Origin of the sequence: Vagococcus acidifermentans, assembly GCF_003987655.1 — a bacterium.
GTDB classification, from domain to species: Bacteria; Bacillota; Bacilli; order Lactobacillales; family Vagococcaceae; genus Vagococcus_B; species Vagococcus_B acidifermentans.
Genome location: NZ_NGKC01000007.1, coordinates 1 through 57,671, shown reverse-complemented (window position 1 = coordinate 57,671; position 57,671 = coordinate 1). Strand labels below are relative to the sequence as shown.

Here is a 57,671-nt window from a genome sequence, read left to right as displayed (position 1 = left end):
TAAGCAGAATAGTGTCGTTTTGCGGCACAGTAACGTAAAATAGAAGTAGCAACAGTCGTGAGGGCAATTCAAAAGGAGCTGATAAAGATGGAGGAACGGATTTTCTTTAACCGGGGCAATGCTATCGCTGCCAGTGCCGATTCAAAAGAACTCTTTTACCGGGCTGCCGAAATCGAAAAGATGAAGCAGCGCGATAAGGGGAAGCTGGTAATTGTAACGGATGAAGACAGTGGCGAGTACATCTTGTTTTGGAATGCGGACCAGGAGGCCGAGCCGGCTTCAGGCGATGTCAAAGAATACAAAGTTGAAAAGTTGTTTGATTAAACGGCAGCACGCACCCGCTGATTACCAGCGGGTGCGTGCTGTCTTTTTTAGTTTTTAAATGAATGAATCGGTGCCGGGATACGGCCGCCGCGTAAAATAAAATCAGTTGATGCATACTTGTTGACAGGCATCACAGGTGCGTATCCTAACAGGCCGCCGAAGGAGACCATGTCACCGACATCTTTCCCTTGTGCCGGAATAATCCGCACAGCTGTCGTCTTGTTGTTGATGACCCCGATGGCTGCTTCATCAGCAATCATGGCGGCAATCGTTTCAGCCGGTGTATCGCCGGGGATGGCAATCATATCCAGCCCGACAGAACAAATCGCAGTCATCGCTTCCAGCTTTTCAAGGTTCAATGAGCCGCGCTCAACGGCATCAATCATGCCCTTGTCTTCGGAAACAGGGATAAAAGCGCCTGACAAGCCGCCAACGTGCCCGCATGCCATCACGCCGCCTTTTTTAACAGCGTCATTCAGCAAGGCAAGGGCAGCTGTCGTACCGTGTGTACCGACGGACTCCAAGCCCATTTCTTCTAAAATGTGCGCCACTGAATCTCCGACTGCCGGTGTCGGCGCCAATGATAAATCGACAATACCAAAGTGCACCCCCAGCCGCTGGGAAGCTACCTGCCCGACCAGCTGCCCCATACGGGTGATCTTAAACGCCGTCTTTTTGACCGTTTCGGCAACGACATCGAAAGGTTCGCCCTTGACTTTTTCCAATGCGCGCTTCACGACTCCCGGACCGCTGACGCCGACGTTGATGATACAGTCTGCTTCGCCGACACCGTGGAAGGCACCGGCCATGAACGGGTTGTCCTCAACAGCGTTGGCGAAGACGACCAGCTTGGCACAGCCCAAATCCGATTGCTTTGCTGTTTCAGTCACGATATAGCCCATGTGACGGACCGCATCCATATTGATGCCGGTGCGTGTCGACCCGATATTGACAGACGCACAGACGCGTTCTGTTTCGGCTAGTGCTCGGGGGATGGAATTGATTAAAATATCATCGCCATACTGGTAGCCTTTTTGCACCAGCGCGGAAAATCCGCCGATAAAGTTGACACCGACTTCTTTAGCTGCCTCATCCAGTGTTTTGGCATAGGCGACGTAGTCTGTATCGTTGCTGGCTGCGGCAATCAAAGCGATGGGGGTGACAGAAATCCGCTTATTGATAATCGGAATCCCGTATTCTGCTTCAATATCTTCACCGACTTTGACAAGATTTTTTGCCAGCCGGGTGATTTTATCATAGATTTTTTTTCTGGCAGTTTCACCATCACTATCTATACAGTCAAGGAGGGAAATGCCCATTGTGATTGTCCGGATGTCTAATTTTTCTTCTTCAATCATCCGGATAGTTTCCATAATTTGTGCTGTTTCCAATGTTGAAAGCCTCCTTGTTATAATTTGTGCATGGTGTTGAAAATGTCTTCCCGTTGGACATTGATGGTCAGCCCCAGTTGCTTGCCGAGATCAGTCATCTGGTTTTTGATGGTGATGAAATCTGCATTAGCCGACTCCAACTCCAGCATCATCATCATCGTAAAGTTTTTTCCCATGATGGTTTGCGAGATATCTAAAATGTTAATAGATAGCGCTGCGAGCTTGTTGCTGACAGCTGCCACGATTCCCACCTTGTCTTCTCCTACCACAGTTAATATTGCCTTCATAACTCATCCTCCTTTGATGTTAGTAGTATCTTATAACAAAAACAGGAAATAATAAACATTTTTTTGATAAATTATGCAAAATGAGACAAATACCCGAACATTATCGAAAATAATGAGCGGTTATGAGAGTAAAAGACCAATAAAAAAGAACATCACGTGGATGTTCTTTTTTTATATGAGATTTTCTGTCAGATGCTGCCATCCGAGAGAAATTAGGGGGCTTGTTTGATGACTTCTTCAGTATCGTTGTCGAAGAAATGACCCTTGTTCATGTTAAATGCCAGCTCAACGACTTGTCCCGGTGTGTACAGAGCGCGGGCGTCGACTTTCGAGATGAACTCAGTTTCGCCGGTCTTCGTGTAAAGCATTGTTTCAGCACCCAGCAGCTCGGATACCACTACTTCTGATTTGACTGTGCTCGCCGGTGCTGCATCCAGTGCAATCGGTTCGCTGTGGATGTCTTCCGGACGAATGCCGAATGTCAGGTCTTTGCCTTCGTAGCCTTTGTCTTTCAGGATTTTGTATTTGCCTTCCGGGACGGCCAGTTTCAAATGGTCGCCGTCAGTGATATGACCGTCTTTCAAGGTAACCTTGAAGAAGTTCATGGCCGGTGAGCCGATAAATCCGGCGACAAAGATATTATTTGGTGTATCGTATACTTCTTTCGGTGACCCGATTTGCTGGATGAAACCGTCTTTCATGATGACGATACGGTCAGCCATGGTCATAGCCTCGGTCTGGTCGTGTGTTACGTAAATCGTTGTTGTATCAAGACGACGGTGCAGCTTAGCCAACTCAGCACGCATTGCCACACGCAATTTAGCATCCAAGTTGGATAGCGGTTCGTCCATCAGGAAGACTTTCGCGTCACGGACAATCGCACGTCCCAGTGCCACACGCTGACGCTGACCACCGGACAAGGCTGCCGGTTTGCGTTTCAAGTATTCTGTCAACCCTAAAATGTCAGCTGCGTTTTCGACACGCTGTTTGATTTCAGCTTTATCGTATTTCCGGAGTTTCAATCCAAAAGCCATGTTGTCAAAGACTGTCATGTGAGGGTACAGGGCATAGTTCTGGAAAACCATCGCGATGTCGCGGTCTTTCGGCGCAACATCGTTCATCAGCGTGTCGCCGATCCAAAGTTCGCCTTCTGTAATATCTTCAAGACCTGCCACCATCCGCAGTGTAGTCGATTTCCCGCAGCCGGACGGTCCGACAAAGACGATGAACTCCCGGTCTGCAATTTCAAGGTTAAAATCGGTTACCGAGTAATTCGGGTTGCCGTCGTATTTTTTATGAATATGTTTTAAAGCGATTTCTACCATTTGCCGTTCACTCTTTCTTTTTATTTGATAATTAGAGTATAATGAAAATGTAAGCCCTATACAATGTCAAATTGCCCAAGGTTATTTGTCATAATGCCGAAAAAATGGAGGATAGACGATGAATATTGCATTAATTGCGCACGATAAGAAGAAGAAAGCCATTGTTCAGCTTGCCCAGACATACGAGCACGTGTTGAACGTACACACATTGTATGCGACAGGCACAACAGGCACACGCATCATGGAAAAGACCGGCCTTTCCATCCACCGTTTCAAATCCGGACCGCTGGGCGGCGACCAGCAAATCGGCGCCAGAATTTCCGAAGGGACGATGGATATGGTGATTTTCCTGCGCGACCCGCTGACAGCCCAGCCCCACGAACCGGATGTCAATGCGTTGATTCGCCTGAGCGATGTGTACGAAATCCCGTTGGCGACCAATGCCAGTACAGCCGTCCTGCTGTTGAAAGAGCTGGAAAACATTTCTGAAATATAAAAATGGTGTTCTTTCAGAAAGTATGGTATATTTCGTCTGTGAAATAAAAATAAAACAGAGTAGAAATTAGCGCGTCAAGTGCCGGCGGGATGGGATGTTGCCCGCTGGACGAAAAATACAATGTATTTGCGGTGCTTTTTTCGCGTTCGCTGCATAGGTGTAAGTGAGCAGCTCTAATTAAAGGAGATGCTAAAATTGAATAGAAACTATTTCACAGCTCGAACCATCGCGACGATGGGATTATTGATGGCGCTGCAGATGATTTTGACACGTTTTTTAGCCATTCAGCTGCCGTTTTTGAGAATCAGTTTTTCATTTATTCCGACGGTGATGATGGGCCTGTTATTCGGACCTCTTTTGGCAGGGGTCGGTACGACATTGGCGGACTTCATCGGCATCACGCTGTTTCCAGTCACGGGGAGCTATTTTCCAGGGTTCAGCGTATCAGCTTTTTTGACAGGAGCCATCTACGGCTTGTTTTTTCATAAGCGGGATATCAGCTGGCGGTCAGCCTTCATCAGCAACTTGCTGATTATGGTAATCATCGATATCATCTTGAACACGCTTTGGCTGTATCTTATGATGGGGCCGGTTGCGATTGCCAATTTGCCGCTACGCATCGGCAAAGCGCTGCTGCAGTTTCCGGTCAATGTCTTTCTGACATACCACACCTGCCGCACGCTGCTGTATCAAAGAGGGTCATTACGTATTTTATAAACACAAATCTCCGAATGCTTGCCAAAGAGCATCCGGAGATTTTTTTACTCATCTTTATCAAATTGCGCCTGATACAACCGGCGGTAATAGCTGTCTGTGCGCTCTAGCAAGTCGCTATGGCTGCCGACTTCGACGACTTGGCCGTGGTCCATGACCAGAATACTGTCTGCTTCTTTAATCGTCGTCAAACGGTGGGCAATGACAAAACTGGTTTTGCCGGCCATCATCCGCAGAAACGCGTCTTGGATATGCTGTTCAGTCAATGTGTCCACCGAGCTGGTCGCTTCATCGAGAATCAGCATCGGCGGCTGGCTGAGCATCGTGCGGGCGATGGTCAGGAGCTGGCGCTGGCCGTCGGAAATCTTGATGCCATCTTGACCGATCGGCGTGTCATATCCGTCAGGCAAGCGCTCGATGAACGAATGGATTGAAGCAGCTTTGCAGGCGGCTGTCATTTCTTCATCGCTGGCATGCGGGTTGCCGAAGAGCAGATTTTCGCGGACCGTGCCGGCGAACAACCACGTGTCCTGCAAGACCATACCGAAGCACCGTCTCAGAGAATCGCGTGATAGCGTGTTGATCGGGATGCCGTCAATGCGGATTTCTCCTTCATCGACATCATAAAAACGCATCAGCAGGTTGACCAGAGTGGACTTCCCTGCCCCGGTTTTCCCGACGATGGCCACTGTGTCGCCGGCTTTGACGGTCAGGTTGAAATCTTGAATCAGCGGTGTGTCTGGTGAGTAGGAAAAGCTGACATGATCGAAAACCACATCGCCCCGCACCGTTTCTTTCGACAGTACCTTGTCAGAGTCAGGCGTTTCAGTCGGCGTATCGAGAATGTGGAAGGTGCGCTCCAGTCCCGCCAGTGCGGTTTGCAGCTGCGTCATGATTCCGGACAGTTCAATAAACGGTTTGGCAAACTGCGAGGCATAAATAATGAAACTGGAAATCATGCCCACGGTCACACTGCTGCCTGCCTGAAGGGCCAGCAGCCCCCCGGTCAATCCAATGGCGATATAGGTCATGTGATCCACGAAACGCGACAGCGGGTTGGTTAAAGAGGAGGCGAATTGCGCCTGCTGCCCGATGGTATTCAACGTTTCGTTGATTTGTTCAAAAGTCTGCTGTGCTTGCGGCTCATATTGAAAAGCTTTGACGATTTTTTGGTTGCCGACGATTTCAGAAACATAGCCGGTCATGTTGCCGATGATTTTTTGCTGTGACGCGAATTTATTTTGTGTCGTTTGCGCAACAATCCAGTTGACAACAAAAATACAGATAGTTCCTAAAATCACTGTTAGCGTCATGAGGCCATTTAGCCGCAGCATGCTCACGAGCGAGACAGCCACGACCATCATGCCGCTGAAGATGTTGGTAAAAATCGCGGCAGTCGCTTCCGATACATAATCCAAATCATTGGTGAACCGGCTCATGATATTGCCGTGGGCTGTCTGGTCATAATACCGCAGCGGCAAGTTGTTCAAATGAGCGAAGGTATCTTTTCGCAAAACGGCGACAGACTGGTAAGCAACGCGGTTGCCTAAAATCTGTACGCACCACTGGGAGATGGTCGTTGTGACAATCAGTCCGGCCAGCAGTCCGAAAATCGTAAACAGTGCAGTGAACGCGACCTGGCCTTTTCCCAGCATCGTATCAATGGCTTTCCCGGTGTAATAGGTAATCAGGGCGCTGGTGGTTCCGCCGATGGCTCCCAGAAACAGCGCCGCCGCTACTTCTTTCCGGTAGCGTTTCAGGTAAGGCAGAAAACGTGTCACAACAGATGTATTGAGTGACATTCTAAGCATGAATGGTCGCCTCCTTATTGTTCAGTTGGGATTCGGCAATTGAGCGGTACGTTTTGGATGTCTGCATCAGGACATCGTGGCTGGCAAAGCCGTCTTGTCCGCCGTCATTGAGCACGAGGATGTTGTCGGCTCCTTGCACCGAACTGATCCGCTGGGAAATAACAATAATTGTCGTGCCCGCCATGTTTTTCCGCAAAGCGTTTCGTAAATTCAAATCTGTCTGGTAATCCAGTGCGCTGAGCGAGTCGTCCAAAATCAGCAGCGCCGGCTGTTTGATCAGGGCGCGGGCAATGGTCAGCCGCTGTTTTTGTCCGCCGGAAAAGTTTTTTCCGCCGGCTAACACCGGTGCATCAAGCTGTTGTGGCAGACCTTTGACAAATTCGGTGCATTGGGCGATGTCCAGCGCGTGCCAGCATTCTTCATCCGTGGCATGCGGTTTTCCCCACTGCAAATTGCTGCGGATGGTGCCTGAAAACAGCACGCTCGTCTGGGGGACAGTCGCGATATGGCGGCGCAGTTCGTTGAGGGAGTAGTTTGTAATCGGCTGTTGGTGGATCAGCAGTTCGCCGGCTGAAATGTCGTAAAACCGCGGGATGAGCTGCATCAGCGTGGTTTTTCCGCTGCCGGTCGGTCCGATGATTCCCATGAACTCGCCTGTTTTAAGCTGAAATGAGATGTCTGTCAGTGCCCGTCCGCTTTTTGGCGTGTAGCGGAAGTCCACCTGTTTGAACGTTACGATAGCTGGTGTTTGCTGCCAGCTGGCAGTGGCGCTGTCACCGGAATCGACGACCGACGGTTCAGTCTTTAAAATCTCATTGATTCGTCCGGCAGAGGCAAATGCGCGGGTGAAGACGATGACCAGCTGCGACACGATAATCAGCGCCAGCAGCATTTGCGTCATGTAATTGACAAGCGCCAGCACATCTCCTTGCCCCATCGCACCTGTATCGACATCGATGCCGCCCAAGTAGAGAATGAGAATGATGACGCTGTTCATGATGAGTGTCGTTGCCGGCGTCAGCAAAGCAGAAATGTTCGCCACGCGTGTGTAGGCCTCCGCCAGTTCGTCACTGGTCTTTGCGACTTTGGCCGCTTCCGTTTGTTTTTTTGCGAAAGCCCGGATGATGCGCACGCCGCTAAGATGCTCGCTGATGACCAAGTTCAGTTTATCGATTTTTATTTGGACTCGCTTGTACAGCGGCACCGTCCGTTTCATGATCAGCATCAGCAGCAGGCTGAATATCGGCAGAGTCAGCAAAAACACCCAAGTGATTTGCGGGCGGATAGTAAAGGCCATGAAAATCGAACCGATGCTTAAAAACGGCGCTCTGATAGCCAGCCTGATCAGCATCGCCAGCGCATATTGCAGCTGGTTGATATCGTTAGTGACACGGGTAATCAGTGTTGACGTGCCGAAGTGATTGATTTCCGCATGGGAAAACCGGTTGATGCGCCGCATCACGTCATTTCGCAGTTCGGTACCGAATCCTTGCGAGGCGATGGAAGCGTAGTATTGGCAAGTCAGTACGCAGCCTAGTCCGATAAATGACATCAGCAGCATGATTCCTGCCATCTGGAGTGTCACTGTCCGGTTATTTGCACGGATGCCGTTATCAATCAATTTAGCCATAAACAGCGGCAGCATTAATTCAAATACGGCTTCCAAAAATTTGAAAATAGGGCCTAAAATGATTTCTTTGCGGTATTTCTTGGTGTATGGTAAAAATGATCGCATCTGTTGCCTCCTTTCCGGCAATGTTAGTCATGTTAACATTGTAGTCTAAAAAAAGTTGATTTGAAAGTGAAAGTGTGGATATAATATTAAAACGATCCTTATCTAAAAAAGGAAGTGGTGCGAATGGAAAAATTCAGCGAAATCGTTTTGCTGTTCTGTCTCTATGCCTTTATCGGCTGGCTGTGGGAAACGATTTACTGTTCGATAAAAGCTAAAAAATTTGTGTATAGAGGGTTTCTCGTCGGTCCTTATTGCCCGGTCTACGGGTTTGGTATTTTGGCCGTCCTGTATTTTGTCACTCCTTATCAGAACAACCTCGGGCAGCTTTATCTCTGGGCGACGACCGTAGTGACCGTCATTGAATACGTGACCAGTCTGTTGCTGGAAAAACTATTTCACGCGACGTGGTGGGATTACCATGGTGTGCCGTTCAATATCCACGGCCGCGTGGCGCTGCCTGTTTCATTGTTTTGGGGGGCTGCGTGTGTGCTGATTATCAACGTGATTCAACCGGAGATGACACAGCTTGTCCTGTTTCTGACACAACGTTTCGGGCTGGTTTTGCCGGTGCTTCTGCTGGGCGTTCTTCTGACGGATACCGTTTATTCTGTCACCAGCTTGCTGGCCAGCCGTCAGATTATCCGCAAATGGTACGACGCGATGGAGAAAAGCAAAGCAGAATACCGCGAGTACCGTCAAAAGCTGGAACAGGGCGTGGAACAAAAATTACAGCAGCGGCGGGACAGTTTGCAGGAATGGTCGGAGCTGTTTCGCGAGAAAGTGCCGTCTCTGCCGACGCCGCGCTTTACATTCCGGCATTTGTTGAAGAACTTTAACAAGCTGACACTGACGGAATTTGAACATGAAGAAGAATTGCGGGAACTTTTGAAAAAAGAAATCTTGAAACGCAAAAACAGGAACAAACCGTAACCGGCTGTTCCTGTTTTTTTAGTGTTACAAATAGGCTGCGATACCGCGCATCCAGTCGTCTTCTGTTGCGTAAACAGCACCGTTCAGTTTGACCAGTCCGACCGTGTAGAGATTGACATAAGGAAACTGCGACTCTGCCACATCTTTCAAGGCGGCGATTTTTTCCGGATGGTCAGCGCCTTGCTGTCTGCTGTCAGAAAAGAGGGCCACAATCGGAATCCCCGCCTGATAAGCGACGCCGATTTCAGAGGCGACACCGACGTCAATGGTCGGACCGTCCAGGACAGCCAGCATGAGCTTGCTTTTCAACAGCTGTTCGGTGTCATATTGGGCAATCATTTTGGCATCGGCATACGCTTGTTTATCATTGATAGCAGTTTGTTCCTGAGGCACATAAAACGATTCTTGCGGATACAAACTGCGGAGTTTGGCCACAATGTGTGCGTTGTATTGCTGTTCCATATTTGAAAATAATGGACTAGCATAATAAATTTGGCTGGTCATTTCAATCATCCTTCCTGCGTAATCAGTTACATGACACAGTTTACTCACATTGTAATAATTTGTAAAGAAAATGTTACAAAACCGATGGAAACTTTTAGTATAATTAGGTGTGTTTGTAAACTCAGAATCATGAAAGGTGTGGACTTTCTTGAAATCTAAGAGATTCATTGTATTCTCGCTTATGACCGTTGTGCTTAGTTTGGCAAGCCCGGCTTCATCCATGGCTGCCACTGTTTCCGAACTCAAAGAAAAAGAAACAGCGACAAAAGCAGAAAACGCGACAATCAGCGAAGAAATAACGCTGGCACTGGCTGATGTCAACAGCAAGTACCAGAACTTAGAAGAATTGAAGAACGAAGTGGCTGCGACTCAAGAAAAAATCGCCGACACAGAACAACATATCAAAGAAATCAAAAAAAGCATTGAAGCCAGAATGGAACTGATGGCTGGGCGTCTGCAAGATATTCAGGCGAACGGCACGTCTTTCAACATGGTCGACGCCTTGCTGGAAGCCGAAGACTTTTCTGATTTTCTGAACCGCGTTTATGCAGTCAGCGTGCTGCAGTCGGCAGAGAAAAGCAAAGTCAACGATTTGGCAGCCGATAAGGAAACATTGACTGCGTTAAAATCCGATTTGGAGAAAAACAAGACGGCATTGACCGACAAGGAAGAAAGCCTGACCGAAGAGACGGCAGTGCTTGATTCCAAAGTGACTGCTCTGCAAGATAAGCTTGCTAACAATCAGGAGCTGCTCAGCCAGCTGTCAAGCGAACGGTTAAGCAAAGAAGAGCAGGAAAAATTGGCTAAAGAGCGTCAAAAACTGATAGCCATCTCCAAAGAGACATCAGCCTCTTCGGAAAGCTCAAGTTCAAGCTCGAGCGCAAATTCCAGCAGTCAGACAACAGAAACAACAACCGACTCCACTGTTGAGACCAAACCGAGCGAACCAAATACGGGCGGTCAGTCGAATCAGGGCGGTCAAGGCACGCAACAGCCTGATACGGGCGGCAAGACAACGCTGACTATGCACTCGACGGCTTATTCTTACACACAGCCGGGCTTGAGTTTTTACACAGCCAACGGCACAGACTTGCGCCAAAACCCGAACGTGGTTGCTGTAGACCCGAGCGTTATCCCGCTGGGCACGATGGTAGAGGTCGTCGGTCTGGGATACCGGCTGGCAGCTGATACCGGCGGCGATATTGTGGGCACCCGGATCGATATTCATTTTAATACGGTAGCTGAGTGCGAAAGATGGGGTCGTCAGACAGTCACTGTGAGATTTTAAGAAAATTAAAAGAGATAGCGAAATTTTCGCTATCTCTTTTTTGTCTCGAATTGCCGGTCAACTGAATTCCAAGTCAACCCGTTTGTTCCTGAAAGGATTTTTTTCTTTTTTGGGGCGTTTCACCCAGTAATCCAGAATCGCGGCAATGCAGATGCAAAGCGGGGCTTCTTCCTCGGAACGGATGTCGCATTCGAAAAAGTCACCGTAACAAGTGAGCGCCGGCTGCATAGTCATGATGACATCGTTGAACTGATGGATCCGGTAACGGCGGTGTTTAATATCGCCGACTGCCGCCCATTTCAAGCCTTTGATGTAATAGTAGTCACGGTTGATTGAAAGAATGCGGCTGAGAGACCCGACTTTTTCATATTCCTTGAACAAGTCAAAGCGTGATTCCAAGGCGAACGACGTCTGTCTGATACTTGCGAGGATGGAACCTTGCATATCATAAACGGACAATACATCTCCTCGTGTGCCCCAGCGGCCGACCAGCAGAAAAGCCGCTTTTCCCATATCATCTTTGATAATGGTGCGGGCATTGGCCGATAATAAGTGCTGATTGATATAGTATTTAGGCATTCACCTCAACCTTTCCACCTGACACCTGATGCTACAACTGCTCTTCGATAGCCCGTAAAATGGCACGTCCGACACCATCATTCAAATTGGTGTCTGTTTCATATTTGGCGATTTGTTTAACTTCCGGTTCGGCATTTGCCATGGCAAAGCTGACCCCGGCAATTTTCAACATGGAAATATCATTGAAATTATCGCCAATCGTCATCACACGTTCCAGCGGAATCTCAAGGTTGTCAGCCATGATTTGGACTGCTGTTCCTTTTTGTGCTCTGAAGTGGTTGATTTCAATGTTGTTCGGGAAAGAGGATGTCACAATAATATCTTCTACCTGTTGAATTGCATCGGATGCCGGCTGCAAAACGGCCGGTCCCTTTTCATCGAATGCAATGATTTTCAGTATTTTGAGCTGATTATCATCTATCAGCTCCCGGTAGCTGTCAACATACGTGATATTTTGCATTTCCAGTTGGGTCGCTGCCATGGCGATGGCCATTTTATACGTAATGTGAGGCAGCGAGTCTGCCAGCAGCGTCGCATAGTTTTCCAGCCGTTGGGGCTGATGGTCGGAGTAGACCCCTCTTGTTGTCATTACTTCAAAATAAAGCTTATGCTCCCGCAGATGAGACATGATGTCCCACGCGGATTTTTTTGGAATATCGAAAGTAAATAGTTCGTTGCCGTGTTTGTCGAAAACCTGGGCACCGTTTCCTGTGATGATCGGACACTCGATACCAGCGTCTTCCAAAGCAGGTTTTGCTTCCGAGTAGGCACGTCCTGTCGCAATCATGAATTGAATACCTTTATCCTCTGCTATCCTGATTGCCTCCCGGTTTTTTTCCGAAATAGAGAGGTGGGACGAAAGCAGTGTGCCGTCCATGTCGGATGCAATCAAACGAATCATATAATGTCCTCCTAATATAATAGTAGTTTCATTTTACCATTTTTTCACGCAAGAAACATTAATTGTGTCGCTTGAGCGATTGAAAATCTTGTTGTATCCTTATAAGAGTGAGGTGATAGTGTGAAAGAAATAATTCACAACAGCTGGCAGGAAGTTTTAGCGGGTGAGTTCCAAAAGGACTACTATTTGCAGCTGAGGGAATTTTTAAAAACCGAATACCGGACACAAATTGTATATCCGGATATGTACCACTTGTTTGATGCACTGCAGCTGACGCCTTATGAAAAGGTGAAAGTCGTGATTTTAGGCCAAGACCCGTATCACGGGCCAAATCAGGCGCACGGATTGAGCTTCTCGGTTTTGCCGGGGAATAAAATTCCGCCGTCGCTGAAAAATATTTATCAAGAATTAGCATCGGATTTAGGCATCCCGCCAGTCGCTCACGGCTATCTTAAATCGTGGGCAGACCAAGGAGTGCTGCTTCTGAACACTGTTTTGACGGTACGCGGCGGGCAGGCTTATTCGCACCGCGGCATGGGCTGGGAAATATTTACGGATAAAATCATTGAAGAACTGAACAATCGTGACACGCCAGTCATTTTTGTCCTGTGGGGAAAGCCAGCACAAGCGAAGATCAGTATGATTGATCAGCAGAAACATTATATTTTGACAGCGCCGCATCCAAGTCCGTTATCGGCCCATAGAGGCTTTTTCGGCTCCAAACCATTTTCAAAAATAAACAACATCTTGGCAGAGAATCATCAGACACCCATTGACTGGGCATTGCCTGAAACTGTTTAATCGGTGACGGAAAACTGTATTATTTGAAATATTACTTTTTTTAGATTATGATAATGTTCTAAACTTTTTCTTGCATAAAACAGCAAATAATTCTGTTTTTTTGTTGGGAAAAGAGGTATGATAGTACTGAAAGATAAATTAATTGGAGGATTGTGTGAGTGGAACTATTTGAATGTTTGAAACAAAAGATTTCCGGAAAAAATCTTAAGATTGTTTTTCCGGAAGCGCTGGATGTACGTGTGCTGGGGGCAGCAGTTCGTTTGAATGCAGAAGGTCTGGTTTCGCCGATTATGATTGGTGAAAAGTCTGCGGTGGAAAAAGTCGCTTTGGACCGCGGCTTTAACGTGTCGAATTTGACAATCATCGACCCGAACCAATTTGACCGTTATGAAGAAATGGTTGCTGCTTTTGTGGAACGCCGCAAAGGTAAAGTGACAGAAGAACAGGCGCGTACAATGCTTCTTGACCCGAACTATTTTGGCACAATGCTTATCTACATGGATTTGGCAGACGGTCTGGTGAGCGGAGCTATCCATTCAACAGGGGATACGATTCGTCCGGCTCTGCAAATCATTAAAACCAAGCCAGGTATCAGCCGGACAAGCGGTGCGTTCCTAATGGTACGCAGCCGTGATCAAGAAAAGTATATTTTTGCGGACTGTGCCATCAATGTCAATCCGAATGCGCAAGAGTTAGCTGAAATCGCCGTTGAAAGTGCCAAGACAGCTCAAATGTTTGACATTGATCCCAAAGTTGCCATGCTGAGTTTTTCATCTAAAGGTTCAGCGCAATCGGAAGAAGTGACTAAAGTTCAGGAAGCAACAAAAATTGCTCAGGAGCTGGCACCGGAATTCGTCATTGACGGCGAGCTGCAATTTGATGCGGCTTATGTACCGAGTGTCGCCCAACAAAAAGCACCGGACTCTGAAGTAGCGGGCAAAGCTACCGTCTTTGTCTTCCCGGAAATCCAGTCCGGCAATATCGGCTACAAAATCGCACAACGTTTCGGCGATTACGAAGCGATTGGACCAATCTTGCAAGGCTTGAATAAACCAATTTCCGACTTGTCCCGCGGCTGCAATGAAGAAGATGTGTACAAGCTGTCTATTATCACAGCTTCGCAAGCACTGATGGACTAACAAGTAGAAATAAACGAGACTGCCCAAGAGTCTTGTTCAATACAAAAAGGAACGAAATCTTTTGATGATTTCGTTCCTTTTTTAGTGATAAAAATAGTACTGCTTAGTACAATTAGCCCCCCAAAAAAAACTATAATCAAAAGAAAGTGCTATCCATGTACAAAGATTCTAACATCAATATGTTTGTTAAAAAAAAAGACAGACAAATCCTTCTCTGATTCATCAGTCCTATAAATTATAGAGTTATTTTTTCAATATAGTAAAGACTTGGAAATTCGTGTCTTTGATATCTTTTTTGTCAATTCGGAGACACCGTTACAATGAGCGTTAAATAAGCACTCAAATGGACTGCTTAGACGTGATGGTTTACCTAAATCAACAGGTTTTAGAGATGTCAGTCAAGAATTTATTTCTTCTGTGAATTGTCACAGAAACCACATCCCTAAAAAACATTAAACTATCAAACATCTATTGAAGTTTTTTTGAGCTATGTACAAGAGGCAATTTATTATAACTTAATTTGACAAATGGGATGATAAAGTCCATATAATTGTGTAAAAGATAAAAGGCCATGTAACAGCCCTTTTACGGTACAATGTTTTTAACCACAAAAACATACCTAGGAGGACTTTACATGACCCAAGTACATTTTACACTGAAAAGCGATGAGGTTCAAAGAATTATTGACCATTCAGTAAAAGATGAGGTGTCTAAAAACATTTTAACCACCGTATTCAACCAGTTAATGGAAAGCCAACGAACGGCATACATTCAAGCTGAGGACTACGAACGATCAGAAAACCGTCAAAGCCAACGAAATGGCTACTATGAGCGAGAGTTTACGAACCCGTGTCGGAACACTTGAATTAAAAGTGCCTAGAACACGTGATGGCGGTTTTTCACCATCAATATTTGAGCGTTATCAGCGAAATGAAAAAGCGTTACTTGCTTCCATACTTGAGATGTATGTTTCGGGTGTTTCTACTCGTAAAGTTTCTAAAATTGTTGAAGAACTCTGTGGGAAATCTGTCTCCAAATCTTTTGTTTCCAGTCTGACTGAACTGTTGGACCCCATGGTCACAGAATGGCAGAATCGTTCGCTCTCAGATACAAATTATCCTTATCTAATGACAGATGTTCTCTACATAAAAATTCGTGAGGACCATCGGGTGCTTTCAAAAAGATGCCATATTGCGATTGGGATAAATGAAGATGGCAACCGTGAAATCATTGGCTTTATGATTCAAAATGAAGAAAGTGACGTAGCATGGGCCACGCTCTTTGAGGTATTCAAAGAGCGTGGCTTACAAGGAATAGAGTTCATCATCTCTGATGTCCATAAAGGATTAGTCTCTGCGATTCGCAAGTTGGCAGAGATGCCAAGTACATTTCTTAAGGAATATCCTTACGACTCAAAAGCTTGTGAGACCTTGGATGATGGCTTCGAAGATGCTTTTCGATACGCAGTTATCGGCAATGGACACCATCGACTGAAAAGCACCAACCTTCTTGAGCGTTTGAACCAAGAAATACGCAGAAGAGAAAAGATTATTCGTATCTTTCCTAACCGTGCGTCAGCCAACCGATTGATTGGGGCTGTCCTGATGGACTTCCACGATGAATGGCTTAGTTCTACAAGAAAGTATATTAAGTTTGAACACTAAAAGACTAGTGAAACATTGTATAGTATTTTACACAAAATTATGGACTTGACTGGGATTTATAAAAAAGTTAGCTTAATAGGATAATAATGTAGTACAATATTACTATAATTAGTACGTTGTGTATTAATTTGTCTTTTAAAAGCTTGTGTAGTTATAGCAAATTAGGAATGAGGATCATATTTTTTTAAAATGCGAAAAAAGGCTGAAAATGGTGTAACGTAATGATTTGTATTGTTACTGGGAGGATTAAAAATTCGTATCTATTTTTTAAAGTGTAAATTTTTGGTTTAACTGTTAGAACTAATAGATATTAAGAGCAATATATTTGATAAAAAAACCTTTACATTTTTAAGGAGAAACGATATTTTGTTTGTGATAAAATCCTATCATGAAGAATAGAGGGAATAATATTTCTTGAATCTTTTGAGATGAAATTCCTTTTGGAGGATACCTTTTATCCAAAAGAAATTTCTATCAATATTCAATTAAAAAGTTTAAAGCTATTATTAATGAGCTTTATCAAAAGATGAGGAGGCGTTGAAGTGATGTTAGGATGAATTGGCTCATTTTCAGTAGAATTAGATAATGAGGTAAAGAATAGATTAAATAAACACGAAGAATTTGTTCAAATCAAAATTGCTACAGAGTCTGGTAAGTTATTTTGTTGAATCATATATATAGTGATAGCGTCGCTTTAGACTACTAATTACAATAGAACCTATAAAACATATGGCTTATTCATCCCGAATAAGTTTTAAAGATGCTAACTAAAAAAATATATTTCAGAAGCATTTAAATTGTATTTATAAATTGAATGAACTGACTATGTAGTAAAATAAGAGCTAATAGGTTGCGATATTTTACTAAATTAGATGGTATCGATTATTAACCGAGATATTAATCTATGTCGCAGAGGCAAACTTGTGATCTCGATGAGATTAAAAATACTGTGGAAATTATGGGGGTTGTACACAGATAGTTATGATTTCTGTACTTCACCTCGAAAGTCAGATTTTTAGACTAACTTTTTTTAGAGAGCATACGTTTCCCTTTATTAAAAAAACCTAGAAAGATTTCTTGCAGTTAAAAATGTAACTTAAATCAGAAGGTATTTGTTGGATATACGAGATAAAAGTAAGAAATGAAAGAGAACAGAGATATGAAAATATATGAATTCGCTTCCGGACTGTATGTTAATAGTTTTCCGAAGCATAACAGCTGAAACAGTCAAAAAATTCGGAGAATATTAAAAATTTATTTACAAAATAAATAATAGGGGAGCGAAATATGTCTATTTTTTATCGAACTATTAGTTCAACGTTCTTGATTACTGAGAAACTTTTAAAGTGTTTAATTAATGAGAATGTACTATCTAAATTTTTTAATATATTTAAAATGAGGAGGAAGAAAATATGAGAGAAAGTTACACTAAGATTATGAACATAATTACTTTATTAATTATGTTTGTTCAATTTATAATTTCACCAGTTCTAGTTATCGCTGAAACAACTGATGATATTGATCCTAAAATTGACCTAAAAGTAATTAAAAGTGGACAAGAAGAACAAGGGAGTATCGAATTAGAAAAAGGAGACCAATTTACTTTACAATTATCCGGAGATGATTTAGAAAATAAGGAGTTCTTCATAAATCTATCACCGATGTTTAAGATAGTAGAAGAAAGCCAACTAAGTCAGATTCCGTTTTTAGAAGTAGATTATAATGAACTTGAAAATAAACTGTATATACATTCTCATGAAAAAGAAATCCAGAACTTAAGCATCGATTTTTCTGTCGATGATACTGGTAGTCAAGAAATCAGTGCATGGACAGGTTCGAAAAGAATATCTAATGTTTTGTTAGTTAGTGTTATAGAAAGCCAACTAGCAGATAATGATTTAATCGAAAATGAAAATAAGGAGACACCTAATCTTAGAGTAGGTAATTTAAGTTTAGATGTTGATTTGGATAGTCAACAAGTATCAGTTCTTTCCGGAGATGATATTTCCTTAAACTTGACTCTTAAGACAACAGGAATATTTGAGACATATCACAATGTTGATTTAATTGTAGATCTTTCTGAAAAAAATCAATTTTCATGGTTTGAAAATACCAAAGAAAATTTAGAACGATTAGAAATTGCTGATGTTATTCCAGAGTTTGTAGAGAAAGATGATACGAACACTAACCCTAAACTTAAGTATCATTTTGATAAGCTTGATACAGGGCAATTATACAGAAAGACAATTGATTTGAAAACTGCAGAGGGGATTGTTCCCAATAACACTGAAGTAAAGACATTCATCTCATTAAAAAGTGATGAAACCCCAGAGTTTAAAGATGAAGCAACAGTACTTATCGAAGCATCATCTCCGATAAAAAATGACATAGATTATGTAGGAACGATAAAGAATAATGAAAATGTCGATGAAACAATACTTAATCCTAAGAAAAATGATCTATTTGTGCTTAGAGCACAGACTATTCTATCACCTGAGAAAAAGGGAACAATTTTTTTGAAGGATAGTTCATTTATTGTGATAAAAGTGAAATTAGATGACAATCTAGAATACGTTGGTGATAAAGAGATTGACCAAAAATTTGATAGTCTTACAGAGCAAACAGGAGAATGGTCAGAGGAAGAAAAAACAATCAGTTTTAAAGTTCCAATTGATAAATTTAATGTTGATAACTTAGCAGAGTATGATTTCATAAGGGATATTATTGTTAAACCCAGACCTAATACGAGTGTTCCGTTATCAGTAAAAGCAAGTATTAGTGCTTCTGCAGATTATGTTACTAATGATATTCCGAAAGGGAATGAAACTAAAAAAACTTCAATCTATGTTATTAGTGAAACAGTAGACCCACCATCAATTCAAGGTTCTTTGTATCATAGTAGCTTTTATGGGCAGTCTGATGGTAATGGTACTATAATAAATGAACCCAACCCTACTACTGTCATTAATGATACAGATATTATCAGAGTTTCAGGAGACATGAGTCCGAGTATCGGAAATGATATTGCGACTATTAATGATCAAACGAAGAATACAGAAGATTTTGCAGACTATTTAAGAAATAATGTTATTAATGAATCGGTAGGGTATAAAACTTATACTGCAGAATATGAAATACCAACAGATAAGATGATATTTAACTACCTTTCTATTGGAAACCCAATATTAAATCCTATTGCTGGGGCTTCGGCCCAACCACTTCCAAGAGCTCAATCTGCGAATATCGAAATAGAACTAGTAGACGGAACAGTTAAAACAATAAAACATGTTTTTCCAGCCGTGCCGATTGACCAGCACGTTGACAACATGGTCTTTAATAGAGAAGACTTTGGTTTAACCAAAGAACAACTAGTAAAAAAAGCTCGAGTTACTTTTATTGATGCTCCTGGTGGGATAACAGTAAATCCAATAATTTTAGACGGTTCCGCTATTGAAGGGGCAACGGGTAAAGTGAATATACTTTATAGACATTATGGTACGTTTGCAAATGGAGCAAACTTTACTAAGGCTGGTCTTGATAACGGGTATAATCCAACTAGTAATATGGGAGCTCGTGGACCAACCATTGCGCCTCCCGTTGAACCAAAGAGAATAGTAGCAAGCTCTGTCCAATATTTGGAAAATAAGGACGGAGTAATTAATTTAGGGAAAAACAAATTACAAGTTAAGTTTACAAATTTAGACGTTTCAAATCAGTTACTTAAAGGACAATTTCAATCCATTATTTTATTACCTAGAGGAGCATTAGTAAATGAAAATGATGCACCGGACTTTATTTTACATAAGCATAATGCGAAGAAAAATTTGGATAATACAAAATATGAAGTTATAACGGATGAAGGAAAACAAAAAATTAAAATTGATTGGCCTGAAGATGTTGATTTATCAAGAAATAATGCTATAGAAGCAACATTTCCTATTGAAATCCAAGAATATGCAGATTCTAGTCACCAACCCATTTTCTATACAACTTCTACAGTTCCATTTACTAAGAGTAACAGTGAGACAGATCCAAACTTTCAATTTATCGAATCTATAACAGAATCCGTTTCGGTGATTACAGACACCTTTTTAGAATTGGATACAAATGATATCAATGATAATGACAATAAAGAAGAAGTAGTTGTCAGAACTGGTAATCAATATTACTTGATTGCTGACACCGCAGCTATAGTTAAGCAATTTGTTAAGGGCAATAAAGATAATGATTTTATAGATAGTGTAGGACGTGCGACTAATAATGGAAATGTTGAATATAAACTAGAAATCAATTCTTTCAGCAATGTTGATAATTTTATGGTTATAGATAGACTTCCGAGTGTTGGCGATATAAGTATTACGGATATCAAAGACAGAGAAAGCAAATTTGATATTTCTTTATCAGGACCTGTGGAAATCACAGGAGCTTATGCCGATTATTTTCAAGTTTTTTATAGTAGAGAAAAAAATCCAAGTGTTAAAGAATTGATGGATAATGTGCGATATCCGAGTTCTACAACAGAGAAGGTTGAAGATAATCCGACTGTTAAAAATCCGAATTGGCAGAAAACGGTTAGTGAGTGGTCTGAAATTCATAGTTTTAAAATTGTTTTAAAAGAAGGGAAAGTTTTACCTGAAAATAGTAAAGTTGATTTTATTGTTAAAGGATCTATCCCTAGCAAGGAAATAACATATGACCTAACTAATCCGGAAAAAGATATTGATGAACGAGCAGCTTGGAATTCTTTTGCATATGTCATGAATAATGAACAGATTATAGAACCTGCTAAAGTTGGTGTTGTTGTTGATCCTCCACAGATTACCGCAAAGAAATTGGTAAACGGTGTTCAAACGACTCAAGCCAGAGTCGGGGACGTGCTGACATACACAATCAAAGGGATTCACGAAAAAGGCAGCGGCCAGTGGGAAGGCAGTCTGAGTGATACACTGCCGGAGCATTTGACCTATGTCGCAAACAGCACCACCAAAGACGGGGTTGCCCAGCCGGACACAGTCTGGCAAGAAGGGGTATTGACGATTCCGGAAGTGACATTAAACGATGATCACCCTGAAGTAGAAGTGACGTTCCAGGCAACAATTAACGCGGGAGCGTTAGGTACCCAGATTAAAAATACCGGGCACCTGATACCGGCTGAACCACAAGAGCCGCCGGTCCCAACGCCGCCGACCACAACAGAGGTTGTGTATTCACCAGGCGAGCTGGAGGCAACCAAAGGCGTGTTTAACGCCAAGGGAGAAGCTATCCATGGCCAGACAGTCAGAGCTGGCGATATTATAGAGTATCGGATTACAGCCGCTAATCCAAAAGAGGCAACCACGATTGTCAATAATGTCATAGTGAAAGATACCATCCCAGCCAACCTGAGCTATCAAGCCAACAGCCTGAAGGTAACCTATCCAGATGGCAAAACAGCCGACTTAGCAGATGCTTCGGTTACAGGGCAGCAGCTGACAACTGTGAATCTCGGTAGTCTAAAAGGCCAAGAGTCTCTGACGGTCAGCTTTAAGGTGAAGGTCAATCCAGAAGCTAAAGGGTCGCTGGTGAACGTGGCCAATGTGACCGGTACGACACCGCCAGTAACGCCCGGGGCACCGGAAGAACCTCTGACCCCGACAGATCCTTCGACAGAAGTCGAGGTGCCGGGCGGGGTTACCGCAGGTAACCAAAAAGTGTTGCCAAAAACTAATGAGACCACATCATTATGGCTATGCATGTTTGGAATACTATGTGTTTCAATTTTCTTATTGATAATTAGTTGTTATAAAAGTGAGGTAAACAAAAAATTATGAAAAAGATTTTAGTAAGTCTAACGATATTGTTGTTACTAATGAGTGGGTGCAGTAAAGCACCTGATAAAAAAAGAGAAAAAGAAGCTACTTTTCAAAGTGAACAAAAAATAGAAAAAAAGACTAACAGTGCTGAAGTTACGGTAGAAACAGGAAATTAATTATTCTATTTGGTGTTTAAGTGTCAACGACAACGATAAAATGTAATTTGGAGGTGCAGACATAATTCTGAACCAAAAGTTAGGAGAAAATAATATGTATTCACACAGGCTAACACAGAAAATCTGTCGGTAACTTCTGGTAATATTCGCCAAATAATATTACCATCAGTAACATCATTATTACCCTATACTGACATCAATGGTAAACGGTGAATAATCGTAGCGACACGCAAATAGCACCAGATAAGGTATGATTTTGGCACTTCGTCAAATCGGACTGATAGTATCACCTATGAACATCGGAGTAAGGAATAATTTTCCTTCTCCGGTGTTTTTTTATTTTATTTGTAAGTGGGTAATAATCGACCGTCTATTTTTCTCTAACACTTCAGGGTAAACTGTATCTAACAAGTTTATCGGAGGTGTTTTTTTGAGTCAATCATCTAGTATCGTACCAGTCATCCTTAAGGACAACGCTACATCAAAAGCTCCTACCACATCTGTCAAACCTAAATTATGGTATGGCAACCCCTTTTTTGACAAAATTTATAAGGTGTCATTCCTTTTATCATGTTATCCGATTGCCCTTGACAGAGAGCCTCCCCGTCTGTGAGTTTTCACGATCAGCTTCCCAGCTTTAAAAAGTTAGGATCGTTCCCGTGAGGGTATCACAGACGGGCTCACTATCAAGGGACAGCTTCGCCAATTTCTGCGTTCGTATACTGACAGGTGTTTGATAGCCAATTGCCCCATGCAGCCGCCAGTGATTCCACCAATTGACATAATCAAATAACCCTAACTTCAAACTTTCAGGCGTTTCAAACTGATTTGGATACACAAATTCCATCTTGAATGATTTATATGTTGATTCTGCTACCGCATTATCATAAGGACAGCCTTTTTGACTAAGAGAGTGGGCAATACCAAACGTTTCCAGCACATCCGAGATTAGTGCGTTATCGAATTCCTTGCCACGGTCTGTATGAAAGTCGGATATAGGTCAAATCCGTCACGATTTTTTCCAAAGGGCAATCGGATTTAAACTCTCGTTTCAACAGATTTGACAAAGTTGTGTCATTGACAGGCGTTTTATGCGGCTTAAACTGTGCTCTTGTATAATTGGAAACCAATTGTCGTTGACTCATGATGCGGCGGACTTTCCGGCGGCTCACGCAGATGCCTTGTTGGGCCAGGTCTGCTTTGATTTTTCGCGCACCATAATGATAACGACTTTGCTGAAAACTTGTTTCAACTGCTTCCTCTAGGTCACTTTCAGATCGCACTGGTTTAACTTTGTAGTAATAGGTTTGCCGGGAAATGCCCAACGCTCGACACATGCTGATATGGCGTACTTGTGCTTGTTTTGTGAGATTACTTGTCTTTTCGTCCGAATATCAGCGCCGCTTGCTTTAAAATATTATTTTCCATTTTCAGTTTCATATTTTCTTTTCTTAGCTTGCTCAGCTCTTCCTCTTTGGGAGAACGATTATCTTTTTCACTAAATGAGCCACTGTTATCAGCTTGTTTCACCCAACGATCGAATGAAGAACCGGTAAGATCATACTCTCGGATGATTTCCGATCGTGGCTTTCCTGAACGATACAGGTCCACCATTTGTTGTTTAAATTCCTTGGTAAATGTCCGTCTCGGTCTACGTTCTGACATGATGATTCCTCCAGTGTGTTTTATTATAGTTTACTGGACTGTTGGACTGTCTGGATGGGTTATACTTAAGTAGACAGAAAGATAAGCGAATTTGGGAGGCGTAGATATGAAGAGAAGATCTTATTCAAAAGAGTTTAAACGTCAAGCCGTGTTACTCGTTCTAAATGAAGGCAACCCGCCACAAACAGTCGCTAAACAACTGGATGTCCATGTTAATTCCTTATACCGTTGGATAACTGAGTATGAAACGTACGGTGAACGGGCTTTTCCAGGAAAAGGCAGCAGAGAGTTTATCAGGCAGAATCAACTAAAACAGCTTCAGAAAGAAAACCAGGCACTGAAAGAAGAGCTAGAGATATTAAAAAAGTTCCGGGTCTTTCTCAAGAAAAGACCAAGGTGATATTTTCCTTTATTCAAGAAAACAAGGAACGATTATCTGTTGTGCGGGCCTGCAAGTACTTTAATGTATCAAGAGCTGGATATTATGTTTTTTGCCATAGAAAAACCACCGCACTTGAACTGGAAAATGAGACCTTGTCTGCTTACTTGTCGATTTATTTAAACAACACAAAGGCAGGTATGGCGCTAGAAGATTGAAATTTATCTTGTGGAAAGACTATCAACTACGTGTCAGTAGAAGGCGGATCACCCGGTTGTTACATAAGCAGGGGCTTTATACACGAGGTGCCAGACGCAAATATAGACGTCAAATGCAACAGACTCCCCATGTTCATAAAAATTTGATTAACCAAGCATTCAACATCACAGAAAAAAACAATGTATGGTATGGGGATATCACTTATTGTGTTTTGCAAGACTTTTCTACACAATAGGGGGTGCGGACATAATCCTGGACCCAAAAAGCTTCATGTTACTAACGATATGTATCAAAAACGAATGTTTTTGAGAAAATAAAATTTAAGGGAGAATTCTCCCTTAATTTGACAAATGGAATCTTTTAAAAATAGTAAATTACTTTCTATTTTTAAATAATCATAAGTAGTCATAAAACCGTCCTTTCTAGCAACGGACATCAACAGATTCACTAATTTGCAAGTCTTTCACTTCCTGCTCAGTTAGTCTCTCCATGATATCACCTCCTTGCTATATTAATTCGAACGACCATAAGCTTCAATCTATTTTTAGCCTACCTTTATTAATTATGTGTTTTAACATAATTAACAAAGTTATGAACTATTTTCCTTATCTCTGATATTTCAGAAACTGTGGGTATTCTTTGATGAGCTGTGTAATAAATCATTAAGCCTTCTGCTTGAGCCCAGAAAAAAATTGCCCATGTATTTAATATATTTTCATCAATATTTTCCTTTAAATAAACCTTAATCATATCTTTAAAAATCGATAAACTTTTTTTTGATTTATTCTTCAAAATACTTCTTAACTGATGATTATCAAAACTTTCCATCCAAAATTCTAAATTCAGTCTATAGTTAACAATGTCATCATTTGTAATATCACTAAAAATCATATCCCAAAGAGTTAACGCAATTTCCTCAAAAACACCTTCACTATCATTTTGAAGCTTACTATAAAAATGTTTCATCTCTTCAGATTCTTTGGCAATTTCTAAAAACAACTCTTCTTTACTCTTAAAATATGTATAAAATGAACCTTTGCTAATACCAGATTTTTTGCAAATATCATCAACACTAACATCCTTATATCCATTAAGAATGAACAGTTGTTTTGCGTTGCTCAAAATACCATTCATATTCTCTCTTTTTTTATCATCACTAATTTTCGGCATTTTTTCCCTCCTTTTTAAAAACTGACCAGACGGTTTCTTATAGAAAAATTATAGATTAATTTCTTTTAAAAATCAATACTTTCCGAAAATTAAATAATTAAAATTTGCATTAAATATTATAAAACGAACTGACTAGTCAGTTTTGCTATTTTGTGATAATATAATATAAAAAGGAGAAATTATTATGAACTTGCTTAAAACAAATTCATCTTTCAGATACTTATTACTTTTCTCAATAACTTTATTCTCAATCAATCAATTTTTTCTCTTAGCTTTAATTAACATAACTGAGAACACTCAAAACCCTTCTTCTACTTTAGGAAGTGCTATGACACTACTTACTATTTCCAAAATAGTTATCCTTCCAATTTCAGGATACTTGGTAGACTATTTTAAAGAAAAGAAAATTTTATTTTTCAGTTCTATTGTATTTGTTCTATTTTTTTTAATAGTTTTTTGGCAAAGTTCATTCATAGATTACTCAGTGAAAGATATTTATTTTTATGCAATTGTAAGTGGTATTATACTAGGTATGACCCAGCCATCAACATTGTCGATTATTCCTAAAATTATACAGTCTAATCAACATTCTGAAGCAAATAGTTTATTTCAAACTTCTTCACAGTTATCTCAATTTATTTCACCTTCAATAGCTGGTTTTTTTATTGGAAACTTATCTAAAAGTAGCTATTACCTAATAATCATTTTTCTTTCTCTATTTTGCTTATACTTTTCTATAAAAATGAATGTAAACTATACAACAGACTTTAGAAGACCGGTACATACCAATAAAACTTCAATAGCTGAATATAGAATAATTCTTCAAAATAGTTCTATCATTAGTTTACTATTATTAACAGCAATAATTAATTTCTCAACTAGTGGTTCTTTACAAGTCGCTTTACCTATGTTTGTAAATCATGAATTAAATCAAAATACATCTACTTATGGATATTTTATATCTATATATGGATTTGGATCCTTCATAGGTTCATTTGGTTCAATACTTTTTAAAAAGAAACATGAGACTTTATCGCTCTTACTAATTTTCTCAGCTTACTTCGGATTCATTTGGATGATTATTTTACAATGTTTAAATCTTTTTTTTGTAATCACCTTACTACTTCTTTCTGGTATTTTTATTGGAATGATCAATGTTTTATACATGTCTGTTCTCCAAAATAGCACACCTGAACATTTATTTGGGAGAGTTACAAGTGTACAATTATTTTTTTCAACAGTGTTAACGCCTGTATCATTTTTCATTACAGGAAAACTCACTTCACTATATTCAGCTTCAACTATTTTTTCTATAGCTGGTTTACTAATTATATTTATTGTTGTTTTTATCAGTATTCTCAATAAATCAAATCAATATAAAAGCAGCAATCATTAAAATGCTAAAAGCTGGAAATATCGAACCTAAAGAAGCATTGAAATAAATCAGCGCTTCTTTTTCCTTTATATTCAGTAATTATATAGTAATTTTTCTATACGACTCCTCAGAATTTACTATTAAATGTATTTTAGCTTTATTGTCATTAAAACTTATAAACATTTCTCCTGTCTTATCAACCAAATGCCACCTGCCATCATAAGCTCCTCCTCTTTCTCTAGTACTCTAAGTGTACCACGTACAGATAAGCTATTCTTATTTTGCCTTGTGCTATGGATTTAAGTCAATATCGAATTTAAAATATAATACATTATATGTAAACAAAAGTATGCAAAGAGGTGTTAAAATGAATAGTATTCCAGACACGCTAAAAAAAGTGCGTAAGTCAAAAAAATATACGCAGGAAGATGTAGCTAACAAATTGCATGTAACAAGACAAACAATTTCGAAGTGGGAAAATGGAAAGACAACTCCAGATATAAGTACTTTGCAAAAAATTTGCGAAATTTATAGTATTAATTTAAATGAATTTATCTCATCGGATATATCAGATACTAAAAATAATCAAGTAAGTGAACCTGCAAAAGTAAATGAAGAAAATAACATTGTTTTTATGTTTGCATTAATAATGAATGTTACCATCATGATTATTTTACTTTTTAATTTGATACAAAGTTCATTTTTAGCATACTCACATGGAGTGTTTACGTGGGCGATTCTTTTTATTATGAGTATTCTTTTTATTTTGAACATTGGAGCTCTATTTATTAATAAAAATAGTAGACTATACCTCTTTCATCTAGTCTTCCCAATAGTACTACTCATTTTAGCAAACAATCTAGTTTAGATGGACAGGATGCGCGTATATCCTTTCTTATCCTTAATTGTATTTCAATTTCAATTGAAAGAAGAGCATACAAAAATGTAGGAAACGACAATTATAGCGCCTGTTTTTTGTTGCTGGCTTTTTTGCCGACTTCCCGTTATACTGGAAAAAATAGTAGGAGAAAATGAGATGGAATTAATTGTACAAGGAGAGCAGGAAACACTGTCTTTCGGCAAAAAGCTCGGTCAATTCGCACAAGCCGGGGATGTATTCATCTTAACGGGCGACTTAGGTGCCGGCAAAACCACGCTGACAAAAGGTTTTGCGGCAGGGCTTGGCATCACACAAATGATTAAAAGTCCCACCTATACCCTGATTCGCGAATATGATACAGGGCGGTTGCCGCTGTATCACATGGATGTTTACCGGCTGAGTGACGGCGCGGATGAATTGGGGCTGGAAGAATATTTTGAAGGCGAAGGTGTGTGTGTGGTTGAGTGGGGCGAGCTGATCCGCGACATGATTGATGTGCCCTATATTGAACTCACGCTTCAAAAAATCGCCGGTGATGATGAACAGCGGGCGATTAAGCTGACGACACCGGATGACCATCTGCGTCAGCGCCTTGCCGCCTTTCTGGAAAATAAAGAAAACACATAGGAGAGGAAGACACATGCAACACCTGGATGTCGTTATCAGAGAGGCAGTGCCCGCTGATGGTGCCGCGTTTGGCGCAAGAACTGGAAGAAATCGGTCGGACCCCCAATCGGCTGGTGCTGGTCGGCACTGCCGGCGACCGGCTGATCGGGCTTGCGACAGTCACCGGGGCTGACGATGAAAGTGTGCAGCACATTGGCGAAGTCGGAATTTCCGTGTTGAAAGAATTTTGGGGGTTAGGTCTGGGGTCGATTTTACTTGAAGAGGTCATCGACTGGGCACGGCATTCAGGAATCATCCGCCGTCTGGAGCTGAGTGTTCAGGAGCGGAATGAACAGGCAGTCCGGCTGTACCGCAAATTGGGATTCACAACTGAATGCGTGATACCGCGCGGCATGCAAACAGCTGACGGCCGCTTTTTAAACGTGGCTTTCATGAGCCTGCTGATTGATTAGTATGAAAAAAGCAGAAAATGCTGAATTTTTTCAGCGCTTTCTGCTTTTTTTCTTTATTTGACGATGAGAACGTTGCAATGGGCATGATTTAAGATGTACGATGTCGTGGAACCAATCAAGACACGTTCGACCCCGTGTGTCCCGGTTGCGCCCACCACAATCAGGTCGACTTGATGGTGTTTGGCATAGGCAACAATATCGCGCTTTGGTGTTCCGCGTTTCGTCAGAATGTCAACAGTAACGGTCTCAGGGAAATCCAGCTGTTTAGTTAATTCCCGTATTTCTTTTCTTACCCGCATGTCTTCTTCTTTATGGAACTTTTTGATAGCTTCCAACATGATAGTGTCTGAGGGGCTGAATGTGGAAGGTTCAAAGACTTGCATCACCGTGACGCGGCTGACTGCAAAGTCGGCTAGGGAACGGGCATGTTTCAGCGCCTTTTTCGATTGCTCGGAACCGTCGAAACCAACAAGAATATGATGTATGTTTTTAGCCAATGTAAGCGCCTCCTTCAAGCTTATCATATCACACTATCATCAAAAATCGGGCATTTTTTACGCAAAACATCTGCCGTTCAGCAGATTTAATCTTTGCAGACATCAACCCATCCGAGAAAACCGGAGTAAGTTTCAAGCTCTTCAAGCGATAATTCAATGATAGCACTGGTGCTGCCGCAGGCGATAAAAACGGTGTCGACGCGCTTGATAGAATCATCCAGATAGACTTCCACGCCGTCATTGATGACAAATGGGCAAATCGCACCGACCTCGTGTCCGATAACATTCATGGCGCTTTCGGCCGGGACCATCAGCGGGCGTTCATTGAAATGGGCTTTAAATTTTTTATTATCGACTTTTTTATCTCCGGAAGCAACAATCAGAATGGCTTTGTCTTGTTTTTTCAACAGGAAAGAAAGTGTTTTGGCAATTTGCTTCAATTCACATCCCAGTGCGTTGGCGGACATTTCTGCTGTTGCAAGAGATGTATCAAATTCCTGGATTCTGTCAGCTAAATCATAATTGGAAAAGAAGGCACGTACGTTTTCAATCGGCATGATGGACATTCCTTTCTTAAATGAGTGTTAACTCAATCTTACCACAATCCTAAACCAATATATAGACACTGCCTGTTTCATAACAAGACATGTGTCGGCCGATGATTTTGAGTCTGTCTTTTTTAAAAATCAATCCAAGACTGTGTATCGACCAGCTTGATGTGGCGGATGTCCTCGAATGCGATACAGGTGTCCTTGACATACAGCAGACGCTGGTCGTATCCGCTGACCGGTCCGATGATGTCGTCACTAAACCGGTGCTCAAGATCCGATTGATTGGCTTGTACATTGACATGTTTGTTTTTCAGTACAGCTTCGCTGATAACAGCGCTAATCTCATCAAAGGACATCTGTTCCCTGACAGGAATGATTGTATTCCGCTGTGCCGTTTCCGAATCGACATGGGCGGTGTGGTCGGATAAATAGAACCCCATCCATTTCATCATGCCCCGGTCGTGGTATTCACTGTTCAAATAATGCATCATCAAGCCCCCATAACATAAGCCCGCTCAAACGATGTCGGGTTTCTGACCATCATTTTTTCGACGACCAGCTGTCCTCGCCGATTGGCATGACCGAACAGGGCAATTTCTGTTTTGCCGTTCTCCAGAAACAGTAGTTTATTTGCCAGCTGTCTGTCCGAAGCAAGGCAGTTGATTGTTTCGTTGTGCGTCATCAAAGTGAACCTCACCAGCATATCAGGAAAGGAAGAAATCAATTTGATTTTATCGACAATGCCAACATAATTCCGTTTCATGATAATCACACTCCTTGCTTTCATTATACAAACATACGTTTGCTTTGTAAAGCAGGTAACCGTTGATTTGTCACGTCCACGAAAAAAAGGAAGCGGCTAATCGCTTCCTTCCTCATCTTGTTTATTGTAATGTTTGAATAAGTTTGATTCGTTTATACCATTTTTTACGGCCGCTTTTATGACAAAATAGAACACTACGACACCTGCCAGCCAAAAAAGCAATCCAACGAGATTCAAGAAATAACTCATGGTTTTTCCCTCTTTTTTCCGTATGAATGAAGCTGTGAGGAGTTGTCATGGGAGCAAAAGGCGGCGGCCGATTGACAAACGAATCATCCGCTGAATCGTGGAGCAGGTGCTTGCTGCGGGAGGTCAGCTGTCGTGTTGGTTAAAGCAGTGTATTAAAAAAAGAGTCGAAACTTTTTTATACGATTATACCGACATGGCAATCATGGCGATGGCGGCAATCGCGTTATTGAGGAAATGAATCATGATCGAGACTTCCAATTTCTTTGTTTTATAATAAGCGAGCGCCATAACCAGCCCCATGAGCGCATATAATGTAAACTGGAGAATATCTGTTGCGGTGTGGATAAGACCAAAACACGCACTGCCTAAAATAATCCCGACAACCGGCATTTTTTTGAATAATAGGCCAATAAATCCCGCTCTGAATACAATTTCTTCCATAATCGGCGCAGCAACGGCAATCAATAGGAAAAGCAGAAGCGGATGGACACCGCTGAACATGCTGTTAATTACCTGGTCATTGGCACTCATCTCTTGTCCGCTGAACTGCTGGATAAGCAGTGTAAAGACAGTTGCAATAACGCGCAGCAAAATCGTTCCAGCAAGAATAATCAATCCGTTTTTGAGGGTAAGCCATGACATGTCCAAATCTATCAGTTTCAGTTTTTTGGCAAGCCAGACAACTAAAGCGATATTCAGTAAGACAAACACAATCATGGCAATCAGTCCGAAACCTGTCAGCGGTTCACTGGAGAGGGCAAGGGTAACACCAAACCCGACCATACTTAATTGACTTAAAACAAATAAACCAAAAACAATAAAAAAATTTTTAACGTAATGCAACAAATAACCTCCTTTTAGTATGTTTATAGTATCAAATCATGAGGTTATTGTAAATAAAAGTTTAAAAAAATAAAATTGGCTTGACCTAGTTAACAGACTCTAGGTCAAACCAATATCACAAAGTATGCTTGGAACAAGAATCGAACTTGCGACCTACGCATTACGAGTGCGTTGCTCTACCGACTGAGCTATCCAAGCTGGTTAAAAATCATCCGAAATCTATTGTATCGTTTTTTACTTCCAAGGTCAATGGGAAATTATTGTATGATTTCCGTTGATTATAAGGGGATGTCTCCTAAAAAAGTCATACTGGTTTGTGAAGATGTCTTCACTACTGTCTTGGTTAATGCCTAAAACGTGCTAAAATAAAGAGTGACAGAAAGATTAAAGGATAGATGCTATGTTTGGTTATATTGTTTTATACGTATTGATTGTCGGGCTGGCTAATTTGGTAGGGGTCATATCCGGCATGGGTGGAGGTGTCATCATCAAGCCGCTGATGGACAGTTTGCAGGTTCATTCGATGGCGACCATCGACTTCTTTTCCACCGTGGCTGTGTTCACAACGTCGATTGTATCCACAGGCCGGCAGTTGAAAACCGGTGCGCTGGCTTTTTCCCGGCGGCTGCTGTTTATAGCAGTGGGGGCGGGTATCGGCGGAATTGCGGGCAAGATGTGGCTGTCTTATTTGGTCGGCAGCCTGGGCGAGCAGTCGGCAAGCGGCATTCAAATCGCAACGACGATTGTGCTGTTGTTTGTGTCGATTGTCTACACGTTTCGGTTTAAGCACGTGTCCCTTCACCTGAGCCGGAATCACTGGTATTTTTTTGCTTCGCTGTCGCTGGGCCTCTTGTCGTCATTCATGGGGATTGGCGGCGGTCCGATGAACGTTGCGCTGTTCCTCTTTGCGTTTGGTGTGGATATTAAGGTGAGCACGATGTATTCCATCGTGACGATTTTCAGTTCGCAGTTGCTGAAGCTGGCGACGATTGGTGCGGATGTGTTTGCTGCCCGCACTGTAGTGCTTGAGGACACTGGTATTGTGTGGTTCATCATTCCTGCGGCGATTGTGGGCGGTATTATCGGCACGCGTCTCAGCCAGTATCTGTCAGATGCCCAAGTGGAAATCATCTATTTGCTTATTTGTGTGGTGGTGTTAGTTATCAACATGATGAACTTATGGCATCTGATCGGCTGATAGGATTTTGTGGATAAACAGTTGAAAAACACAAAGGTTATCCCCGTTACCTATGGAAAAATGGGAGTAATTCACAGAAAATCTGTGGAAAACTCTGTGGACATTGGGGATAACTTTTGAAAACGGCGGAAAATAAGGACTGGAGTTGTGTAAAAAGGACATGTGGATAACACGCTGTTATCCACATGTCCTTTTTTATTATTTATCTTCTAAAATACGCTGTAGAAATATGTTTGTCCGTTCTTCTTTCGGGTGATGAAAAATCTCTTCCGGCGTGCCTTCCTCGGCGACGACGCCTTGATCCATGAAAATGACGCGGTCAGAAACATCTTCTGCGAATTTCATTTCGTGAGTGACGATAATCATCGTCAAACCTGTGTGAGCCAATGAGCGCATGGTTTTCAGAACTTCTCCGACCATTTCCGGGTCGAGTGCGGATGTCGGTTCATCAAAGAGCATGACGTCAGGGTCCATCGAGATGGCCCGGGCAATGGCGACCCGCTGTTTTTGTCCGCCGGAAAGCTGTGACGGTTTGGCGGAGGCGAATTGTTTCATGCCGACTTTATCCAGATTTTCCAAGGCGATTTTTTCCGCCTCTTCCCGCGAGCGTTTTAGGACTTTCACTTGCCCGACGGTACAGTTTGTCAGGACGTTGTGATTTTCAAACAGGTTGAACTGTTGAAAAACCATGCCGACGTGTGCCCGGTATGCCGGCAGAGAATAGTCGTCAGACAAAATATTGTCGCCGCGAAACAGGATCTCTCCGCCAGTGGGTGTCTCCAGCAGATTGATGCAGCGGAGCAGTGTTGATTTACCTGAGCCGGATGAACCGATGATTGTCAGCACTTCGCCGTCCTTTACAGAAAGGTTGATGTCTTTCAGGACAGCGTGATTGCCGAAACTTTTTTGCAGGTGCCGGATTTGAATCAATTCATTCATGATTAATGTTCCCCTTTCTGTTTGAGCATGGCTTCAGGCTGCTGCACTTGCATCTGGTTGGCATAAGGTGCGTAGTATTCCGTACCGTCCATCCGTTTTTCAAGGTAACGCAGGATACGTGTCACTGTAAACGTCATGACAAAGTAAATGACACAGGCCACGAAAAAGGTATCAAAGAACCGGAAATTGCTGCCCGCGACAGTTTTTGCCTGAAAGAATAATTCCGACACGGCGATAACGTTCAAAACGGACGTGTCTTTGATATTGATGACAAATTCATTACCGGTTGCCGGTAAAATATTGCGGACGACTTGCGGGATAATCACATTCCGCATGGCCTGGAAGTGGGTCATGCCGATGGCTTCGGCGGCTTCGAACTGGCCTTTATCGACTGCAAAGATACCGCCGCGGACGATTTCCGTCATGTAGGCACCGGTGTTGATCGAAACGATGAACAGAGCAGCTGCCAATGGATCGACATCAATATTGAATGCCTGTGCCGAGCCGTAATAAATAACCATTGCCTGAACAATCATCGGCGTGCCTCTGAAAATCTCAATATAAATGCTGAAAAAGGTGTTGAGCAGCTTGAACAGTGTGCGTTTCACAGCTTTTTTCGGCTGCGGAATCGTTCTGAAAATACCGATTGCCATGCCGATAAATGTGCCGACGACTGTGCCGATTAGAGAGATGAGCAGGGTCATACCGGCGCCGCGGATGAACATCATGCCGTTTTCTTTCACGATTTTAACGACCCAGATTTCCTGTTTATCGCTCTCCAGCTGACTTTCTGTGGCCTCATCCATAATAGCGGTGCGCTTATCTTCAGAAATATCGGCGAGAATGGCATTGATTTCTTCTTTAGCAGGGTCATCTTGACGCAGACCAATGGCGATGGCTGTGTCTTCATCAGATGTTTCAAAACCGCTGCCTTCTGCAAACTCGATCATTTTAAAATTGGGATTCAGTTTTTCGGCAGTGACTCCTTCAGGCCGCTCGGTCACGTAGCCGTCGATTTTGCCGGATTCGAGGGCGACACGCATGGCGGGAAAGTTATCCATAGCCGTTTGCTGGTCCGCATCGGGAATCTGGTCAATGACTGAGTAGTGGAACGTATTTAACTGTCCGGTGATACGGGCGTGTTTAAAATCGGCCAGTTGAGAGGCCTGTTCAAAGGCACTGCCTTTTTTCACCAGCATTACCAGGTGCGAGCGGTAGTATGTATCGGTAAAATCAATGGTTTTCTTTCGTTCTTCAGTCGGCGACATGCCGGCAATGATGGCGTCGATTTTGCCGGAAGTCAGCGCCGGTGCCAGTCCGTCCCATTCAGTTTTGACGATGACCAGCTCTTTGCCCAGTCCGTCCGCCACGCGTTTGGCAATCTCGACATCGTAGCCGCCGGCAAACTCCCGGGAGCCTTCGATGGGTACTGCACCGTTGGTCTGGTCGGTCTGGGTCCAGTTGAACGGCGGGTACCCCGCTTCCATTCCGACGCGGAATTGGTTTTGTGCGGCATAGGCAGTGTCTGGTGTTATGATGCCAAGAAGCATCAGTCCCAGCCACAGTACAAAAAGCCGGTAGCTGTTTGTTTTGTTTGTTTTCATGATAAACTCTCCTTTGATGTAATAAAAAAGAAGCAACCAATGAAAGAGGCTGCTTCTTGCTGAATGGACAAAGTCTATCATTCATTAATCGTAGCGCAACTCAGTTGAAACTGAGACAGTGTAAAAGTTATTCACCTTTACCCCAACAACTGTCGGTGAGGCCGGCAGTCATTTCGGCGATGTCTCCTCTGGCCAGTTTCACAGTACCCTCATACTCGACTAGCCGTCTTAGTTCATCGCAACCTCTAGATTGATATTCATTTGTTGTTCTTTAGTGTCACCTATTGTAACATGTTCTCTTTGTAAAGTCATGTCTTTTTTTGCATTGACGAAAGAGCGGTTTTAGGTTAAGTTACTTAGGTAATTATTTTTTTAAAAAAGGAGTCATCGAACATATGTGGTTTATATCAGCATTGGTTGCGACGCTGTCGTGGGGGACAGCAGATTTGTTTTATAAGATAGGAAATAATGAACGGGACCGTTATAGCGCTGCTAAAACGGTGGTGATGGTCGGTCTGGTCATGGGCCTGCACGTCTTTGTCTATTATTTCATGGTTAAAGGTGTCCGCTATGACTGGCACAATCTCATCGTGTATTTACCAGTGTCGGCGATGTATATTTTATCCATGACATTGGGCTATGTCGGTCTGCGTTATATCGAATTGTCGATTGCTTCGCCGATCAGCAACTCGTCGGGTGCGGTATCGGCGCTGATGACGTATTTCTTTTTAAACAGCTCAATGTCGCCGGTTCAGTTTGCGGCCGTCGGTGTCATTTCGGCAGGCATCGTTTTGTTGTCGCTGTTTGAAAAACAGGAGGCCGACAAAGAACTGACGGCAGCTGACAAGGTGCATTACAAAAAGTACAGGCTGAGTGCAATTGCTATTGTTTTTCCGATATTATATTGTATCATTGATGGTGTAGGGACGTTTCTTGACGGCTATTATCTTGAATACCGCCAGCTTTTGTCCGAGGATCAGGGGAATATCAGTTATGAACTGACCTTTTTGATGGTCGGCTTACTGGTCTGGCTGTATCTGGCAGTTGTAAAAAAAGAGCGCATCCGCATTTTCAGCGAACGTGCAAAGGGACTGGCAGCTTGTTTTGAAACATTTGGTCAATTTTTCTATGTCGGGGCGATTGCAACGAATGCGATTGTGGTGGCACCGATGATTTCTTCTTATAGTATTGTTTCGGTGATACTGTCGCGTATTTTTTTAAAGGAAAAATTGTCGGTCAAGCAATATCTTGTTGTTGCCGCAATCATTATCGCAATCGCTGTGTTAGGTTTTTATGACGGGTAGCAAAGAAGAAGGGGGATTCATCATGTCGGATGTTGAAAAAGCGCGTCAGTTGATTCATGAAGCAGAAGTGCTGACGGTGTTGACCGGTGCAGGGGTTTCCACTCCGTCAGGTATACCGGATTACCGATCCCTGACAGGCGTGTATCACGGTCTGGAAAATCCCGAATATTTGTTGAGTCATACATGTCTGATGACTGAACCGGATAAATTTTATAATTTCAATAAATCATTGTACCATCCTGAGGCCGAGCCGAATGTCATTCACAGAAAGTTGAAGCAGCTGGAAGCAGATAAAACAGTTAATATCATCACACAAAACATCGACCAGCTGCATCATAAAGCGGGCAGTACTAATGTGGTCGATTTTCACGGAAATTTATATGACTGCTACTGCACGTCTTGCGGGGCGTCTGTGCCGGTTGAGGAATATTTGGAGAGCTACTGGCATCACGAGTGCGGCGGTCTTGTCCGCCCGAATGTCGTCTTGTACGAGGAAGGGCTGTCACAAGAGGCAATCAGCCGTTCAGTCCAGATGATGACGGAGGCAGAGCTGGTGATGATTGCGGGTACCAGTTTTCAAGTTGTTCCGTTCAGTACATTGATTCAATACAAACGGCCGGACGTGCCTGTTGTGGTCGTTAACCGTGAACCGATTTATTTGTTTGAACCGCATCTCATGGTTACCGGTTCAGCGGAAGATTTTTTTGAAAAACTATAGGAGAGAAATGCATGCTGGAAAAACAACGGGAAAAAATTGACACTCTTGACAAACAACTGGTCAGCCTCATTGAAGAACGTTTTGATGTGGTTCAAGAAGTGGCTGACATTAAGCAGCAGCACAACATACCAGTGCTGGATGATGAGCGGGAGAAACGGGTCATCCAAAAAGTTCAATCGTATGTGAAAAATCCCGAGTACCGCTCTGTTATGGGACAAGTCTTTCAGTCTATGATGGACGTGTCTAAAGACTTTCAAAAGGAAAAGATGGAGAAACAAGACTAGCTTTTAATAAGCAATGCAGGGAAAAACAGACAAGAGGCAGTGTTATGTGCGTGCTTCTTGTCTGTTTTTGGTTAATTCAAGTGCAAAGAGATGCGTAGTTTTTTTAGCGAGAGACGGTAGATGCCAAACTGGAAGAGCCATATGAGTAACATCAGTTGTTTGCGGTCCGGACACGCTGCCCGTCAGCCGCCAGTATAAGCAGGCGCTGGCTGTCGCGTTTGCTCAAAAAATGTTGACATAGGAGGCTGCCATGATTTTATTTAAAACGATATTGCCCGTGATTTTCGGGGGAGGTTCAGCGTATCTGTTGTATCTGCTCGTCCGCAGTTTTTTTCCGCTGAAGACGAATCATCTTTGGAAAGAACTTGTCTTTATCGGTTTTTTGCCAGTAATGACGACCCCTTCTTATTCCAATGAAGGGGTCGAAGTCCTCATGTTTTTTTCACAGCGTTTGCCTTGTCAGTGGTACTGGCATTCGAAGGGACGTTTGTGCAAAAAATCTCTGTTGCCGTTATTTTGTTTCCGGTAGCGCAAGGCAGTAGTTATTTATTTTATGATTTGGGTTTTCAAATCTGGTTGTTGACAGGTGAAAGTCCCGTCATGGACGTCATTTTGCAACATCTGTCATTTTTACTAAAGTTGGTAGTTTGGATAGTGATATACAAACTATTCAAAGACTATGTGAAGGACAGCCGGACATTTTTAAATAATAACATGTGGCTGATTATCGTGCTGATCAGTTTGGCTTCATTTATTTCGCTGCAAACGCTGATTCTTTTGCCCCGCAGCAAGCGGTTTTGATTTAACCAGCTTGTTTGGCATGTATTTTAACCAGTTTAGAAATCATCTATTTAGTTGGCTATATCGCTGAAACAGTTAAAACTGATTTGGCAAACCAGCAGTTGAAACTTCAGGAAGTCTATTATGAGGAACTGGCGGACAATCAATTGGAAATCAGAAAAATCAGACACGACATGAATCATCATCTTAGTGTCATCGCTACTTTGATCGAAGCCGGCGAATATGAAAAAACACAAGATTATTTTAACCAGCTTTCATCGCACGGTAAAGTGTTTTGTCAAAACAGTCTGGTCAATGCGGTCATCAATTCCGAATACAGTAAGTTTCAGGAACAGGGCATTGATATTTTTTTGAATATCGCGATCGATCAACTGCTGGCCATCGACGATATCAGTCTGTGCGCCATCTTTGCCAATACCATGGATAATGCGCTTGAAGCGATTTCAGGTGTGCCCGATCCGGGAAATCGGACAATCAATTTGCAAGCCAGATACCAGAATGGTTACTTCAGCTATAAAATCAGCAACACGAAACAGCATGACATCCAGAAAAACAGTGAAGGTCTGTTGACTACAAAGAAAAATAAAAAAGACCATGGCTATGGTCTCAAGACAGTGGCAGCCATTGTGGAGAAGTATCACGGCACGCTGGATATTTCATATGGCGATGAGGAGTTTTCAGTTTTGATACTAATCGGGGATGGTTAGTTTTTTCTCAGGCTGTCAAAGCTTTTTGACGAGCATGTTGTTATGCGTTAAAGGAATTTGATAGACAAAAGTTCTTCTGGCGGCTATGGTATAAATAGAAAAGGAGCGTGCTGTTAATGGTTATTGGACTTAAAATCAAACAAGCGCGAATCAAAGCTGAACTCACGCAAGAGCAGGTTGCAGCGGCTCTGGGGGTCAGCCGGCAGACAGTCTCTAACTGGGAAAACGGAAAAACATATCCTGATATTGTGAGTGTGGTAAAAATGAGCAGTCTTTATCACATTAGCCTCGACCATCTGCTGAAGGAGGAGCAGCCTCCACATTACTTGGATTATCTAGAAGAAAGCACCAACGTTGTTAACAGCAAAAACAAGCTGTCGCAACTGATTTTAATAGTTGCTTATCTAGGAATATGGGCGTTTTCATTAATCGTCTTTTGGTTTTTTACAAGCGGCTCAGATGCCATGGGGTATGGTGTGATGTTTTTGTGGGTACTGCTGCCGGTTACCACGTTTATCATGTCTCTGGTGATTGGCAAAAACAATTACTGGGGAAGGTGGAAGTGGTTTTCTGTCATTGTGTTCGGTGTTATGTATATGCTTGCCGAGTATGCCACATTCAGTGCTGCCAATATGGTTTCATTTAATAAAATCAACAGTCCGGCTTTTGGCATGATTTTTGCCGGAGCGGCTGTTTCTCTTGCGGGGTTGGGTATCGGCACTGGTATTAATTATTTGAAAGCTAAGAACAATCATTAGGCGGTTTTAAAAGAATTCTGAACTAAAAAAACCAGCAAGGGACTTTTCCTTGCTGGTTTTCATTATCTTTATGATTAGAACACAATCACCGGTGTGCCGACTTCCACCATTTCGAACAATTGCGCCATGACTCCCGGTGGTGTGTTGACACAACCGTGGGAGCCGATAGACTGGTAAGAGCTGCCGCCGTAAGCGCCGGACGGCTGCCACGGCGAGTCGTGGATGCCGACGCCATTCCAGTCGATGGGCATCCAGTAAGCTACCGGTGTACGGTAGTCTTCGCCTACAAGTGTCGCATTACGTTCCTTATTCCAAACGTAGTTGACCGCCGGCGGTGTCGGCGTGCTTGGCTTGCCGGTAATCACCGCTGTGTCCAGTTTCAGCGTGCCGTTTTGATAATACCACATGTGCTGATTTTGCAAGTCGACTTCAATGTACGTATTGCCGATCAGAGGCGATGCGGGCGAACCGCTGCCCTGAAAGGCGGGGACGCGACCGGAAAAATCTTTTCCTTCGAGAATCAGCTTGGTCAGCTGTTCAGTCTCGGTATCCGTTGAAATCGTCCAGCCGTAAGCACCGGCCGGGACCGAGACTTCTCCTCTGCGGGTACTGCTGAACGTGCTTGGGTTGGAGCTGGTATTGTACGTGCTGCCCAGTTTTTCGACAAATGCCCGCACTTTATCATTTTTCAGCGTCACTTTACCGTCTTTGTACATAATCCATGACGCAATATCTTCCGACGGGATGCTGACGTCATTCCCGTTGATTGTATAGGAAGCGTTGATTTTGGCAATGGTGTTGATTTGTTCCAGCTCGTTTTTCAGCTCTTGGCTGTCGGCAGTAATCACAGGCACTTCCTTGAATTCTTCAAGTTCCAGTTTATCAGAGCCTGTAAACAATTCTTTTTCCAACGCTGCCGTGATTTTCGGGATATCCAGAGAATCGCCCTGAACTTCCGGAATGATTTGAAATTGGGTCCCGTCATGCTCGATGGCGGCATTTTTAGTTGCTGTCCGGCTTTTGTTCAGCTCGCCCAGCTGTTCTGCCGTGGAGGCAAGCAGCTGCTGGAGTTTGTCCTTGTCCCATGATGTGACCTTAAGATCGACGGATTCTTGTTTGGCGACATAAGGCAGGAACCACAGCCAAGGATTTTGTTTCTTGAGAGTACTGGCGACAGATGTATCAATGTCATATTGAATCTCCAGATCTTTTTTCTGAATCTGCCGCCACGGTTCACCGTTATCCAAGAGGACAAACGTTTCTTTGTCCATGGTTTTTTTTATGGCAGATGCGGCTTCTTTTTCTGTCATGTTGCCAACAGTGATATTATTAATTTTAGAGTTAGGAAGGAATTTATGCTGAAAATGAACCACCTGGTAACCATAGATCACCATCACAACAATAAGAAGTGCTATAGGTACCATCAGCCATTTTGATTTCTTCATCGTATAAAAAATCTCCTTTAATCAGTAAAATTGTAATCATATTGTAACATAATTGAAAAAGAAAAACCGCATTTTTTATTTTTTGCTGGCTTTTTAGTCTTCTAACGCATCAAAAGCTTCACTCATGACTTTTTTCAATGTTTCAGCAGAAAGAGCCATCTTGTCTTTCTCAGAATCGCTCAATGGAATTTCGATGACGTTGGCAACACCGTCACGGTTAATGATGGCAGGTGCGCCGATAAAGATGTCAGACTGGCCGTATTCGCCGTTCAAATAAACCGAAAGCGGGAAGACCGAGTTTTCATCGTTTAAAATAGCTCTGGTGATGCGCGCCATTGCGACAGCGATACCGTAGAAGGTTGCGCCTTTTTTATCAATGATATCGTATGCTGCGTCACGTACTTTGAAGAAGATGTTGACCAGTTCTTCTTCATCGATTTCCGGATGGGATTTTGTCCATTCGTAAATTTGCAGACCGGCGACATTTGCATGGGACCAGACAGGGAATTCTGTGTCCCCGTGTTCTCCCAGAATATAGCCGTGGACGTTACGGGCATCAACGTGCATCAATTCGGCGATGGCTTGTCTGAAACGGGCAGAGTCAAGTGAGGTGCCAGTACCGATGACTCTGTTTTGCGGAAATCCGGAAAACTTCCAAGTCGCGTAAGTCAAAATATCAACCGGGTTGGTCGCAACTAAGAACACGCCGTCAAAACCGGAAGCCACAACGTTGGAGACGATGTCTTTAAAGATGCGCAGGTTTTTGTTGACCAGATCAAGACGTGTTTCGCCTGGTTTTTGTGCCGCGCCGGCAGTAATCGCAACGATGTCGGCATTATGGCAGTCAGAATAGTCCGCGCTGTATATTTTCTTAGGTGAGGTAAAAGCCAGCGCGTGGGACAAGTCCATTGCGTCTCCTTCAGCTTTGGCCGTATTGACATCAATAATTCCGATTTCCTGAGCAATGTTCTGGTTGACCAGGGAAAATGCATAGCTGGACCCTACCGCTCCGTTTCCAATCAAAATCACCTTTTGATGTTTAATAGTGTTTGTCATGTAAATTACCTCTTTCTTGTTCCCAAAAAGGGATACTTTTTTCTCACACATTATAACACTGGCAATCAGAGGTGTCATGAAATAAGGATTAATTTTTTTCGACCAAAATGAGAAGTTATTCTTCTGAATTGTACTGCCACTATGATATACTGGTTGAGAGTCTGGGCATAGAAATATGCTCAGTTATTTTGGGTTGCTTTCGAAACTGTTGAAAAGGAGACATATAAGTGAAGCTAATTGTTGGATTGGGAAATCCAGGTGCAAAGTACCAAGCGACAAAACACAATATCGGGTTCATCACACTGGATGAACTGGCCTATCAGGAGAATATCCGGTTTACCAAACACCAGTTTGAGGCAGACATCGCAGAATTCTTTGTCGGCGGCGAGAAGGTATTGCTGGTAAAACCTCAAACATTTATGAATGAATCAGGCCGCTCGTTAAAGCCGCTGATGACCTACTATCAAGTACCGCTTGACAATGTGCTGGTCATCTATGACGACCTGGATTTGAAGATTGGCGATATCCGTTTGCGCGAAAAGGGCGGTGCAGGCGGCCATAACGGCATCAAGAGCCTCATCAGCCACTTGGGCACGAATGAGTTCAAACGAATCAAAGTCGGCATCGACCGGCCGCATGCGACCAAAGAAGTCGTGCATTATGTATTGAGCCCGTTTCCGAAGGCAGTGCATGAAGACATGCTGGCGGCGGTCAAAAAAGCGGCCGAAGCGGCACGCTACTGGCTTGAAGGCCACAGCTTTTTGGATGCCATGACGCATTATAATAGTAGAAAATAGAGGAGGAACAGGCGGGATGTTTATAAAAGAAAGTTTAATCGAACGTATTCAACACAGCTCGCAGGTTCACAGCTGGCTGACGCAAGCAGACAGTCAAGTGCAGCAGCTGATTGTCGGACTGACCGGTTCGGCAAAAATGCTGGTTATGGCGGCACTGCTGTCGAAAAAAGACAAGATTCTCATCGTTTCGCCCAACTTGTATTATGCGACAAGTCTGGTAGATGATTTAAGAAATGTTGTGGACGAGGAGTGGGTCCACTTTTATCCGGTGGACGAAGTGACTTCGGTGGAAATGTCGTTTTCTTCGCCGGAAGCGATGGCAGACCGCATTGATGCGCTGACTTTTTTAGCGTCGGATGATGCGGGCATCGTTGTCACGACACTGGCCGGCATGCGGCGCTATCTGCCGGCACCGGATATGTGGCGGGACCATTTATTATCATTGGAAACAGATGGTACACTGCCACTGGCTGAGTTGCCGGAAAAACTGGTGCTGATGGGTTATGAGCGCCAGCAGATGATCGGCAAGCCCGGCGAATTCAGCATACGCGGCAGTATTGTCGATATTTATCCTTTAACAAGCGAATATCCTGTACGGATAGACTTGTTCGATGATGAAATCGAGTCTATTCGTTTATTTGATGTGGAGACGCAGCGTTCCATCGACAAAGTGGACGGTGTGGTAATCCCGCCTGCCACAGACCGCTTTTTTTCCAAAGAACAGCTGACTGCTGGGGCGGATGTCTTGAACGAATTGACAGAGAAGAAACTGGCAGCCGTCACTAACAATGAGGTGAAAACGTTCGTCGCCGCGCGCAACGAGGCCATCGTTTCCGAATGGCTGCAAGGCCGTCCGGTCGATGAAGGGATGATGTATGCGGATATCTTGTATCAGGGAAAGTATTACCTGACAGATTATATGAGTGCCTCCGACCATTTGATTGTGGACGATTACAGCCGGATCATGGAATCGGAGCGCGAAATTTTGCGTGAAGAAGCAGAGTGGGTCACGCTGAAATTGGAAGAGCAGGTGTTTTTTGACAGTCAGGAACTGGCTGGCGACTTCCGCACGAATGTGAGACAGGCACGCACGTCGAAAACTTATTTTTCCCTGTTTCAAAAAGGCATGGGTAATCTCAGGTTTCAGGCAGTCCATGCCTTTGAATACCGGACGATGCAGCAGTTTTTCGGCCAGCTGCCGTTGTTGAAGGTGGAGATGGACCGCTGGCACAAGCAGCAGCAGACAGTGGTCGTGTTGGCTGAGGACAGCGACCGCGCGAAGAAAATCGAAGAAATTTTCATTGATGAGCATATACCGAACGTTGTCACAGGAAAAGACGAACTGCTGCCCGGCGAGATTCAGATTCAGACAGGCAGTCTGCAAAACGGTTTCGAGCTGCCGGAAGAAAAACTTGTGGTGATTACGGAAAAAGAAATTTTGCACACAAGAACGAAAAAACGCGCACGCAAGCAGACGATTTCCAATGCTGAGCGGCTGAAAAGTTACAATGAATTGAAACCGGGCGACTATGTCGTGCATGCCAATCACGGTATCGGCAAATACATCGGCATGGAAACGCTGGAGAGCCGCGGTGTGCATCAAGACTACATGACGATTTTATATCAAAACAATGATAAACTGTTTATTCCGGTGTCGCAGCTGGATTTGATTCAAAAGTATGTTGCGTCCGAGTCCAAAGCCCCCAAAATCAATAAACTTGGCGGTGCGGAGTGGGCGAAGACTAAGCGGAAAGTGTCGGCGAAAGTCGAGGACATTGCGGATGATTTGATTAAACTTTACGCTGAGCGGGAGGCGCAAAAGGGCTATGCCTTTTCTCAAGATGACGATTATCAGCGGGAGTTTGAAGAAGCGTTTGTGTATTCGGAAACGGACGATCAGCTGCGCAGCATTGCTGAAATCAAAAAAGATATGGAGAAAGAGCGGCCGATGGACCGTCTGCTGGTTGGCGATGTCGGGTACGGAAAAACAGAAGTGGCGATTCGGGCCGCTTTCAAAGCTGTCAAGGACAGTAAACAGGTCGCATTTTTAGTGCCGACGACGATTTTGGCGCAGCAGCATTATGAAACGATGCGCGACCGCTTTGCCGGTTTTCCGGTCAATGTCGGGCTGCTGAGCCGGTTCCGGACCAAAAAACAGCAGCAGGAAACCATCGACGGTTTGCGGAAAGGGATGGTCGACATCGTGGTGGGCACCCACCGCTTGTTGTCGAAAGATGTTGTCTTTGCCGATTTGGGTCTGCTGGTCGTTGACGAGGAGCAGCGTTTTGGCGTCAAACATAAGGAACGGCTGAAACAGCTGAAGTCCCAAGTGGACGTGTTGACACTGACGGCTACACCGATTCCCCGCACGCTGCATATGTCGATGCTCGGCGTCCGGGATTTATCGGTGATTGAAACACCGCCGGCCGACCGCTATCCGGTCCAAACGTATGTGATGGAAAAAAATCCCGGAGCCATCAGAGAAGCCATTGAACGGGAGCTGGCACGCGACGGGCAAGTCTTCTATTTGCATAATCGGGTGGAAACGATTGAACAAAAAGTGGAGGAGTTGCAGCAGCTGGTGCCTGATGCCCGGATTGCGTACGCCCACGGCCAGCTGAGCGAAGTCCAGCTGGAAAACGTCTTGATGGCGTTTATTAACGGCGAGTACGATGTGCTGGTCACGACGACGATTATCGAAACAGGTGTCGATATGCCTAATGTGAACACTTTGTTTGTGGATAATGCCGATTACATGGGCTTGTCGACACTGTATCAGCTGCGCGGCCGGGTCGGCCGGAGCAATCGTGTCGCGTATGCGTATTTTATGTATGAGCCGCAGAAAATTTTAAATGAAGTCAGCGAAAAGCGTCTACAGGCAATCAAAGACTTTACTGAGCTTGGTTCAGGCTTCAAGATTGCCATGCGTGATCTGTCCATTCGCGGTGCCGGCAATTTATTGGGCGCCCAGCAGCACGGTTTTATTGATTCGGTCGGCTTCGACATGTATACGCAAATGCTGCAAGAGGCCGTCAACCGCAAGCAAGGGAAAACAGGTGCCGATGTTAAAACCACAACAGAAATCGATGTCGGGATTGATGCCTATATCCCTTCAGAGTACATTCAAGATGAACGGCAGAAGATTGAAATCTACAAACGGATCCGCGAGCTGGACAGTCAGGAGATGTATGACGAGCTGGAAGCGGACTTGCTGGACCGTTTCGGCGAGTATCCGGATGAGGTCGCCTATTTATTGTCAGTCGGACAAATTAAGATGAACAGCGACTTTGCCTTGGTAGAGAAGATTCAGCGCAACGACAATGTCATAGAGGTCGTATTGAGCAAGGAAGGCACGCACACGTACAACATTGAACAAATCTTCAAAGCGCTGTCCGCAACCACGCTGAAAGCCGGCTTGAGTCCCGGCAGCGACCACCTGATTGTCCACCTGACAATCGGCAAAGGGATGGCACCGGCTGTTTGGCTGAATGAAATCGCCCAGTTTGTACATGGACTGCGCCAGCAAAAATACCAAAAGGCAAGTTAACTGGAGGAAACAGAAATGGCTGAGATGAACCGAAGAAAAGTAATTCAAGGCGCCATGCTGTTGACGGTCACTTCTTTGGTCGTAAAAGTGTTGAGTGCTGTGTACCGCGTACCGTATCAAAACCTGGTGGGCGACGAAGGGTTTTACGTCTACCAGCAGGTCTATCCGCTTTACGGGATTGCCATGACGCTGTCTTTGTCCGGCTTGCCGGTCTATCTCTCCAAGCTGGTGGCTGAGACGCGTGATGAGGCAGCACGGCAAGTCATCACGCAACGCTTCTTCACGGTGGTCATGAGTCTGGCCGCCGTCTGTTTTGCAGGTTTGTTTGCCGGCAGCGGCTGGCTGGCCGCGCAAATGGGGGACAATCAGCTGGCACCTTTGATACGTTCAGTCGCTTTTGTGTTTTTACTGGTGCCTTTTTTGGCGAGCTACCGCGGTTTTTTTCAAGGCCAGCTGCTGATGACGCCGACGTCTGTGTCGCAACTGACCGAGCAGACGATACGTGTCGGCGTCATCTTGGCAGCCGGAATTGTATTTATGACCGGCCGGCTGTCGATTTATCAGACCGGCCAGCTGGCGGTCACAGGCGCCACTGCCGGCGGCTTAGGCGCAGTCTTTGTACTGTTATGGTACCTCAGGCGCACGGGTGCCGTTTGTCCAGTCGGTTTGCAGCTGCCGGACAGGCAGTTTTTGAGCCGGCTGTTAATGGAAGGCGGGACGCTCTGTCTGTACAGCGCGTATCTGGTTTTGTATCAGCTGGTGGACTCCTTTGTTGTGAAAGACGCGCTGGTCCGTTCTGGCCAGCCGGACTTGGCTGCCAAAATCGCTAAAGGGGTGTTTGACCGGGGCCAGCCGATTGTGCAATTGGGGCTGGTGGTCGCTGTTGCGTTGACAACTGCTTTTCTGCCGACGCTGACCACTTTGATTTCTCAAAAGCGGTGGCGGGAGTACCATCAGGCAACGGCACTGTTTTTAAGAATGTCGCTGACGATTGCCAGCGTGGCGGCCTGCGGTCTGGGATGTATTCTGCCTTATATGAACGTGACGCTTTTTGCCGACAATCAGGGCGAAGCCACGTTGGTGATTTTTATGTCGGCAGTTTTGTTCATGTCCATGATTCAATCGTATCAGGCGATTCTCCAAAGTCGGAATCGGATCGCTTGTCAATTGATTGCGGCTGCCAGTGGCATCTTGGTGAAAATAATGGTAACATCAGTTTTGACCCGGACTTTCGGCACAGTCGGAACCAGTTTAAGTACAATTTCGGGGCTGCTTTGCTGCAGTGTCCTGCTGCATGTGTTTTACCGCAAGCAAGTGTCAGTCCAGCCGGTTTATCAGCGCCGCTTTCTCATGAAACTGGCAGCCGGTTTAAGTGCGATGATTGTAACGCTGGCAGGGTACCGCTATTTGCTGAATCAGGCCGGCTGGGAACAGTTTAGCCGCCTGACGACTTTTCTTTTGACGCTGATTGGCGTGGCGGCCGGCGGAGTCGTATTTCTGAAAGTTGCAGCCGGCATCGGACTGTTCACGGAAAAAGAGTGGCATTATATTCCTTTTTGGCCTATCATAAAAAAATACTTATAATCGAGGTGGCAAAATGAGGCTGGACAAGTTTTTAAAGGTATCCAGAATTATCAAGCGGCGCACTGTCGCCAAGGAAGTGGCGGACAAAGGGCGCATTGATGTCAACGGTCAGCTGGCAAAATCATCGACGACGGTGAAGCCGGGCGACCGCCTGACGATTCGTTTCGGCAATAAAACGCTGGAAGTCGAAGTCAAGGAGCTGAAAGATACCACAAAAAAAGATGATGCGCGGAGCATGTACGACATCTTGTCAGAAACAACCCCTGATAATTTGGATTAGACAAGGCGCACGGGACTTGGTATAATAACTGTAATGTAAATTTTCGAATGGAGCATTGAAGATGACAGACAAGCAAAAAGAATCAATGTATGAGTACCAGAAAATCGGTAAAACTTTTGTGTATCGTCGCAGACGTCTGACACTGGTTTTTGTTTTGGCTATTGTCTTCTTTTCAATAGCGGGATTCAACCTTTTCCGGAACGGCCAGCGCTTACTGGCACTTCAAGAAAAAAAAGAAGAAGTCAAAGCCGAGCAGACAGAGGTCAGTCAGGAAAAGAAAGTGCTGAAAAATGAAGTACAATTGTTGAAAGATGATGAATATGTGGCGAAATTGGCACGGGCTAAATACTTCTATTCAAAAGAAGGGGAGCAAGTATACAGTATTCCACAACTAAACAGTTCCATTGATGATGAAAAATAAACATAATAATAATGATGAAAGATTCAAGGAGGAAAAAATTTTTTATGTCGATCGAAGTTGGAGTAAAGCTCTCAGGAAAAGTGTCTGGTATTACAAATTTTGGTGCATTCATTGATCTTGGGAACAAAAAGACAGGGTTGGTTCACATCAGCGAGGTATCAAACTCATTTGTCAAGGACATAAATGATGTGCTGTCTATTGGTGATGAAGTGCAAGTGAAGGTGATGACAGTCGGTGATGATGGTAAAATCGGCCTGTCAATCAGACGAGCAAATGAAGATGAAACAAAGAAAGAAAGTTCCGGTCCAAGAAGAGGCCAATACAATAAAGAGCGATTCAGCCAACGGAAACCTGCCGCGTCCTCCCAGAAAAAAGAGGATTTTGACGCGCTGATGAGTTCCTTCTTGAAAGACAGTGATGATCGACTGAGTTCTTTACGGAGAAACACAGAAGGCAAGCGGGGCGGCCGGGGCGGTCGACGTAACTAGCAAAGATGTAAAAGGATAAGATTGCTTATCCTTTTTTCATTTTTTACGGAGGGAAACGATGAGCGAGTTAACAAGAGATTTTGCCAAAACAGCAGAAGAAAGAACATTGTGGCAGCCGGAGGACAAACTGCTCTTGGCAGTGTCGGGCGGCGTTGATTCCATGGCACTTCTCGATGCGTTTTTGAGACTGCCTGATGCGCTGCGGCCTGAATTTGCCGTTGCGCATGTCAATCACGGATTGAGACAGGCAGCAGTTGAAGAAGAACGTTACCTGAAAACGTACTGCCGCGAGCGGGGTCTCTCTTTTTTTTCAGCGTTCTGGGAAGAAGGCCGGACGATAGTCAGCAATGTCGAACATGAGGCCAGGCAGTTCCGTTATGCTTTTTTTGCTGAAGTGATGGCGGAAAAAGGCTACCGCGTGCTGGCAACAGCCCATCACGGCGATGACCAGATTGAAACAGTCCTGATGCGTCTGGCAAAAGGGAGCGAACTTCAGAGTCTGACCGGCATCAGGCAGCTGCGGCCGTTTGACGGCGGAGTCATTATCCGCCCGTTTTTGCATTTGCCGAAACAAGTCATCGTTGATTATGCCAAGAGCCGCCGCCTTGTCTATTTTGAAGATGAAACGAATCAAGGCGATGCGTTTTTGCGCAACCGCCTGCGCCGGCAAGTCGTACCGGTGCTGAAAGATGAAAATCCCCAGCTGTATCAGCATATCACGTACTTCGCTGCGCAGCTGGATGCGGTCCTCGCTACTGCCCAACGTGCTCTTTTCCCCCTGTATCAGTCCTCTGTGCAGCGGCTGGAAGACGGCTGGGCCATTGCGCTGCCGGCCATCGTGTCGGCGGATGTCCAGACGCAGCGCGTACTGCTGGATATGTTCTGGACGGCATGCTTTGAAGAAGAGCAGCTGGTCGTGTCGTTGAAACAGCGGCAGCAGGTAGTCGAGCTGCTGAATCAGGACTCAGCCAAACCGCAATGGACGCTCAGCTTCAAAGACGACTGGCAGCTTGTGCGGACGTATGACAAATTGCTGCTGAAAAAAACAGCAGCCGGACATGAGGCCGACGCAGACATCCAGCTGATTCCTGAACAGGGTGTGTTTTTGTCTGACACATCATGGCTGATGTTGACAGCAGAAGCCTTGCCGGCGGTCCCGGAGAATGTGCGGCACTGGCAACGGGATGAGATGCCGGTTGATGAACGCTTCAGCCTGCCGCTCACTGTCAGACACCGTCGTCCGGGCGACCGGCTGATACTGGACGAAAAGGGGCGGCGCAAGAAGGTTTCGCGCTACTTTATCGATGAAAAAGTACCGACCGCCAAGCGGGACAGCAGCCGGCTGATTGCTGATGCGGCACAGAACGTTTTATGGATACTGCCAAATAAGAAGTCTTATTTGAGTATTCACAAAGAACCTGATAAAATACATTACAGACTAATATACTTGAGGAAAGACAGTTAGGTTTGGAAGGAGAAACTCATGTTAGAAAAAGACATAAAAGAGACGTTTTATTCAAAAGAGGAAATTCATGAGCGGATTGCTCAGTTGGGCAAAACACTCAGTGAAGATTATAAAGATAAAAACCCGCTGGTCGTGGGAATATTAAAGGGTGCTGTCCCGTTTTTGACGGATTTAGTCAGGGAAATGAACATTCCTCTTGAAATGGATTTCATGGATGTTTCCAGCTACGGCAACACAACTGTTTCCTCCGGGGAAGTAAAGATCTTGAAAGACTTGGACACAGTGGTAGAAAACCGCCACTTGCTGATTGTAGAAGACATTATCGACAGCGGACGGACATTGAACTATCTGGTGAATTTGTTGAAATACCGTCAGGCCTCCTCGGTTAAAATCGTAACGCTGCTGGACAAGCCGGACGGCCGCGTGATTGATATCGAAGCTGACTACGTGGGGTTTGAGGTGCCTAATGAGTTTGTGGTCGGTTTTGGACTGGATTATGCAGAACGTTACCGTAATCTGCCTTATATCGGCGTTTTAAAACCAGAAGTTTACGAAAAAAATAGCTAAAAATTCACACTTAAACAGATAAAGTATGTTATGATTATAAATTGTATAAAATGAAAAAGCTGAAAGTCTAAGGAGGACATTCATGAATAAAAAAAATTCTGGAATGAAGAATACCCTCTATTACATCATCGTCCTGCTGTCGATGGTGATGTTGGTGTATTTCTTTTTTGGTTCAGGCAGTGACCAGTCGCCTGATATCAACTATTCCACATTTTATAAACAACTAAGAGATGAACAAATAAAAGAAATTACGATTCAGCCGACTAACGGCGTTTACCGTATCACTGGCGAGTATTTCGAAAAGCAGGAAGTCAACGACTCCGGCGGACTGCCGGTGTTCGGCAGCCGGACAGCGCCGTCAACCGGCTTCTCTACGGTCGTTTTGCCGAACGATGCGACGATGGCTGACATCACGGCGGCGGCCAAAGACACGCAAACCAAGATAGTCATCAAAGAACAGTCCAACAGCGGCATGTGGCTGTCTCTGATCTTCTCCTTCTTGCCGATGATCTTCCTTATTTTCATGATTTACATGATGATGGGACAGGCTGGTCAGGGCGGCGGCAGCGGCCGTGTGATGAACTTCGGTAAATCGAAACCGAAAGAAGCTGATAAAAAATCAGTCAAAGTCAGGTTTTCCGATGTGGCCGGAGCCGAGGAGGAAAAACAGGAACTGGTGGAAGTGGTCGAGTTCTTGAAAGACCCGCGCCGCTTTGTCGCGCTGGGTGCCAGAATCCCCGCCGGTGTACTGCTGGAAGGACCTCCGGGAACGGGTAAAACATTGCTGGCCAAAGCCGTCGCCGGTGAAGCCGGTGTGCCGTTCTATTCGATTTCCGGTTCTGATTTCGTGGAAATGTTTGTCGGTGTCGGTGCCAGCCGTGTGCGTGATTTGTTTGACACAGCCAAGAAAAATGCACCGTCGATTATCTTTATTGATGAGATTGACGCAGTTGGGCGTCAACGTGGCGCCGGTATGGGCGGCGGTCACGATGAGCGTGAGCAGACGCTTAACCAGCTGCTTGTTGAGATGGACGGCTTCAGCGGCAACGAAGGCGTAATCGTCATCGCTGCAACCAACCGTTCAGACGTGTTGGACCCGGCACTGCTTCGCCCGGGACGTTTTGACCGTCAAATTTTGGTCGGCGTACCAGACGTCAAAGGGCGTGAAGCGATTCTTCGTGTCCACTCACGCAACAAACCGCTAGCTAACGACGTGGATTTGAAAGTCGTTGCACAGCAGACACCGGGATTTGCCGGCGCTGATTTAGAAAACGTCTTGAACGAAGCGGCACTTGTCGCTGCCAGACGCAACAAGAAAAAAATTGACGCGTCCGACATTGACGAAGCGCAGGACCGCGTAATTGCCGGGCCGGCGAAAAAAGACCGTGTCGTCAGCAAGCGCGAACGCGAGATGGTCGCTTATCACGAAGCGGGTCATACGATTTGCGGACTGGTATTGAGCGATGCACGGGTTGTCCATAAAGTAACCATCGTTCCCCGCGGACGGGCTGGGGGTTATATGATTGCCCTGCCGAAAGAAGACCGTTTCTTGATGACAAAAGACGAGATGTTTGAACAAATCGTCGGCTTGCTTGGCGGACGTGTGGCAGAAGAAATCGTGTTCGGCACGAAATCAACAGGAGCCAGCAATGACTTCGAGCAGGCAACCCGTCTGGCACGGAGCATGATTACCGAGTACGGCATGAGCGACAAGCTCGGTCCAGTGCAGTATGAAGGCAATCACCAAGTGTTTATCGGCCGGGATTACGGTCAGACTAAAGCTTATTCAGAACAAGTCGCTTTTGAAATCGATGAAGAAGTCCGCATGCTGCTGAACCGTGCGCATGACAAAGCGCGTGAAATCATTGAAGAACATCTTGAGCAACACAAGATTATCGCAGAAGCGCTGTTGAAATACGAAACATTGGATGCCAAGAGCATCAAATCGCTGTTTGAAACAGGGACAATGCCTGAAAAAGCAGTTGATGAAGAGTTTCCAAGTGAAAAATCAGGGTCTTTCGAAGAAGCTAAAGAAGCGTTAGAACGGAAAGAAGCTGAGAAGCAGCAGGAATCCGGCAAAGAAGAACAGACGGATGCGCCGCAACCTGAAAAAACAACGCATGATTCCGAGTATGAGCAAAATAATTTTGAAGATCGGTACAAATAAGTTATGATAAGTGGGATACAGACCTGTATCCCACTTTCAATTCGTTTAAGGGAACAATTAAGATAGGAAGCGATAAACAATGAATGATTATTTAGTAAAAGCATTGTGCTATGACGGTCAAATCAGAGCGATGGCAGTCCGCTCGACAGAGACGGTAGCAGAAGCCAAACGCCGCCACAAAACATGGCGCGGCTCCTCGGTCGCTTTGGGAAGAGGCATGACCGGCGCGCTATTGTTGGGAGCGATGCTGAAAAATGAAGAAAAATTAACAGTTAAAATCCAGGGAGACGGAACCGGCGGCGCCATCATCATCGATGCCAATGCCAAAGGCGACGTCAAAGGCTACATTCAAAACCCTCAAGCCAACCTTCCTTCATACCAAGAAGGAAAAATAAATGTCCGCGATATCGTCGGTACCAACGGCAGTTTGACAGTCATCAAGGATTTGGGGCTGAAAGAGCCGTTTTCCGGTCAAGTGCCGCTGATTTCCGGAGAACTGGGTGAAGATTTTACTTATTATCTGGCGAACTCGGAACAAACACCATCCTCTGTCGGACTTAGCGTACTCATCGATTTTGAAGAGGAAAGTGTCAAAGCTGCCGGGGGATTTGTGATTCAGGTAATGCCGGGGGCAACCGATGACACATTGACGGATATTGAAAACCGGTTGAAAGAGTTGCCGGCGATTTCCGCTCTGTTAGATGAAGGCAAATCACCGGAAGGCATCTTGGAATCTCTGTTTGGTGCGGACAATATTGAAATACTTGATACAATGCCAGTCCAGTTCAAATGCGACTGTTCCAAAGAACGGTTTGCTGAAGCGTTGATTGCAGTCGGCGAAAAGGACTTGCGCGAGATGATTGAAGAAGACGGCGGCGCAGAGGCAGTCTGCCATTTTTGCGAAAACAAATATTATTTCACCGCGGAAGAGCTGGAGCAGTTGATTATTGAAGGGAAAAGCTAGAGGGGGCAAACGATTTTGTGGAAAATAGGTAATGTGGAAATTCCAAACCGAGTGGTCGTGGCACCCATGGCCGGTATCAGCAATGCGGCTTTCCGGGTGACTGTAAAAGAGTTTGGTGCAGGACTGGTCGTCTGCGAGATGATCAGCGACAAAGGCATCCAGCACCGCAACAAAAAGACACTCGATATGTTGTACATTGATGAAAAAGAACACCCGCTAAGCTTGCAGATTTTTGGCGGCGACAAGTCGACACTCGTCGAAGCGGCCAAATTTGTCGAAGCTCACACGGAGGCAGACATTATCGACATCAATATGGGGTGTCCGGTCAATAAAGTGATTAAAGCAGAAGCAGGCGCCAAGTGGCTGCTTGACCCGGATAAAGTGTATGAGATGGTCTTTGCAGTTGTGTCGGCAGTCACTATTCCAGTCACTGTCAAAATGCGTATCGGCTGGGACGAACAGCATATTTTTGCTGTGCAGAACGCCCTTGCTGCGGAAAAAGCCGGTGCGGCAGCTGTGGCGATGCATGGACGGACCCGCGTACAAATGTATGAAGGAAAAGCCAATTGGGATATTTTGCGGGAAGTCAGCAGCGCCTTGACGATTCCCTTTATGGGCAACGGCGATGTGCGCACGCCGGAAGATGCGGAGCGCATGCTGGCAGAAACCGGCTGCGATGCTGTCATGATCGGCAGGGCAGCTTTAGGCAATCCGTGGATGATTTACCGCACCCGTCATTATCTCGAAACCGGCGAACTTTTGCCGGAACCGTCGCCGGGCGATAAAATCGATATCGCCAAAGTGCATCTGAAGCGCTTGATTGCGCTGAAAGGTGAAAAAATCGGCGCACGGGAATTCCGTCAACATGCGGCCTATTACTTGAAAGGCATTCCGCGGGCAGCCAAGACCAAAGTTGCCATCAATCAAGCGGAAACCGAAGCAGAAATAACGGATATTCTTGAACAATTCATCGAGTCATTGGCGAGCAAAGGCTTGACCCGCTAAAAAACTGAAAGAAAAGGCAATTTCGACTTGCCTTTTTTGTTTTTAGTGTGGCATTATAGATACGACACGACTAGAGAGAAGAACTGGGGGAATAAATACGGTGACAGAACAAACCAACACTCATCGTGAAGAGATGAATGACCAGCTGATTGTGAGACGTGAAAAAATGGCGGCGCTGCGCGAAAAAGGCATCGACCCGTTTGGCGGCCGTTTTGAACGCACACACAGCTCGGCAGAGATTCATGAAAAATATGATGGCAATACAAAAGAAGAATTGGCTGAGCTGCATCTGACAGCGACCGTTGCCGGTCGGATGATGACCAAACGCGGCAAAGGCAAAGTCGGCTTCGCTCATTTGCAGGACCGGGAAGGCCAAATTCAGATTTATGTCAGAAAGGACGAAGTCGGAGAAGCGGCTTATGACCTTTTCAAACAGGCTGACTTGGGTGATTTTATCGGTGTCACAGGCGACATCATGAAAACAGATACCGGCGAAGTGACAATCAAGCCGACAGAGCTTGTCATGCTGACGAAAGCCTTGCGTCCGCTTCCGGACAAGTATCATGGCCTGACGAATATTGAGCAGATCTACCGTCAGCGCTATCTTGATTTAATCAGCAACAGAGACAGCTTTGACAAATTTATCAAACGCAGTGAGATTATCAAAGAAATACGCAATTACCTGAACGGGCACGGCTACTTGGAAGTGGAAACACCTACGTTGCACAATATGGCCGGCGGTGCGGCAGCCCGGCCGTTCATCACACACCATAATGCATTGGACATGGATTTGTATTTGCGGATTGCGCTGGAATTGCACCTGAAACGGCTGATTGTCGGTGGTATGGAAAAAGTGTACGAAATCGGCCGTGTTTTCCGGAACGAAGGCATTGATACAACACATAACCCTGAGTTTACCATGCTGGAAGTCTATACAGCCTATACAGACTACAGAGACATCATGGACTTGACAGAAGGCATCATCAAGCACACTGCCGAAAAAGTATTAGGTACCTTTGACGTCACTTACGGAGACCACACAGTCCAATTAGGAAACGAGTGGAAGAGAATACATATGGTAGACGCCGTCAAGGAAGCCACAGGCGTTGATTTCTGGCAAGACATGACGGACGAAGAAGCCCGGGCGCTTGCCAAACAGCACGGTGTAAAGATTGAAGAACACATGGGATACGGACATGTTGTCAATGAATTTTTCGAAGAATTCGTCGAAGCCCAATTGATTCAACCGACATTTGTTTATGGACATCCGGTGGCAGTTTCGCCGCTGGCCAAAAAGAATGCCGAAGATCCGCGTTTTACCGACCGATTCGAAGTGTTTATTGTCGGCAAAGAATACGGCAATGCGTTTACAGAGCTGAATGACCCGATCGATCAAAGAGAACGCTTTGAAGCACAAGTGCGCGAAAAAGACTTGGGCAATGATGAAGCCCATGGCGTGGACGAAGACTTCCTTGAAGCGCTGGAATACGGCATGCCACCAACTGGAGGCCTTGGTATCGGTATTGACCGGCTGGTGATGCTCTTGACAGACTCGCAGTCTATCCGGGATGTGCTATTGTTCCCGACCATGAGATAACCGAACCGCACACACTGATTAACCGGCAGGTTTGTTGCCTGTGTTTAATCAGTGTGTTTTATTGTATTTATCTGACGCAGAAAAAGGCGTGAAGACACAGCGGAATCAAGTGATTGATACACTTATCAAAAAAAAGTGAAAAAATCGCTTTTTATAGTTGACTAAAAGATAAGAAGTTGGTATATTATAACGTGTTGTTAAGTTGCCGGACACAAACCGGCGATACCAGCAAAATATTTTAAAAAAGCAGTTGACAAGTGAAAAGATGTTATGCTAAGATATGAAAGTTCGCGTCGGAGCACGACAATCAGTCGCGCGTCAGCAGAAAAAACTTTTCAAAAAAAGTCATCAAAACAGTTGACAAAACAAACGCCAGCTGTTATGATATAAAAGTTGCTACAAACGCACACGTAGACCTTTGAAAACTGAATAAAGTAAGACGAACCAA

General features: G+C 44.3%; 52 protein-coding genes, 1 tRNA gene, 4 pseudogenes and 2 riboswitches. Of the genes and pseudogenes, 37 read left to right on the top strand and 20 right to left on the bottom strand.

Features of this window, described 5'->3' with window-relative positions; genetic code table 11:
* Window positions 1–87: 87 nt before the first annotated feature.
* On the top strand, window positions 88–324 hold the full coding sequence (locus tag CBF27_RS07325) for a hypothetical protein (protein ID WP_126813671.1): 237 nt from the start codon (window positions 88–90) through the stop codon (window positions 322–324).
* Window positions 325–371: 47 nt separating this feature from the next.
* On the opposite strand, the gene CBF27_RS07320 is transcribed toward CBF27_RS07325, so the two are convergent.
* The 3 genes from CBF27_RS07320 to CBF27_RS07310 all read right to left on the bottom strand — a co-directional run bounded on the left by CBF27_RS07320 (window position 372) and on the right by CBF27_RS07310 (window position 3,327).
* Window positions 372–1,715 (bottom strand): PFL family protein, encoded by a 1,344-nt coding sequence (locus tag CBF27_RS07320; protein WP_126813670.1) that lies wholly within the window; start codon window positions 1,713–1,715, stop codon window positions 372–374.
* Window positions 1,716–1,732: 17 nt separating this feature from the next.
* Window positions 1,733–2,002, bottom strand: a complete 270-nt coding sequence (locus tag CBF27_RS07315) for an ACT domain-containing protein (RefSeq protein ID WP_126813669.1) — start codon at window positions 2,000–2,002, stop codon at window positions 1,733–1,735.
* 212 nt (window positions 2,003–2,214) lie between these two features.
* Entirely contained in the window at window positions 2,215–3,327 is a 1,113-nt protein-coding gene (locus CBF27_RS07310; protein WP_126813668.1) for an ABC transporter ATP-binding protein, read from the bottom strand.
* 118 nt (window positions 3,328–3,445) lie between these two features.
* On the opposite strand from CBF27_RS07310, the gene CBF27_RS07305 reads away from it, so the two are divergent.
* Together CBF27_RS07305 and CBF27_RS07300 are read left to right on the top strand one after the other, a co-directional pair.
* Entirely contained in the window at window positions 3,446–3,823 is a 378-nt protein-coding gene (locus tag CBF27_RS07305) for a methylglyoxal synthase (protein ID WP_126813667.1), read from the top strand.
* A gap of 53 nt (window positions 3,824–3,876) precedes the next feature.
* Window positions 3,877–3,977: riboswitch (THF riboswitch) on the top strand.
* A gap of 41 nt (window positions 3,978–4,018) precedes the next feature.
* Entirely contained in the window at window positions 4,019–4,540 is a 522-nt protein-coding gene (locus tag CBF27_RS07300; RefSeq protein WP_170175039.1) for a folate family ECF transporter S component, read from the top strand.
* A 44-nt stretch (window positions 4,541–4,584) separates the two neighbouring features.
* Here CBF27_RS07300 and CBF27_RS07295 read toward each other — a convergent pair whose 3' ends face one another.
* Both CBF27_RS07295 and CBF27_RS07290 read right to left on the bottom strand, forming a co-directional pair.
* A complete protein-coding gene (locus CBF27_RS07295) occupies window positions 4,585–6,348 on the bottom strand; it encodes an ABC transporter ATP-binding protein (RefSeq protein ID WP_126813665.1) in 1,764 nt (587 codons plus the stop codon).
* On the bottom strand, window positions 6,341–8,083 hold the full coding sequence (locus CBF27_RS07290; RefSeq protein WP_126813664.1) for an ABC transporter ATP-binding protein: 1,743 nt from the start codon (window positions 8,081–8,083) through the stop codon (window positions 6,341–6,343). The genes CBF27_RS07295 and CBF27_RS07290 overlap by 8 nt, the downstream gene beginning before the upstream one ends.
* Before the next feature lie 123 nt (window positions 8,084–8,206).
* Here CBF27_RS07290 and CBF27_RS07285 point away from each other — a divergent pair, with 123 nt between their 5' ends.
* Window positions 8,207–9,013, top strand: a complete 807-nt coding sequence (locus CBF27_RS07285) for a putative ABC transporter permease (RefSeq protein WP_126813663.1) — start codon at window positions 8,207–8,209, stop codon at window positions 9,011–9,013.
* 24 nt (window positions 9,014–9,037) lie between these two features.
* Here the strand turns inward: CBF27_RS07285 and CBF27_RS07280 are convergent, their stop codons facing one another.
* Window positions 9,038–9,517, bottom strand: a complete 480-nt coding sequence (locus tag CBF27_RS07280; protein ID WP_126813662.1) for a nucleoside 2-deoxyribosyltransferase — start codon at window positions 9,515–9,517, stop codon at window positions 9,038–9,040.
* 148 nt (window positions 9,518–9,665) lie between these two features.
* Between CBF27_RS07280 and CBF27_RS07275 the strand changes: the two genes are divergently transcribed.
* Window positions 9,666–10,805, top strand: coding sequence for a 3D domain-containing protein (locus CBF27_RS07275; RefSeq protein ID WP_126813661.1), 1,140 nt, complete (start codon window positions 9,666–9,668; stop codon window positions 10,803–10,805).
* Between the two features lie 57 nt (window positions 10,806–10,862).
* Here CBF27_RS07275 and CBF27_RS07270 read toward each other — a convergent pair whose 3' ends face one another.
* Both CBF27_RS07270 and CBF27_RS07265 read right to left on the bottom strand, forming a co-directional pair.
* Complete coding sequence (locus tag CBF27_RS07270; RefSeq protein WP_126813660.1) at window positions 10,863–11,384, bottom strand: LURP-one-related/scramblase family protein; 522 nt, start codon at window positions 11,382–11,384, stop codon at window positions 10,863–10,865.
* 31 nt (window positions 11,385–11,415) lie between these two features.
* Window positions 11,416–12,285 carry a Cof-type HAD-IIB family hydrolase gene (locus CBF27_RS07265; RefSeq protein ID WP_126813659.1) on the bottom strand — a complete coding sequence of 290 codons (870 nt, stop codon included), beginning with the start codon at window positions 12,283–12,285 and terminating at the stop codon, window positions 11,416–11,418.
* 120 nt (window positions 12,286–12,405) lie between these two features.
* On the opposite strand from CBF27_RS07265, the gene CBF27_RS07260 reads away from it, so the two are divergent.
* The 6 genes and pseudogenes from CBF27_RS07260 (at window position 12,406) to CBF27_RS14125 (ending at window position 21,857) form a co-directional block, all read left to right on the top strand.
* Window positions 12,406–13,086, top strand: coding sequence for a uracil-DNA glycosylase (locus tag CBF27_RS07260; protein WP_126813658.1), 681 nt, complete (start codon window positions 12,406–12,408; stop codon window positions 13,084–13,086).
* A gap of 158 nt (window positions 13,087–13,244) precedes the next feature.
* On the top strand, window positions 13,245–14,225 hold the full coding sequence (gene pta, locus CBF27_RS07255; RefSeq protein ID WP_126813657.1) for a phosphate acetyltransferase: 981 nt from the start codon (window positions 13,245–13,247) through the stop codon (window positions 14,223–14,225).
* Between the two features lie 309 nt (window positions 14,226–14,534).
* Window positions 14,535–14,749 (top strand): annotated as a pseudogene (locus tag CBF27_RS14355) (IS30 family transposase); the annotation flags it as partial.
* Between the two features lie 110 nt (window positions 14,750–14,859).
* A pseudogene (locus CBF27_RS07250) lies at window positions 14,860–15,889 on the top strand (IS256 family transposase).
* Between the two features lie 1,412 nt (window positions 15,890–17,301).
* The gene (locus CBF27_RS07245; RefSeq protein ID WP_126813656.1) at window positions 17,302–21,699 is read left to right on the top strand and encodes a DUF11 domain-containing protein; all 4,398 of its coding nucleotides are present in this window, start codon (window positions 17,302–17,304) and stop codon (window positions 21,697–21,699) included.
* Complete coding sequence (locus CBF27_RS14125) at window positions 21,696–21,857, top strand: hypothetical protein (RefSeq protein ID WP_170175038.1); 162 nt, start codon at window positions 21,696–21,698, stop codon at window positions 21,855–21,857. The genes CBF27_RS07245 and CBF27_RS14125 overlap by 4 nt, the downstream gene beginning before the upstream one ends.
* A gap of 637 nt (window positions 21,858–22,494) precedes the next feature.
* Here the strand turns inward: CBF27_RS14125 and CBF27_RS07240 are convergent.
* A pseudogene (locus tag CBF27_RS07240) lies at window positions 22,495–23,522 on the bottom strand (IS3 family transposase).
* A 106-nt stretch (window positions 23,523–23,628) separates the two neighbouring features.
* Between CBF27_RS07240 and CBF27_RS07235 the strand changes: the two are divergent.
* Together CBF27_RS07235 and CBF27_RS14615 are read left to right on the top strand one after the other, a co-directional pair.
* A complete protein-coding gene (locus tag CBF27_RS07235) occupies window positions 23,629–23,922 on the top strand; it encodes a transposase (protein ID WP_126813655.1) in 294 nt (97 codons plus the stop codon).
* A gap of 163 nt (window positions 23,923–24,085) precedes the next feature.
* Window positions 24,086–24,355: pseudogene (locus tag CBF27_RS14615) on the top strand (IS3 family transposase); the annotation flags it as partial.
* A 323-nt stretch (window positions 24,356–24,678) separates the two neighbouring features.
* On the opposite strand, the gene CBF27_RS07225 reads toward CBF27_RS14615, so the two are convergent.
* Window positions 24,679–25,290 (bottom strand): TetR/AcrR family transcriptional regulator, encoded by a 612-nt coding sequence (locus CBF27_RS07225; protein WP_126813653.1) that lies wholly within the window; start codon window positions 25,288–25,290, stop codon window positions 24,679–24,681.
* 184 nt (window positions 25,291–25,474) lie between these two features.
* On the opposite strand from CBF27_RS07225, the gene CBF27_RS07220 reads away from it, so the two are divergent.
* The 4 genes from CBF27_RS07220 to CBF27_RS07205 all read left to right on the top strand — a co-directional run bounded on the left by CBF27_RS07220 (window position 25,475) and on the right by CBF27_RS07205 (window position 28,624).
* Window positions 25,475–26,686 (top strand): MFS transporter, encoded by a 1,212-nt coding sequence (locus tag CBF27_RS07220; RefSeq protein WP_126813652.1) that lies wholly within the window; start codon window positions 25,475–25,477, stop codon window positions 26,684–26,686.
* A 346-nt stretch (window positions 26,687–27,032) separates the two neighbouring features.
* On the top strand, window positions 27,033–27,533 hold the full coding sequence (locus tag CBF27_RS07215) for a helix-turn-helix domain-containing protein (protein ID WP_170175037.1): 501 nt from the start codon (window positions 27,033–27,035) through the stop codon (window positions 27,531–27,533).
* 168 nt (window positions 27,534–27,701) lie between these two features.
* On the top strand, window positions 27,702–28,172 hold the full coding sequence (tsaE, locus tag CBF27_RS07210; RefSeq protein ID WP_126813650.1) for a tRNA (adenosine(37)-N6)-threonylcarbamoyltransferase complex ATPase subunit type 1 TsaE: 471 nt from the start codon (window positions 27,702–27,704) through the stop codon (window positions 28,170–28,172).
* Window positions 28,173–28,198: 26 nt separating this feature from the next.
* Window positions 28,199–28,624 (top strand): GNAT family N-acetyltransferase, encoded by a 426-nt coding sequence (locus tag CBF27_RS07205; RefSeq protein WP_126813649.1) that lies wholly within the window; start codon window positions 28,199–28,201, stop codon window positions 28,622–28,624.
* A gap of 53 nt (window positions 28,625–28,677) precedes the next feature.
* Here CBF27_RS07205 and CBF27_RS07200 read toward each other — a convergent pair whose 3' ends face one another.
* From CBF27_RS07200 to CBF27_RS07175, 6 genes are all read right to left on the bottom strand, one after another.
* On the bottom strand, window positions 28,678–29,121 hold the full coding sequence (locus tag CBF27_RS07200; protein WP_170175036.1) for a universal stress protein: 444 nt from the start codon (window positions 29,119–29,121) through the stop codon (window positions 28,678–28,680).
* A gap of 86 nt (window positions 29,122–29,207) precedes the next feature.
* Window positions 29,208–29,678, bottom strand: a complete 471-nt coding sequence (locus CBF27_RS07195; protein WP_126813647.1) for a YbaK/EbsC family protein — start codon at window positions 29,676–29,678, stop codon at window positions 29,208–29,210.
* Between the two features lie 122 nt (window positions 29,679–29,800).
* Complete coding sequence (locus CBF27_RS07190; RefSeq protein ID WP_126813646.1) at window positions 29,801–30,160, bottom strand: hypothetical protein; 360 nt, start codon at window positions 30,158–30,160, stop codon at window positions 29,801–29,803.
* A 2-nt stretch (window positions 30,161–30,162) separates the two neighbouring features.
* Window positions 30,163–30,435 (bottom strand): hypothetical protein, encoded by a 273-nt coding sequence (locus CBF27_RS07185; RefSeq protein ID WP_126813645.1) that lies wholly within the window; start codon window positions 30,433–30,435, stop codon window positions 30,163–30,165.
* A 432-nt stretch (window positions 30,436–30,867) separates the two neighbouring features.
* On the bottom strand, window positions 30,868–31,527 hold the full coding sequence (locus CBF27_RS07180) for a CPBP family intramembrane glutamic endopeptidase (protein ID WP_126813644.1): 660 nt from the start codon (window positions 31,525–31,527) through the stop codon (window positions 30,868–30,870).
* A gap of 125 nt (window positions 31,528–31,652) precedes the next feature.
* Window positions 31,653–31,725 (bottom strand) — tRNA-Thr (locus CBF27_RS07175).
* Between the two features lie 202 nt (window positions 31,726–31,927).
* Here CBF27_RS07175 and CBF27_RS07170 point away from each other — a divergent pair.
* Entirely contained in the window at window positions 31,928–32,725 is a 798-nt protein-coding gene (locus CBF27_RS07170; protein ID WP_126813643.1) for a sulfite exporter TauE/SafE family protein, read from the top strand.
* Window positions 32,726–32,923: 198 nt separating this feature from the next.
* On the opposite strand, the gene CBF27_RS07165 is transcribed toward CBF27_RS07170, so the two are convergent.
* Window positions 32,924–33,664 carry an amino acid ABC transporter ATP-binding protein gene (locus tag CBF27_RS07165; RefSeq protein ID WP_126813642.1) on the bottom strand — a complete coding sequence of 247 codons (741 nt, stop codon included), beginning with the start codon at window positions 33,662–33,664 and terminating at the stop codon, window positions 32,924–32,926.
* 2 nt (window positions 33,665–33,666) lie between these two features.
* On the bottom strand, window positions 33,667–35,268 hold the full coding sequence (locus CBF27_RS07160) for an ABC transporter permease subunit (RefSeq protein WP_170175035.1): 1,602 nt from the start codon (window positions 35,266–35,268) through the stop codon (window positions 33,667–33,669).
* 83 nt (window positions 35,269–35,351) lie between these two features.
* Window positions 35,352–35,524: riboswitch (Lysine riboswitch) on the bottom strand.
* A 139-nt stretch (window positions 35,525–35,663) separates the two neighbouring features.
* On the opposite strand from CBF27_RS07160, the gene CBF27_RS07155 reads away from it, so the two are divergent.
* The 7 genes from CBF27_RS07155 (at window position 35,664) to CBF27_RS07125 (ending at window position 39,840) form a co-directional block, all read left to right on the top strand.
* Window positions 35,664–36,572, top strand: a complete 909-nt coding sequence (locus CBF27_RS07155; RefSeq protein ID WP_126813641.1) for an EamA family transporter — start codon at window positions 35,664–35,666, stop codon at window positions 36,570–36,572.
* 22 nt (window positions 36,573–36,594) lie between these two features.
* Window positions 36,595–37,290: an NAD-dependent protein deacylase gene (locus CBF27_RS07150; protein WP_126813640.1), complete on the top strand. Its 696-nt coding sequence runs from the start codon at window positions 36,595–36,597 to the stop codon at window positions 37,288–37,290.
* Between the two features lie 11 nt (window positions 37,291–37,301).
* Window positions 37,302–37,574, top strand: a complete 273-nt coding sequence (locus tag CBF27_RS07145) for a chorismate mutase (RefSeq protein WP_126813639.1) — start codon at window positions 37,302–37,304, stop codon at window positions 37,572–37,574.
* A 250-nt stretch (window positions 37,575–37,824) separates the two neighbouring features.
* The gene (locus CBF27_RS07140) at window positions 37,825–38,103 is read left to right on the top strand and encodes a hypothetical protein (RefSeq protein ID WP_126813638.1); all 279 of its coding nucleotides are present in this window, start codon (window positions 37,825–37,827) and stop codon (window positions 38,101–38,103) included.
* On the top strand, window positions 38,064–38,375 hold the full coding sequence (locus CBF27_RS14030) for a hypothetical protein (protein ID WP_148112282.1): 312 nt from the start codon (window positions 38,064–38,066) through the stop codon (window positions 38,373–38,375). The genes CBF27_RS07140 and CBF27_RS14030 overlap by 40 nt, the downstream gene beginning before the upstream one ends.
* 14 nt (window positions 38,376–38,389) lie before the next feature.
* A complete protein-coding gene (locus CBF27_RS07130) occupies window positions 38,390–39,082 on the top strand; it encodes a sensor histidine kinase (protein ID WP_126813636.1) in 693 nt (230 codons plus the stop codon).
* Window positions 39,083–39,198: 116 nt separating this feature from the next.
* Window positions 39,199–39,840 (top strand): helix-turn-helix transcriptional regulator, encoded by a 642-nt coding sequence (locus CBF27_RS07125; RefSeq protein WP_211334634.1) that lies wholly within the window; start codon window positions 39,199–39,201, stop codon window positions 39,838–39,840.
* A 74-nt stretch (window positions 39,841–39,914) separates the two neighbouring features.
* Here the strand turns inward: CBF27_RS07125 and CBF27_RS07120 are convergent, their stop codons facing one another.
* Together CBF27_RS07120 and CBF27_RS07115 are read right to left on the bottom strand one after the other, a co-directional pair.
* Window positions 39,915–41,285, bottom strand: coding sequence for a L,D-transpeptidase family protein (locus tag CBF27_RS07120; protein ID WP_126813635.1), 1,371 nt, complete (start codon window positions 41,283–41,285; stop codon window positions 39,915–39,917).
* Between the two features lie 93 nt (window positions 41,286–41,378).
* Window positions 41,379–42,341: an L-lactate dehydrogenase gene (locus CBF27_RS07115; RefSeq protein WP_126813634.1), complete on the bottom strand. Its 963-nt coding sequence runs from the start codon at window positions 42,339–42,341 to the stop codon at window positions 41,379–41,381.
* Window positions 42,342–42,568: 227 nt separating this feature from the next.
* On the opposite strand from CBF27_RS07115, the gene pth reads away from it, so the two are divergent.
* From pth to lysS, 12 genes are all read left to right on the top strand, one after another.
* The gene (gene pth, locus CBF27_RS07110) at window positions 42,569–43,138 is read left to right on the top strand and encodes an aminoacyl-tRNA hydrolase (RefSeq protein ID WP_126813633.1); all 570 of its coding nucleotides are present in this window, start codon (window positions 42,569–42,571) and stop codon (window positions 43,136–43,138) included.
* 16 nt (window positions 43,139–43,154) lie between these two features.
* Entirely contained in the window at window positions 43,155–46,685 is a 3,531-nt protein-coding gene (gene mfd / locus CBF27_RS07105; protein WP_126813632.1) for a transcription-repair coupling factor, read from the top strand.
* Between the two features lie 15 nt (window positions 46,686–46,700).
* The gene (locus CBF27_RS07100; protein WP_126813631.1) at window positions 46,701–48,269 is read left to right on the top strand and encodes a putative polysaccharide biosynthesis protein; all 1,569 of its coding nucleotides are present in this window, start codon (window positions 46,701–46,703) and stop codon (window positions 48,267–48,269) included.
* 13 nt (window positions 48,270–48,282) lie between these two features.
* Window positions 48,283–48,549: an RNA-binding S4 domain-containing protein gene (locus tag CBF27_RS07095; protein WP_126813630.1), complete on the top strand. Its 267-nt coding sequence runs from the start codon at window positions 48,283–48,285 to the stop codon at window positions 48,547–48,549.
* Between the two features lie 61 nt (window positions 48,550–48,610).
* Window positions 48,611–48,970 (top strand): FtsB family cell division protein, encoded by a 360-nt coding sequence (locus CBF27_RS07090; protein ID WP_126813629.1) that lies wholly within the window; start codon window positions 48,611–48,613, stop codon window positions 48,968–48,970.
* A gap of 44 nt (window positions 48,971–49,014) precedes the next feature.
* A complete protein-coding gene (locus CBF27_RS07085) occupies window positions 49,015–49,458 on the top strand; it encodes a S1 domain-containing RNA-binding protein (RefSeq protein ID WP_126813628.1) in 444 nt (147 codons plus the stop codon).
* A gap of 58 nt (window positions 49,459–49,516) precedes the next feature.
* Entirely contained in the window at window positions 49,517–50,923 is a 1,407-nt protein-coding gene (gene tilS / locus CBF27_RS07080) for a tRNA lysidine(34) synthetase TilS (protein WP_126813627.1), read from the top strand.
* A gap of 18 nt (window positions 50,924–50,941) precedes the next feature.
* Window positions 50,942–51,490 (top strand): hypoxanthine phosphoribosyltransferase, encoded by a 549-nt coding sequence (gene hpt, locus CBF27_RS07075; protein ID WP_126813626.1) that lies wholly within the window; start codon window positions 50,942–50,944, stop codon window positions 51,488–51,490.
* Between the two features lie 82 nt (window positions 51,491–51,572).
* Window positions 51,573–53,657 (top strand): ATP-dependent zinc metalloprotease FtsH, encoded by a 2,085-nt coding sequence (gene ftsH / locus CBF27_RS07070; RefSeq protein ID WP_126813625.1) that lies wholly within the window; start codon window positions 51,573–51,575, stop codon window positions 53,655–53,657.
* A 79-nt stretch (window positions 53,658–53,736) separates the two neighbouring features.
* Window positions 53,737–54,621 (top strand): Hsp33 family molecular chaperone HslO, encoded by an 885-nt coding sequence (gene hslO / locus CBF27_RS07065; protein WP_126813624.1) that lies wholly within the window; start codon window positions 53,737–53,739, stop codon window positions 54,619–54,621.
* Between the two features lie 15 nt (window positions 54,622–54,636).
* Window positions 54,637–55,626 (top strand): tRNA dihydrouridine synthase DusB, encoded by a 990-nt coding sequence (gene dusB / locus CBF27_RS07060; RefSeq protein WP_126813623.1) that lies wholly within the window; start codon window positions 54,637–54,639, stop codon window positions 55,624–55,626.
* Between the two features lie 133 nt (window positions 55,627–55,759).
* Window positions 55,760–57,223: a lysine--tRNA ligase gene (gene lysS / locus CBF27_RS07055; protein WP_126813746.1), complete on the top strand. Its 1,464-nt coding sequence runs from the start codon at window positions 55,760–55,762 to the stop codon at window positions 57,221–57,223.
* Window positions 57,224–57,671: the final 448 nt, after the last annotated feature.

What these genes read in the sequence shown, in the direction of transcription:
- CBF27_RS07325 (WP_126813671.1), top strand. Translation starts at nt 88, where the DNA reads ATGGAGGAACGGATTTTCTTTAACCGGGGCAATGCTATCGCTGCCAGT.
- CBF27_RS07315 (WP_126813669.1), bottom strand. Translation starts at nt 2,002, where the DNA reads ATGAAGGCAATATTAACTGTGGTAGGAGAAGACAAGGTGGGAATCGTG.
- CBF27_RS07310 (WP_126813668.1), bottom strand. Translation starts at nt 3,327, where the DNA reads ATGGTAGAAATCGCTTTAAAACATATTCATAAAAAATACGACGGCAAC.
- CBF27_RS07305 (WP_126813667.1), top strand. Translation starts at nt 3,446, where the DNA reads ATGAATATTGCATTAATTGCGCACGATAAGAAGAAGAAAGCCATTGTT.
- CBF27_RS07295 (WP_126813665.1), bottom strand. Translation starts at nt 6,348, where the DNA reads ATGCTTAGAATGTCACTCAATACATCTGTTGTGACACGTTTTCTGCCT.
- CBF27_RS07290 (WP_126813664.1), bottom strand. Translation starts at nt 8,083, where the DNA reads ATGCGATCATTTTTACCATACACCAAGAAATACCGCAAAGAAATCATT.
- CBF27_RS07285 (WP_126813663.1), top strand. Translation starts at nt 8,207, where the DNA reads ATGGAAAAATTCAGCGAAATCGTTTTGCTGTTCTGTCTCTATGCCTTT.
- CBF27_RS07280 (WP_126813662.1), bottom strand. Translation starts at nt 9,517, where the DNA reads ATGACCAGCCAAATTTATTATGCTAGTCCATTATTTTCAAATATGGAA.
- CBF27_RS07270 (WP_126813660.1), bottom strand. Translation starts at nt 11,384, where the DNA reads ATGCCTAAATACTATATCAATCAGCACTTATTATCGGCCAATGCCCGC.
- CBF27_RS07265 (WP_126813659.1), bottom strand. Translation starts at nt 12,285, where the DNA reads ATGATTCGTTTGATTGCATCCGACATGGACGGCACACTGCTTTCGTCC.
- CBF27_RS07245 (WP_126813656.1), top strand. Translation starts at nt 17,302, where the DNA reads ATGAGAGAAAGTTACACTAAGATTATGAACATAATTACTTTATTAATT.
- CBF27_RS14125 (WP_170175038.1), top strand. Translation starts at nt 21,696, where the DNA reads ATGAAAAAGATTTTAGTAAGTCTAACGATATTGTTGTTACTAATGAGT.
- CBF27_RS07235 (WP_126813655.1), top strand. Translation starts at nt 23,629, where the DNA reads ATGAAGAGAAGATCTTATTCAAAAGAGTTTAAACGTCAAGCCGTGTTA.
- CBF27_RS07225 (WP_126813653.1), bottom strand. Translation starts at nt 25,290, where the DNA reads ATGCCGAAAATTAGTGATGATAAAAAAAGAGAGAATATGAATGGTATT.
- CBF27_RS07220 (WP_126813652.1), top strand. Translation starts at nt 25,475, where the DNA reads ATGAACTTGCTTAAAACAAATTCATCTTTCAGATACTTATTACTTTTC.
- CBF27_RS07215 (WP_170175037.1), top strand. Translation starts at nt 27,033, where the DNA reads ATGAATAGTATTCCAGACACGCTAAAAAAAGTGCGTAAGTCAAAAAAA.
- tsaE (WP_126813650.1), top strand. Translation starts at nt 27,702, where the DNA reads ATGGAATTAATTGTACAAGGAGAGCAGGAAACACTGTCTTTCGGCAAA.
- CBF27_RS07205 (WP_126813649.1), top strand. Translation starts at nt 28,199, where the DNA reads ATGTCGTTATCAGAGAGGCAGTGCCCGCTGATGGTGCCGCGTTTGGCG.
- CBF27_RS07195 (WP_126813647.1), bottom strand. Translation starts at nt 29,678, where the DNA reads ATGCCGATTGAAAACGTACGTGCCTTCTTTTCCAATTATGATTTAGCT.
- CBF27_RS07190 (WP_126813646.1), bottom strand. Translation starts at nt 30,160, where the DNA reads ATGCATTATTTGAACAGTGAATACCACGACCGGGGCATGATGAAATGG.
- CBF27_RS07185 (WP_126813645.1), bottom strand. Translation starts at nt 30,435, where the DNA reads ATGAAACGGAATTATGTTGGCATTGTCGATAAAATCAAATTGATTTCT.
- CBF27_RS07170 (WP_126813643.1), top strand. Translation starts at nt 31,928, where the DNA reads ATGTTTGGTTATATTGTTTTATACGTATTGATTGTCGGGCTGGCTAAT.
- CBF27_RS07165 (WP_126813642.1), bottom strand. Translation starts at nt 33,664, where the DNA reads ATGAATGAATTGATTCAAATCCGGCACCTGCAAAAAAGTTTCGGCAAT.
- CBF27_RS07160 (WP_170175035.1), bottom strand. Translation starts at nt 35,268, where the DNA reads ATGAAAACAAACAAAACAAACAGCTACCGGCTTTTTGTACTGTGGCTG.
- CBF27_RS07155 (WP_126813641.1), top strand. Translation starts at nt 35,664, where the DNA reads ATGTGGTTTATATCAGCATTGGTTGCGACGCTGTCGTGGGGGACAGCA.
- CBF27_RS07150 (WP_126813640.1), top strand. Translation starts at nt 36,595, where the DNA reads ATGTCGGATGTTGAAAAAGCGCGTCAGTTGATTCATGAAGCAGAAGTG.
- CBF27_RS07145 (WP_126813639.1), top strand. Translation starts at nt 37,302, where the DNA reads ATGCTGGAAAAACAACGGGAAAAAATTGACACTCTTGACAAACAACTG.
- CBF27_RS07140 (WP_126813638.1), top strand. Translation starts at nt 37,825, where the DNA reads ATGATTTTATTTAAAACGATATTGCCCGTGATTTTCGGGGGAGGTTCA.
- CBF27_RS07125 (WP_211334634.1), top strand. Translation starts at nt 39,199, where the DNA reads ATGGTTATTGGACTTAAAATCAAACAAGCGCGAATCAAAGCTGAACTC.
- CBF27_RS07120 (WP_126813635.1), bottom strand. Translation starts at nt 41,285, where the DNA reads ATGAAGAAATCAAAATGGCTGATGGTACCTATAGCACTTCTTATTGTT.
- CBF27_RS07115 (WP_126813634.1), bottom strand. Translation starts at nt 42,341, where the DNA reads ATGACAAACACTATTAAACATCAAAAGGTGATTTTGATTGGAAACGGA.
- mfd (WP_126813632.1), top strand. Translation starts at nt 43,155, where the DNA reads ATGTTTATAAAAGAAAGTTTAATCGAACGTATTCAACACAGCTCGCAG.
- CBF27_RS07100 (WP_126813631.1), top strand. Translation starts at nt 46,701, where the DNA reads ATGGCTGAGATGAACCGAAGAAAAGTAATTCAAGGCGCCATGCTGTTG.
- CBF27_RS07095 (WP_126813630.1), top strand. Translation starts at nt 48,283, where the DNA reads ATGAGGCTGGACAAGTTTTTAAAGGTATCCAGAATTATCAAGCGGCGC.
- CBF27_RS07090 (WP_126813629.1), top strand. Translation starts at nt 48,611, where the DNA reads ATGACAGACAAGCAAAAAGAATCAATGTATGAGTACCAGAAAATCGGT.
- CBF27_RS07085 (WP_126813628.1), top strand. Translation starts at nt 49,015, where the DNA reads ATGTCGATCGAAGTTGGAGTAAAGCTCTCAGGAAAAGTGTCTGGTATT.
- tilS (WP_126813627.1), top strand. Translation starts at nt 49,517, where the DNA reads ATGAGCGAGTTAACAAGAGATTTTGCCAAAACAGCAGAAGAAAGAACA.
- hpt (WP_126813626.1), top strand. Translation starts at nt 50,942, where the DNA reads ATGTTAGAAAAAGACATAAAAGAGACGTTTTATTCAAAAGAGGAAATT.
- ftsH (WP_126813625.1), top strand. Translation starts at nt 51,573, where the DNA reads ATGAATAAAAAAAATTCTGGAATGAAGAATACCCTCTATTACATCATC.
- hslO (WP_126813624.1), top strand. Translation starts at nt 53,737, where the DNA reads ATGAATGATTATTTAGTAAAAGCATTGTGCTATGACGGTCAAATCAGA.
- lysS (WP_126813746.1), top strand. Translation starts at nt 55,760, where the DNA reads ATGAATGACCAGCTGATTGTGAGACGTGAAAAAATGGCGGCGCTGCGC.